Raw genomic sequence first — 57671 nt, forward strand, 5'->3', positions numbered from 1 at the left:
GAATAATCCGGTGAATCGGGTATCTCAACCGTTATGCTGACGAACCAGTGCAATCCTTCTCGGCTGACACGGTAAGACAGCGGTTTGAACTCGATAGGTAAATACCCTCTTTCATCATTATATCGGTCAAAACCACAAATTTTTAATATCTTTTTATAGTTTTTTATAGTTATTCAGAAACAGTTACGAACCTCCTTCACTCTCCTATAAATAACATAATTATTTCATTGCTGCCTCATTTTTTGCTGTTTATTGATTGCCTGAAATAAACTTCACACTGGTATTTTACCATATATGAAAAAGAATTATTTATGTTTTTTAGAGTAAAACACCAATAATGAAGGGAAAGTCTCCAAAAGAAACTTTCCCTTCCTGTTTTTTTATTCATTAAGCTTTGCTGTTTATGTAATCTACAGCATCACCCACTGTATTAATCTTTTCCGCATCTTCATCAGCGATTTCAATATCAAACTCGTCTTCCAATTCCATAACAAGTTCAACAACGTCTAATGAATCTGCTTCAAGGTCATCTTTAAATGAAGCTTCTAAAACAACTTTTTCTTCGTCTACATCAAGACGATCAGCAATAATGGACTTTACTTGTTCAAACACGTCTGCCATTTCTCCGTTCACCCCCTTTCAAAGTTTTCATCTCTTTTTTCATAAATTTATTCTTATACAGAAAAAGCCATGTCCACGAAAGCGCCAAACTTTAGAGATTTCACGTCGTGCCCTACGATAAAGAAGACTTAGCGATTGGCAAGCCGACAGGCGCAGACAGAGCTAAAGTCGCACTTATGCCCTGCGGGTGAAAAGAAGACTTAGCGATTGGCAAGCCGATAGGCGTAGACAGAGTTAAAGTCGCACTTATGCCCTGCGGGTGAAAAGAAGACTTAGCGATTGGCAAGCCGACAGGCGCAGACAGAGCTAAAGTCGCACTTATGCCCCGCGGGTGAAAAGAAGACTTAGCGATTGGCAAGCCGACAGGCGTAGACAGAGCTAAAGTCGCACTTTCATCGACTAAGAACGGTCACGTCCTGTGACCAACGTCGATACTAGGACGTCGTGTCCGTCGTGCCCAGCGGGTGAAAGTCAACATCGGTTTAAGGTGAAGGAAGGCCGACTAATACCAGGCTAAAGCCTAACGTCGGCATACCCCTAAAGGGGCATGTTTCCTTTATCTCAAGCATAAAGGAAGTTCGACTAAAGTCGAACCACCTCCAAAAACCGCAGGCGCAATCTCTACGTTTTTAAACGGGCGCTTTCCGCTTTTCGCTTTTGTTCTGTAATTGTATTACATCACCATTCCACCGTCAATATGAATGGTCTGACCTGTGATGTAATTAGCATCTTCACTGGCTAAAAAGCGGATTACGCGTGAAACATCTTCCGGTTTGCCAAAGCGCTCTAACGGTACCAATTGTAATAAAGATTCTTGCTGCTCTTCACTTAATTCGTCGGTCATATCTGTAGAAATAAAACCGGGAGCAACTGCGTTTACCAAGATGTTTCGGGAAGCGAGTTCTTTCGCTGTTGTTTTCGTTAAACCGATTACGCCCGCTTTTGCTGCAACATAGTTGGCTTGTCCCGGATTCCCGCTCACGCCGACAATGGAGGCAACATTAATAATACGCCCTGATTTTTGTTTCATCATTTGACGAGTCACTGCTTTTGTACATAAGAATGTACCTTTCAAATTCGTTTGAATAACTTCATCAAATTCTTCTTCTTTCATCCGCATTAACAAGTTATCTTTTGTAATACCTGCATTATTTACCAGAATATCAATGGAGCCGAATTCTTTCACAGTTTGTTTCATCAATTGTTTCACAGATTCCTCATCAGCGACATTTGCTTGTATCTTTACTGCTTTGACACCAAGTTCCTCGACCTCTGTAACAACCTCTTCTGCTTTTGCTTCACTTCCTGAATAATTTACTACTACATTTGCTCCATTTTTAGCAAGTTCCAAAGCAATCTCTCTGCCGATTCCTCTGGAAGCTCCTGTTACGACTGCTGTTTGCCCTTGTAACATTACTCTTCCTCCTTATACCAGCGAATAAACGCTTCGAGTGATTCCTGATCCTGCACAGCAAACGTTTTTGCTTTCCGGTCTATTTTTTTCAACAAACCGCATAAAACTTTCCCAGTACCTACTTCTACAAATGCATCTACACCTTCTTCCAACATCTTTTCAATCGATTCTTCAAAACGAACCGGCGAATGTAATTGTTGGACTAATAATTCTTTAACTGTTTCTTTTTCCGTTACTGCCTCTGCTGAAACATTTGCATAAACAGGCGTTTCTGGATTTTCCAGAGCTACTTCATTTAAGTATGCTGCAAAGTCTTCATTCGCTTGTTTCATTAACCGGGAATGGAACGGCCCGCTCACGTTTAATGGAAGCACACGTTTTGCCCCGGCTTCTTTTAGAAAGGCCGTTGCTTGTTCTATACCCGCAACGGAACCGGAGATAACAATCTGTCCTGGAGAATTTAAATTAGCCATATCTACAATTTCATCCGTCACTTGATCCAAAGCTTCCTGCACTTTATCTTGGTCAAGACCTAAAACAGCCGCCATGGTTCCTTGTCCCTCGGGAAAAGCTTGTTCCATTAAATGGCCTCTTACCTTAACGAGCCCGATAGCGTCCTGCCAATTCATTGCGCCAGCCGCAACCAGTGCGCTGTATTCTCCCAGACTGTGCCCGACAACCATCGAAGGGCGAATGCCATTTTCTTCTAACAGCTGAGTAACCGCAACACTGGATAATAATAATGCCGGCTGCGTATTTTCTGTTTCCGTCAATGTCTCTTCCGGACCTTCAAACATAAGCGTCTGCAAATCCATCTCTAACACTTCATTTGCTTCTCTGTATAATGCTTGTACTTGCGGATAAACATCATATAAATCCTTCCCCATACCAACTGTCTGTGACCCCTGGCCAGGGAACATAAATGCAATACGTTTCATTTATTTTTCCTCCTCTTCGCCCATAGTTTCAATGGTGTTTTGAATTGTAGCTGTTACATTGTTGTCTACCATATAAACAGCTTGTTTCACCGCATTGGTTATCGCTCGGCTTTTTGAGGATCCATGGGCTTTAATAACCGGTGCACGGAGGCCGAACAAACCTGCGCCCCCATATTCCGAATAATCTAATCGGCCTTTTAAGCCTTTCAAATCATTCTTAACGAGTGCAGCAGCAATTTTTGATTTTGCGGAAGACATAAACGCATCTTTTAACTGGGAAAAAATCGTTTCTGCAACGCCTTCCATTGTCTTTAATGCTATATTTCCGCTAAAACCATCAGTTACAACAACATCTGCGACACCATTTAATATATCTCTCGCTTCAACATTCCCCACAAAATGAATCGGGGCATCTTCTAAGAGTTCAAAAGCCCTTTTCGTCAGGTCATTTCCTTTTCCCTCTTCGGTGCCTACATTTAATAAACCGATCCGGGGGATTTTGATGTTTCTTACTCTCTCTACGTAGATAGAACCCATAATGGCATACTGCAGCAAATGCTCCGGCTTGGCATCCACATTCGCACCGACATCCAGCATTAAGAAACCTTGCCCGTCCACTGTCGGGAAGGTAGGACTTAAAGCCGGACGGTCAATACCAGGGATCCTGCCCACGACAAACAAACCTGCACTCATTAATGCACCGGTATTCCCTGCAGAGATACACGCATCTGCTTCTCCGTCTTTGACAGCTTTGGCCATTAATACAAGGGAAGCATTTTTTTTGCGCCGTACTGCTTTTACCGGTTCATCCTCTGAAGTGATTTTTTCCTCTGTATGTATGACTTTAATCTGCTGGTGATCCGTTAAAACCGGTTTAATCTGGTTTTCATCACCATAAAGTGTAATTTGTAAATCTTTATTATCTTTGACAGCTTCCATCGCACCAGAAACAATTTCCTTTGGTGCATGGTCGCCTCCCATTGCATCTATCGCTAATCGCATTCGTTTATTCTCCTTTGCTTTCACTGGAATGAAACATGAAAAATTCACCTGTAAGCACAAGCTCGTTATTCACAAAGCTGTTCACTTCCACAATGGTATGGCCACGGTTATCTTTCCCTTTTATAACCGCCTTGGCAATCACTCTTTCTCCTTCTTTCACCTGTCTCTTAAAGCGCAGGGTGGACTTTGCTGTTAAAGCAAGTTCATCATTAATAACAGCTACAGCTAATGAATTTGCCTGAGCAAACAGATGATGTCCTCTGGCAATCTTATTTCTGGAAAACACAAACTCCGAGGTGATATCGAGCATAGATATAGCCCGTTCATCTAATTCCAAATCAATAATATCCCCGATTACTTCTTCCACCGGCAAAGCCTTGACCGTTTCATTCCATTGCTTGGTAGCAACATGTTTTATCCGTTCACGAAGTTCAGGGATAGACAGCTCCATCCGGTCTAATCGAATAGTTTGAATGCTGACTTCAAAATCTTTCGCCAGCTGTTCGTCCGTTACGAATGGAGAGTCTTCTATTTTTTCTCTTAATAATGATTGTCGTTCTGCTTTTGAGCGTTTCATTTCTATCATCAAACTTTCATTTCATATTTTAGAGTGATGCTGATTCTGTTGATTACGACGTAACGGTTTCCGGCAGAGCAAGTAATCGCAGGAAAACTGCTTCCATACTCTCTCGGAAGAAATGTTCGTTCTATGACTTGGTACTAATAGTAATATATAATAGCAGACTTTTTTATGCAAGCAATCTATTGAATCATCGTAATACAACCGACTGCTGATGCATTCAACTTCCATCAAGTTTTCCGAATTAATCCAGTTTTGCCGATAGCCCTTCTTCTTCAGCCAGGATTTCTTTTAAGACCTTATAGTCTTCCGTTTGTAATAAATTATTTTCGACAATATAATGTGCGTCTTGTCTAGCTGTTTCCAGCGCTCTGTAATCATGGACCATATCAGCTACTTTAAATTCCGGCATACCGCTTTGTTTCCTGCCGAAGAAATCGCCCGGACCGCGTAACTGCAAGTCTTGTTCGGATAATTCAAATCCGTCACTTGTTTCCGACATAATCCGCATACGTTCTTTTCCGACTTCTCCTTTAGGTTCTGCGATGAGAATACAATAACTTTGCTTTGCTCCTCTGCCGACACGCCCTCTGAGCTGGTGCAGCTGCGACAGACCAAAACGTTCCGCATCATAAATCACCATTACGGTGGCATTAGGAACATTAACACCTACTTCTACAACGGTTGTAGAGACTAATACATTTATTTTATTATCGGCAAAATCACGCATCACTTCATCCTTTTCCGCCGAGGACAAACGTCCATGCATTAAACCGATTTCTATTTTTTTTTCATAGTAGGACGTCAGCTGATGATATAAATCAATTGCATTCTGGATGTCCAATTTATCCGATTCCTCAATAAGCGGACTGATGATATATGCCTGTTCTCCTTGTTTAACCCGCTCATGAATAAAATCAAGAATCCGTTCCAGCATATTTTCTTTCACCCATAATGTCTCAATCTCTTTTCTCCCGGAAGGAAGCTGATTAATAATCGATACATCCATATCGCCAAATGTTGTAATCGCCAATGTCCGGGGAATCGGTGTTGCTGTCATAAATAAGACATCGGGATCTAATCCTTTATCCCGCAATGTCCGGCGCTGTGCAACGCCAAAGCGGTGTTGTTCATCCACAATCGCCAGTCCTAAATCATGAAACAGGACATCTTCCTGAATGAGGGCATGCGTTCCAATGACAATATCTATTTCCTGATTTTCAATTTGCTGTGTCCGTTCTCTGCGTTTCTTTCCTTTTACAGAACCGGTCAGCAAGGCAACGTTGGCTCGCCCTTCCAACAGAGATTGAAGAGATTGGAAATGCTGTTCCGCTAAAATCTCCGTGGGTACCATTAAAGCCCCTTGTTTGCCTGCTGTAACAGCGGCATATAAACAGATTGCCGCAACCGCTGTTTTTCCTGAACCAACATCTCCTTGAAGCAGCCGGTTCATCCGGTAAGCAAGTTTCATATCCTTTAAAATTTCATTCAATACCTGTTGCTGCGCCTCTGTTAACGTAAAAGGCAGGGAGGTGATAAAATTATTGACTTTATCCATCTGATAGTTCTGGGTATTGCCTTTGGTAGACTCCCGGTTTATTTTACGCATCAACTGCATCTTTAACTGAAACAATAGAAATTCTTCATATATAAATCTTCGCCGTGCATGCTTTAAAGCAACCCTGCTCTGGGGAAAATGCATCGTTCTAACTGCTTCTTGCCGACTTGGCAGCTTATAATTTTCCAGATAGGAAGCAGGAAGTATTTCTGTTATACCTTTTTCATGTGCATCAAGCACTTGCTTTAAAATCTTTTGGAATTTATAAGAAGTCAAATCGCCCTTCAGCGAATAAACAGGGGTAATCGTGTCATTTTCTTCCATTTTCCCGATTTTATATTGACTGACTGTGATTTGCAGACGGCGTGCATCCCATTTTCCTGTCAACGTAATATCCTGTCCCTGCTCAATTTGTTTTTTAGCAAACGCCCGGTTAAACATAATTGCTTTGACAGCAACACCTTCCACTTCTACGGTAAAACTTAACCTTGATTTGTTTTTCCTAAAAAAAGTAAGAGAAGGATCGTAAACCACCTTCCCTTTAATCGTCACTTTTTCATCATGTACCAGTTCTTGCAAAGGTTTATCCTCATAAATATCGTATCGATACGGGAAATATTCCAATATGTCTTCTATTTCATAAATATGCATGGAAGCAAGTTGTTCTGCTACTTTTTCGCCGACACCTTTCACTTCTAATATCGATTCGTTCATTTCCAACATCCTTTTCAATCAGAAAAACGGCAATATCTGCTCAAGGCGCATGAACAGATGCACCTGTTTTTCTTAAATACCTGCCTAAACGGATACCCCAAAGATTTTTTCCTTTAATAATCGTCCTGTTGGTGTATCAGCCAATCCGCCTTCACCCGTTTCACGCAACGAAGACGGCATCTGTTTTCCGATGCGGTACATCGCACCGATTACTTCATCACAAGGAATACGGCTTTCCACTCCTGCCAGCGCCATGTCAGCAGATACAATCGCAAGAGACGAACCTCCTGCATTTCGTTTCACGCATGGAACTTCCACCAAACCTGCTACCGGGTCACAGACCAGACCAAGCATATTTTTTAAAGTCATTGCAAAAGCGTGCGCTGATTGTTCCGGCGTACCTCCTGCCATTTCCACAATCGCCGCTGAAGCCATGGCGCCTGCTGAACCAACTTCCGCTTGGCACCCGCCTGCTGCACCGGAAATAAAGGCATTATTGGCCACTACAAAGCCAAACGCTCCTGAGGTAAATAAATAACGAATCATGCCGTCTCTGGTCGGGTTCAGCTGTTCTTTTACTGCAAACAACGTTCCCGGCACACATCCGGCACTTCCGGCAGTCGGTGTCGCACAAATAATGCCCATCGCTGCATTGACCTCATTGGTTCCCATTGCTTTACTGACAGCGTCCATCATAAGATTACCAGATAATGGCGTTTTTTCTTTCATATACTTCTGTACTTTCACCGCGTCTCCGCCAGTAAGTCCTGTTACTGATTGGACTCCTTTCAGAGCATCCTCCACCGCTTTTTCCATCACGTCGAGGTTTTTCTCCATTTCTGCAAAAACTTCTTCTCTTGTTTTTTCTTTCACGTCCATTTCCTGACGTATCATGACTTCTGAAATGGGAATGTTTTCTGTTTTTGCTTTCTCTACTAACTCTGCAACCGTTCTAAACATCAAAATCCCCCTTTTTAACTTACAATCTTCGAAATAGAAATGATATGATCAGCATCTTCGAGTTCTTGCAGGATATGATCATCCACATTCTGATCTACCTCAATTACCATCAGCGCCTCTTTACCCACATCTTTCCGGTTCACTTCCATATGGCCGATATTCACTTCGTATTTCGCTAAAATTTTTGTTACAGATGCAATTGCACCGTAACGATCATTGTGCATAATTAAGATAGCCGGATGATTCCCGGATAATCGGAGTTCAAAACCGTTCAATTCTGTAATCTCCACTTTTCCGCCGCCGACAGATATACCCATCAGCTCCTGCTGTTCTGTTCCGTCTCCAATAAGGATACGGACCGTATTAGGATGATTGACTGCTGCACTATCCTCTATAAATTCAATATCCAGACCTTTTTCTTTTGCCAATTCTAATGCCTTATTTATTTGCGAATCATCTGTTTCCATGCCTAATAGACCGCCAGCAAGCGCAAAGTCTGTTCCATGCCCACGATACGTTTTGGCAAAAGATTCATAAAGGTGTATTCTCGCCCATGTCGGCTGTTTTCCAAACAGATTACGGGCTGCTTTTCCAATACGGGCAGCACCAGCTGTATGCGAACTGGATGGACCTACCATTACCGGGCCAATAATATCAAATACGGAATTATATTTCATGAGACAACACCGTCCTACATGTATTTAATGCCACTGACACCATTATAACAAAAATCCAGTTTATAAACAGATACGAAAACAAAAAACAAAGCTCAGGCTGATTTATATTATCAGGCTGAGCTTTATATGCTTCAGAAACTTTATTACGGTTGTTATCCTGCAGATTCATAGAAGGTTATATATTTTCTTTATTCAACAGAGAAAATATATGAATAAATCGGCTGTTCTCCTTGATGCACTTCCACTTCGATTTCATCATATTTCTCTTCCACATAAGATGCCAGCGCTCCAACTTCTTCTTCGGACACATCTTCTCCTGAAAGAATAGTCAATATCTCTGCATCATCCGAAATCATTTGGTCAATAAGCGCTTCTGCCGCTTTCTGTTTTTCCTTATGTGTGGTTACAATTTTTCCTTCATCTATCCCCATAAAATGCCCTTTGGCAATATCAATACCATCAATTTGCGTATCTCTGATGGCATACGTGATTTGTCCGCTCCGGACCTGCTTCCCTGCTTCTTCCATAGCCGCTTTATTTTCATCTAACGAAGCCTCCGGATGGAATGCCAGCACTGAACTGATGCCTTGAGGGATTGTTTTGGTCGGAACAACCCGAACATGATCGCCAGCCAATTCCGCAGCTTGTTCCGCAGCCATTTGAATATTTTTATTGTTAGGAAGCACAATAATCTTTTCTGCATTTGCTTTTTGTATCGCGTCCGTTATATCCTGCGTACTTGGATTCATGGTTTGTCCACCTTCAATGACTACAGCGACACCAAGGTTTTCAAATAATTCCTTTAATCCATTTCCCATAGCCACGGTAACCATTCCATAAGCGGATTTTTCTTTCGGCACTTCTTTTTTATCGTCTTTTTCCCCAACAATCGCCGTATGCTGTTCCCGCATATTTTCAATTTTCAAGTTAATCAAACTGCCATATTGCTGTCCTAAATTCAAGCATGTTCCCGGCGCTTCAGCATGGACATGCACCTTCACAATATCATCATCGGCAACCACAAGAAGGGAATCGCCCCACTCGCTTAATTCATTACGGAACGCCATTTCATCAAAAGGATGCTCTTTTAATTTTTCGTCTTCTAATTTCACCATAAACTCTGTACAGTATCCGTATACAATATCTTCCGTATCCATGAAATCCTGCGTCACTTTATGATGCTCTGCATTTATCATCTCATCCATTTTCGTAGAAGCATCTGATTCGCCGGGCAGTTCTTCCCCTTTTAACGCAGCCAGGAAGCCTTCATAAATTGTCACTAAGCCTTGTCCGCCCGAATCCACGACACCAACTTCTTTAAGTACAGGCAGTAAATCAGGGGTGCGCTTCAATGATGCTTTTGCTTCTTTTAATATTTCTTCCATAAAAGCAATGATATCCAAGTCATTGTCCGCAATTTCCATGGCTTTGTTTCCTGCATCTTTTGCTACTGTAAGAATGGTGCCTTCCACCGGCTTCATTACTGCTTTATAAGCTGCTTGAACGGAACCTTCAAAGCTCTGTGCGAAATCTTTCACACTAAGTTCCTTCTTCCCTTCACAAGCTTTCGCAAAGCCGCGGAAAATTTGCGATAATATCACACCCGAATTTCCTCTGGCGCCCATTAATAATCCTTTTGAAAAAGCATTGGTTACTTCATACACTTTATCTGTTTCCATCTTTTTCACTTCATTTGCTCCGGAAGTGATGGTTAAATTCATATTTGTGCCGGTATCTCCGTCCGGAACCGGGAAAACATTTAATGCGTCAATTTTTTGTGCATTATTTGAGAGATGGTAAGCTCCTATCCGCACCATTTGAGATAGTAACGCTGCATCTATTTTTTCAAGTCCCACGCCTTTTCCTCCTTCTGCTCTAGTCCTTTGCTACACGGACCCCCTGGATATATATATTTACCGAATCAATTTCTAAGCCCAGGGACTGGCTAAGTGTATATTTTACTTGCGATTGTACATTATGTGCCACTTCTGAAATTTTTGTACCATAACTTACAATAATATACAAGTCAATATGTAATTTGCCATCTTCCTGACGGACCACAATTCCTTTAGCATAATTTTCTTTTCGCAGTATTTCAGCAATATTATCTTTAATTTGGCTTTTAGAAGCCATCCCAACAATGCCATAGCACTCTACGGCTGTGCCGCCGGCTATTGTAGCAATAACATCTGTTGTTATCGTAACGAGTCCATCGTTCGTATGCAACTCAATAGACATAACTACAGCTCCTTTATTACGAATTATAAAACGAAACTTCATTTGAGCGTTTTACGAGCGGTTCTCCGTGATAAAACGTCGAACATATTCCATTCATCCGTTTTTTCCCTATATATGGTTCAAATTATACTATACGCCCTGTCATTTTAAAAGTGAACAGGCGATGATGGAGAAGCCTGTATTTCCAGGGGATTTCAAATAAAAGAAAAAACTTCACTATTACAATGTATGATTTTCACGTATCTGTCAAGCAGTTCTTCTTTAAGAAGTTGTCCAAAATACAAAGATTCAATTGCAAAATCCGTTAACATATGATAAATTAATTTAGTAGTACACTGAATTTGGAAAGTAAGGAGGGAATAACATGGCTAAAAAATGTGTTGTAACTGGACGCAAGACTCGTAGTGGTAACCACCGCTCTCACGCTATGAATTCCAACAAACGTAATTTTAAAGCAAATGTACAAAAAGTACGTATTATGGTAGATGGAAAACCGAAAAAAGTATATGTATCTGCTCGTGCATTAAAATCAGGCAAAGTAGAACGTGTATAATATACGAAAATATGTGCATATGCCTTAAAAACACCATGGTCCTCCGTGGTGTTTTTTTGTTTCAATATACATTAACTAACGATACCATGCAGCATCAAAGACATCCTAAAAACGAGCTTTCACCATCCAAAAGAGGCAAAAGCTCGTTTACTATTACTTATCTTTTTTAAATACACCAATAACCACTTTCACAAATCCACCTACAAACTTAGGAAGCTTAATCGTATAGAATTTCATTTATAAAGGCCCTCCCTGTTTAACCATCCTATTTGCTCCTAGTTAAACTGCATCAAAACTCTTTACTAGTATTAATATGCCTTTATGAAACGAAAAAGTACCTTTTTTTTGACTAAGCTCATTAGATATGCATAAAGAAGATCCCCATAGTATCGTTTGGTTCTCCAGAGGGTATAGGAAACCCGTCAATGTTAAGCCGGTCACTTCGGGCGTAAACGGCAAAAAAGAAATATAGGAATAACCTTCCGAGTCAACAGTATAACTGCCCGGAGCCACTAATTCTATATAATTGCCATTATCTATCATAACAGCACGCTTTCCTTGCTGTAATAACGGGTAAAGCAATTGTATATTCATCAACGTATGGTCCGTCCTGCCTCCTGTCACACCGAAGAAAAACAATTGATCCGCGCCATTTGCCAGCGCAGCATCCACCGCGATTTCTAAATCCGTCTGATTCTTCATCGATGGATGCTGATCAAAATGAACGGCATGTTTTTCAATCACTGTATATTCATCGGCAGAGACGGAATCAAAATCTCCGAGTGCTATATCAACAGGCAGCCCTTGCTCCGCTAAATAAAATGCCCCGCGGTCGGCACCAATCCAGAAATCAACATCTTCCTGATAGCTTAAAAGATGAGGCAGATACCATCTCGGACCATTCCCGACAATTCCGGCACGTTTCATTCTTTTTCTGCACCCGCACGGATTTCATCCATTGCCTCTTTTCGATTTTCCTGATTAAAAATAGCACTTCCGGCGACTAATACATCCGCGCCATTTGCTGTACAAATGGAAGCTGTTTCTTCGTTGACGCCGCCATCAATTTCTATTTCAAAGTCTAATCCCATTTCATCCCGCCATGCTGCTATTTGGGCCACTTTAGGAATTACCTCTTTGATAAATGCCTGCCCCCCGAAGCCCGGGTTAACTGTCATTAATAAAACAAGATCCACTTCTGGCAAAATCGGTTTAATCATCTCTGCCGGCGTCCCCGGATTAATGACAACCCCCGGCTTGACATCATAGGAACGAATCAACTGCAATGTCCGGTGTAAATGGACACATGCTTCCTGATGAACCGTAATGATGGAAGCACTTTTGGCAAACAGCGGAATATAGGCATCCGGATTTTCTATCATTAAATGAACATCTAAAGGAAGCTTGGTAATAGGTTGAATAGCATCTGCTATTAAAGGACCGATTGTAATATTAGGAACGAAATGCCCATCCATGACATCAACATGAATATAATCCGCTCCGCCGCGTTCCACGTCTTTAATTTCTTCCCCTAACTTCGCAAAATCTGCTGATAAAATAGATGGTGCTATTTTTGTCATGCTTAATACCTCGGCTTTCTTGTTTTAATCTCTTCTAAAAATCGTAAATAATGCTGATACCTGAAAGCAGCTATTTCTCCGTCATCAACAGCAGCTTTCACCGCACATTTCGGCTCTTTATCATGCAGGCAGCCCCGGAACTTGCAATCGGGCATGTGCCGTCTTATCTCCGGAAAACAAACACCTAAATCCTCCGTCTCTAAATCCGAAAACTCTAAAACACTAAATCCGGGCGTATCAGCTACCAGACCTTCTCCGATTGTTAAAAGTTCCACATGTCTGGTGGTATGTTTCCCCCTGCCAAGACTTTTGGAAATCTCTGCTGTTTCTAAGAACAGATTCGGATCCAGGGTATTTAACAGGGATGATTTTCCGACTCCAGACTGCCCTGCAAAAACAGAAACTTTATCCTTAAAATAAGGGAGTACTTCATAAATCCACTCCGATTCCTTCGATGACAACAATTCCACTTCATAGCCGATATCCCGGTAAGCAGCTTGATATTCCTTTACGCGTTCCTTTTCTTCTGATGTTGCCAAATCCATTTTTGAAATAAAGATGATCGGCTGGATGTGTTTGGATTCAATCAGAACAAGGAAACGATCCAGTAATAATGGATTAAAATCTGGAGAGGTGGCTGCATTAACAATACACACCTGATTAATATTGGCAACAGGAGGCCGAATAAGTTCATTCGACCTGTCTTTCACTTTCATAATATAGCCTTCATTTTCATTACGAACTTCAAATTCTACAAAGTCGCCAACTAAAGGAGTAATCTTTTTATTTCGGAGTACACCTCTGCCCCTGCAAGCATAAACACCTTCATTCGACTGCACATAGTAGAAGCCGCTTAATGCTTTAATGATTCTGCCTGTTGCCATCTACTCTTCCTCTCCCTCATAGGATACAGTCCTTTCTGTAATTTCTTCATCATCTCTGGTAATGCGGTATTCTGCATCTGTACCTGGGGCAATCGTTAGTGTAAATGTAACTTCCGTATCTTCTGTTATCGTCTCTTCCCGATATACATCAGAGATATCATTATTACTGTCTTCAATATAGATGCGCACGGTTTGCTCTTCCGGTTCGGATGATTCTGCATCTGCTTCTGACTCGGTTTCTTCTTCATTTTCCGATTCTGCTTCGCCATCTTCATTTTCTGCATCCGTATCTTCATTGTTTTCATTCTCTTCGTCTGATGCATTCGTATCTTCATTATCTTCATCTGACGCGTTCGTCTCTTCTTCCTCATTATTCGCGTCATCAGAAGCGCTGTCTCCATTTTCCGTTTCTTCTCCGTCCTCTTGTTCGTCGTTTCCTTGTTCGTCTTCCTCAGTTCCTTCTTGGTCATCTAATGTGTAAGGAACCATATAGGAAACAGAGTGCGAACGAGGCGGCTCTTCTTCAGACCCCAGGGAGAAATAAACATCTACTGCAGAGCCTTTCTCTACATCCGTTCCTGATTCAGGAGATTGCCTGGCAACAAGACCTTCTTCCACATCATCCGAATATTCTTCATGCGTATTCATTACCAATTCATTACGATCTACGTAATCTTGTACTTCCTCTTCGTTCATTCCTGTCAGATTATTCAGGCTCACCATTTCCGGTCCGGCACTGACTTCAAAAATGACTTTCGTGTCAGCAGGTACTACCGAAGATCCCGGTTCTGGCTGAATTTGTGAAATAATTTCACCCACAGGCTGGTCGGAATTTCTTTCAAAAGGAGTAATATCATTAAATCCTTCTTGATTCAATTCCGTTTCCACCTCTTCAAAATCTTCTCCTTCATAATCATCCACTTCTATTTCTTCCGGACCCTGACTGACAAATAAAGTTACTGTTGATCCTTCTTTAACAGTTCTTCCAGCAGCAGGGTCGGTTCGCTCCACATATCCGGGCTCGATTTCATCCGAATTAACCTCTTCTACGTCAACAAGAAGGTTTTGGCTTTCAAGCAAGTCTCGTGCATCCTCTGCCGGTTGATCTTCAAACTCTTCTATGGTTACATCCTGAGGCTGCATCGCATATACGATCGCGGCACTGCCAATCCCGAGAAGGAATACGACCAGAATGGAAATCCAGATCAATTTCTTCTTTTTACTGGCAGGCTTCTTGTCCTTTTTCTTCTTTTTGTCTTTTTTCTGTTCGCTATTTTCTTCAGGATAGCTTTTTGTCGGCTCTGCATCTGCTTGATGAACAACAGTCTGATCCGCATCAGCTTCATCCTCGGACAGGTTGTCATCTGTTATTATCGGAATGGCCTTTGTCTCATCGCCTTCTTCGTCCGGAATCGTAAAAGGTTCTTCATTTAATTTCTCCGGAGAAAGGGCTGCAGCTAATGCCGCTTCAAACTGATAAACATCTTCATAACGATAAAATGGATTTTTTGCTGTTGCCTGCAAAACAATATTCTCTACGCTTTGCGGAATATCCGGATTAATCTCTTTGACAGACGGTGTATCGCTCTGCAAATGTTTTAAAGCAATCGAAACAGGTGATTGTCCAGAAAAGGGAAGTTTTCCCGTTAATAATTCAAACAGTACAATACCTAGTGAATAAATATCTGATTTCTTTGTTGCCATTCCGCCGCGGGCCTGCTCCGGTGAAAGATAATGAACCGAACCCAGAATGGAATTGGTTTGCGTTAACGCGGTTGCACTAAGCGCCATCGCAATCCCGAAGTCCGTCACTTTCACTTGGCCAAAACGGTCAATTAATATATTCTGAGGCTTAATATCCCGGTGAATAATATCATTTTCATGCGCATGTGCAATCGCCGAGGCAATCTGTTTCATGATATCCAAAGCCAGTGGAACGTCTATCGGGCCATACTGTTGGATATACTCCTTTAAAGTCATTCCCTCCACATATTCCATGACCATATACAGCGTCTGGTCATCCTCGCCGACATCAAAGATATTAACAATATTCGGATGGGAAAGGGAGCTTGCAGATTGTGCCTCCCTGTCAAAACGGGCAATAAACTCCTGATCATGTATATAATCCGTGCGCAGTGCTTTGACTGCTACATCGCGTTCAAGAATGGTGTCTCTAGCAAGAAAGACATTGGCCATGCCTCCTCCGCCGACTTTTCGCTCGACGCGATATCGATCATTTAATAAATGTCCTGTATTCATGCAGGTTCACCTGCCTCCGAGTCCGAACCGTCATGTGCCATTAATATAAGCGAAATATTATCTTCCCCGCCGCGCTGATTCGCTAAATCGATAAGTTGCTGGCCTATCTCATTCATCTCTTTATCTGCTGTTATAAGCTGAGCTAATTCCGTTTGATTCATCTTGTCGGATAAGCCGTCTGAACATAATAATAAGCGATCTCCAGCTTGCCAGGTCAGTATTTTGACATCTGTGTCAACTTCTGCATCTGTTCCCAGCGCGCGAATAATATAGTTTTTATAAGGATGGACTTCCGCATCCCCTTCTGTAATTTCGCCTCTTTTCACAAGTTCATTGACAAAAGAATGATCTTCTGTCAACTGTTCAATCTGGTCTCCTCTTGCCATATATAAGCGGCTGTCTCCAATATGTGCGATAATCAGTGAATTTCGGATGATTGCTGCAGCCACAAGAGTTGTACCCATACCTTCCAATTGCTTATTTTCCTGTGCTTTCTGAAAGATTTGGGTGTTTGCTTCTCTGATTATGTTTTGAAACCAATGTTTAATATCCTCAGCGTTTTCAATCTGTTCTGTTTCTTCCCATTTATTTTTAATTTTATCAACAGCCAGCATACTTGCTACATCGCCGGCTTGGTGTCCGCCCATACCGTCAGCAATAACAGCAATCGGCTGTGTGCTCTTATTTTCAAAAATGCCGCCTGCATCTTCATTATGATTACGGACTTGTCCGCAATGCGTTAAGAAAAGCCCTTTCAAGAGCTACTCCCCCTTTACAATTCCAATTAGATATCCTTTTTTCAAACATGGATCATCCTTTTAAAAAATGTTCCATCACACGATTACAGTTACAAATCGGGCATTTAAACATTTGATGCTATCCATCATTATGGCACATTCTCACCTAGATTAAAACTATGTAATGTATAAGTTATACAGGTTGCTCAAAAAGCCGGCAAAGGTCCAGCAGGGAACACTCTTGTTGAGGCCCTTTCTTGCATAAGGCTTGAGCTGTGTTTCCTCGCACTGCTGAAAAACATTGGCTGCTTTTTGAACAACTGCTGAAATAACCTTTTGCCTACATTACGTATCCCGCTTGATTCTTGTCAGGAAAAATCCGTCTGTTTGAAAATCTTGAGGGAATAATTGCAAGCCCTCTGCTGACCATCCAGGCGCTTGCTTTAATGATTCGGAAAGTTCATTTTTAAAGGTAAGGTCTATGCTGAAGGCAGGATGATTTTCCAGAAACGTTTGAACCACTTGATTATTTTCCATTTTATCTACCGTACAAGTACTGTAAATAAGCAATCCGCCCGGTTTCAGAAGGGAAGCTGCTGTCTCGATAATATCCTGCTGAATCGATGCAAGTCGTTCTATATCGCTGGGTTGTTTTTCATATTTAATTTCCGGCTTTCCGTTAATCACACCCAGTCCGGAGCAAGGAGCATCGATAAGAATTCTGTCAAAACTTGCTTCTTCATACTTTTCATCAAGTTTTCTGGCGTCACCCTGAAAAGCAGATATAGCATGCAAATCTAATATAGCTGCTTTTTCCTCAATTAATTTTACCTTTTTCTGATGCAAATCGCAGGCATGAATATCGCCCTGATCTGTCATTAATTCAGCAATATGCGTCGCTTTTCCGCCCGGAGCACTGCATGTATCCAGCACTTTCATCCCTGGCTCTAATTGTAAGGATTCTGCTGTAAGCATCGAGCTCTGGTCTTGTACAGTTACAAATCCATCCTGCAAAAGCGTAGTTTGAAAAATATTTCCTTTTTTTATCAAAATCCCTTGAGAAGAAAAGGAAGAAGGTTCTACTTCAAATCCCTCGTTTTCCAGCTGCATCATAACCGAAGCCCGTGTTGTTTTCATTGGCTGAATCCGTATGGACATTGGAAAATGTTTGATATTTTCATGACACATCGCGTCTGTCTTCTCGATACCGTACATCTCCGCCCATCTTTCCACGAGCCATAAGGGGTGGCTAGTTTCTATCGAAATGCGTTCAATCGGATTCGCAATCAAAGATAAATCTGGAACACCTTTCCGCTGCATACTCCGCAGTATGCCATTGACAAAAGATGCTGTCCCCTTATGCCCGCGAATTTTAGCAATTTCAACAGACTCATGGACAATCGCATGATCCGGAATTTTTTCTAAATAAACCATTTGATAGACCGACATTCTTAATAGCTGTTTCACCCAAATGTCTAATTTCTTCTTGTTTTTCATAAACTGTGCCAGATAATAGTCAATCGTTATTTGATTCTGCACTGTTCCGTAGATAACCTCTGTTAATAATCTTTTATCCTTTTCATTGAAATCCGTTTGCTGCAATTCATGATTAAGCAAGAGGTTGCTGAATCCTTTATCTTTTTCAATCCGGATAAGGATATCAAGCATTGTTTGTCTCAATTGATATTTTGCCATGATTTTATTCTCCTAATATGACACCGATTTGAATCCTGTCCTGGGAAGCTTGTAAGTAATCTTTCACTTTCATTCGTTTTTTCCCGGCAGGCTGGATTTCTGTTATTTTTATACTTGTTTGCTGCCCGCATTGGACGGTAAAGGACACACTGTCTTTTGCTATAATTTCACCAGCTGGTTTGGAACTGGAGGTGGCTGGACCTTCTTCTCCCCACCAGATCTTCATGACTTTTCCTTCATAGGTTGAAAATGCAACCGGCCAAGGATGAAGTCCTCTTATTTGATTATAAATTTCCCGGGCAGGCTGATTCCAATCAATCTTTTCCTGCTCACGCTTAATGTTGGAAGCAAAAGTAGCAGCTGTGTCATCCTGCTTTTCGGACGCCAGGTTTCCGGCAAACAAATCTGGCAAGGTATCAATTAGAAGGTCAGAACCGATATCTGCCAGCTTGTCATGCATCGTTCCAACATGATCCGCGTCTTCTATTTCCACCTCTGCCTGTGAAAGAATATCGCCCGCGTCTAAGTTTTCTGCCATATACATGATGGTGATACCGGTTTTCTGCTTTCCTTGTAAAATAGCATAATGAATCGGCGCTCCGCCGCGCAGTTCCGGTAGCAGAGATGCATGGACATTAATTGCTCCAAACGGCGCTATATCAAGCACTTCTTTCGGCAGAATCTGCCCATAAGCAGCCGTGATAATTAAATCTGGCTTTGCATCTGCAAGCACTTGGTAATCTTCCCTCAATTTTTCTGGTTGAAATACTTCTATATCATGCTTTAGAGCTTCTTCTTTTACCGGCGGCGGTGTGATGGTTTTTTTCCTGCCTTTAGGCCGGTCCGGCTGTGTCACAACAAGCACGATTTCATATTTATTTGCAATAAGTTTTTGTAAAACAGGGACAGCAAAATCCGGTGTCCCCATAAAAACAATTCGTTTCAATTGGATCCCTCATTTCCTTATATCATATCCTTACGATTTGAATTTCCTTACGAGTTGTATTCAAAAAGTTTCCAAATTAGAAGCAAGAAGGTCAAGGCGACGTGTCTTTTCCGAACGGAGCGTATGTTTTTATATACGTGAGTATCGGATAAGACATGTCAACGCAGAGATTCGCCGCTTATCATTTGGGTACTTTTTGAGTTTCCTTACATCATATAATACGGCTGCATATCGATAAACAACTGCAACTCCTGCTTTCGTATTTCCTCCGCATATGTCGATTGAATATGTTCTAAATATCGGATTAACTCCGGTTCATGCTTGTATTTTATCATGCACTGGTACCGATATCTATCTTTTATCCGTGCAATCGTCGAAGGAGTCGGTCCTAAGATGGTTGTCCCCTGGGAAACAAATCCGCTCAGCTGTTTAACAATTTCCCCGGAAACTTGCACTGCCCGAACATGATTTTCATGCGACACAGTAATCAAGACAAGGAAGACAAACGGAGGATATTGGAAGGCTTTTCGAACGGCCATTTCATGCTGATAGAAATCAAGAAAATTATGGTCTGCCGCATAAGTCACACTGTAATGTTCCGGTGTATACGTCTGGACAATGACTTTCCCGGTAAGTTCATGCCTTCCCGCTCTGCCGCTTACTTGAGTCAATAACTGAAAAGTACGTTCCGATGCCCGAAAATCAGGCAGATGCAGCATCGCGTCTGCAGATAACACACCTACCAATGTGACGTCCTTAAAGTCCAGGCCTTTGGCAATCATTTGTGTCCCTAGTAAAATATCCGCCTTTTTCTCTGAAAACTGTTTTAATAATTTTTCATGCGAGCCCTTTTTCCGTGTTGTGTCTACATCCATCCGTATAACACGAGCTTCCGGTAATAATTTTGTTAAAGATTCTTCCACCCGTTGTGTTCCTGTCCCAAAATACCGGATCAAATCACTGTCACAGGATGGGCAATGCTCAGGAACTGCCTGCTCATAAGAACAATAATGGCATTTAAGCCGATGCGTTTTCTTATGGTAGGTTAATGCAATATCACAATGCGGACATTCCGCTACATGGCCGCAATCCCGGCACATTACAAAGGTGGAATAACCTCTGCGGTTCAGAAGCAGCACAATTTGTTCTCCCCGCTCCATACAGGCCTTCATATTTTCCATCAGTGACGTAGAAAACATGGTACGGTTGCCTGCGTGCAGTTCTTCTCGCATATCCACAATCTCTACACTTGGCATTTTCTGGTGATTTGTACGGCTTGCAAGTGTTAGAAGTTTGTACACCCCTTTTTTAGCTCTGGCGTAACTTTCTAATGAAGGTGTCGCACTGCCAAGCACAACCGGACAGCGATGGTTGCCCGCTCTTTCTATTGCAACGTCTCTAGCATGGTACCGGGGCTGGTCTTCTTGCTTATACGTGGTTTCATGCTCCTCATCAATAATGAAAATGCCGATATTGGTAAAAGGAGCGAATATTGCCGAACGGGCCCCGACGACTACTTGCACCTGCTTCTGCTGAATCTTTCTCCATTCATCATACTTTTCTCCAGCGGAAAGACCGCTATGCATCACAGCAACATTGGACCCAAATCTTCCTTTGAAACGCCGTACCATTTGCGGTGTTAACGAAATTTCCGGAACTAACACAATAGCTTCCTGGCCTTTGGAGATGACATGCTGGATAGATTGTAAATATACTTCTGTTTTCCCGCTTCCTGTCACCCCATGTAATAGAAATACATTATTTTCGTTTTCATTGATTGCATCCACAATCGGCGCCATCGCCTGTGTTTGCTCATCGGTCAATTCGAATGCTTCTGTCCGTTCAATCGGCTGATTCTTATAAGGATCACGAAACACTTCTTGTTGAAAAGTCTTGATAATCCCTTTGCTTTCCAACGTTTTCACTGTCTGTGCAGAAGTATGAAGCTGTTTGATTAATTTTGCCTGTTCTATCGGCTCCGGATGATCGATAAAATATTGAATCAGCTCTTTTTGTTTTTTGGCCTGTTTGGTTAAATCTTCTTGCGCCTCCATTGCACGCATCTCAGACACATCTAACTGCACCATAGTCAGCTGCTTTTTAGTGATTCTTGACTTCACATGGTAATAAACGGTGATATTCCCGGCTTCTATCTGTTTTTGCAGTTGATAATAACTGATAGAAGAAGCAGTAAATGCTTCAAATGAGATCGACTCTCTTCCTGCAAATAAATCTTCTAATTCCGGTGTGAGAAATTCATCTGTTTCCCGAACCAAATCTTTTGTATAATGCGATTTTAATACTTGGGGAAGCATCGTCTGAAATACCGTAATATATAAGCTCAGTGTCTTGTTGGCAACGGATTTCCCTAGATGTAACAGTTCCTCCGTTAAGACGGGTGTGATATCAAGGACCTCATGCAGTTCTTTTAATTTGGTTAAATGAGATTCTCCCTTGAGCTCCACAACAAACCCCATAATCTTCCTCGGACCAAATGGAACCGTAACACGCATACCAGGGGCAATGATTTCATGATATTTCTCCGGAACGAGATAGTCGTATGTTTGATTTGTCGCACTAGTCGGGACATCCACGATAACACTGGCTATTTTCAAATTGAATCATCCTTCATATCTTGTAAAATACAGTCCAGAAGCTGCTCTGCTATCTGTCTTTTCGTAGCTTGCTGCAATTCCGTGACCGATTCCGTTTTATTGATATAGGAAACCATATTTGTATCTCCTTCAAATCCGGAACCCTCTTGGCTGACATCATTCACAACAATCGCATCCAAATTCTTTTTCTTCCGTTTTTCTAACCCATATGCAACCGGGCTGTCCGTTTCTGCAGCAAATCCGACTAGAAATTGATTTTCTTTTCTTTCTCCAAGCTTTTGTAAGATATCCTCGGTCCGTTCCATCACAATCGTGTCATCTCCAGCTTGTTTCTTTACTTTAGAAGCATGAACCTCTTTAGGACGAAAATCTGCTACAGCTGCTGCTTTAATCACTATATCCTTATCTGTAAACTGTTCGTTCATGGCATCATACATTTCCTGTGCAGTAACGACATCGATCCGTTTTATCGCCGGATGCTGTGTCTCTATCGATACCGGACCGGCCACCAATGTTACATCTGCCCCGCGCTCAGCAGCTGCTTCCGCCAACGCAAACCCCATTTTTCCGGAAGAACGGTTGGTAAAGAAACGTACCGGATCAACCTTTTCCTTTGTCGGACCGGCAGAGATAAGCACCTTTTTCCCTTGCATATCCAGATTTTTTTGCTGGTGACGTTCCAACACGCCAATAATCTCCTGCGGCTCTTCAAGACGGCCTTTCCCAACATAGCCGCATGCTAAATAGCCATCTCCCGGCTCAATAAAATGATAGCCCCATTTTTCAAGCTGTTTCATATTTTGAATTACTGCAGGATGGTCATACATATGCACATTCATAGCCGGTGCAATATATACTTCAGCCTGTGTTGCCAACATCGTGGTCGAGAGCATATCATCTGCTTGTCCGTGGGCTATCTTTGAAAGAATATTCGCTGTCGCCGGCGCAATAATAGCAATATCTGCCCAGTCGGCCAAATCAATATGCGCGATTTTTTTCGGATTTTTTTCATCAAACGTATCTGTATAAACCGGATTTCTTGTCAAAGCTTGGAAGGTCAATGGCGTCACAAATTCTGTCGCACTTTCTGTCATAATTACCTTCACTTCGGCTCCAAGCTGTGTCAGTTTACTTGCCAGCGCACTCACTTTATAAACGGCAATTCCGCCAGTAACACCTAAAAGTATTTTTTTCTGATCAAGCATGAAAATCATCCTCTCTATCCTTCATTCGTATTATATCCATGCGTAATTCAAAAACTTATTTCAACATCCATTCTTATTTTCTCTATACATAGTTATAACATATATCTATCGAATTCTGCCGAATAAAGACTTGAAAAAGATACGGAAAAATGGAACAAATCCTGTATAAAGAGAAAGACCTTTGCATGTCGGGCAATTCTTAAATGAAGAATTGTTCAACAAGCAAAGGTCTTTTCCTACGCATCAGGTATTTCCTGTTTTATTTTTTAATATAAAGTTTTCCAGCTTCAATTTCTTCTAAAGCTTTTCCGAGATATTTATGTGATCTTGCATTTTCTACCAGGACGTCATCTGTTTCGCTCAGCTCTCTGGCTCTTCTGGCTGATAGTGTAACCAGACTATATTTTGACTTAATCTTTTTTTGCAATGAATCAATAGAAGGTTCTAAAATCATGATTATTCATCCTCCAACATTTACTTTTTTATTTTGCCATTCTTTCCCGTTTGACATACATCACTTTCATCATTATTCTTACGTTTATCCAGCTGTTTTCCCCTGTTTTTCAGCTTCGTTATTCATCTGCTATTTCATCGTTTGTCACAAGTCGTTGTCCCACTGTTTCAGGTTGTACAGCAGATAATACAACATGATCGCTGTCTGTAATGATAACAGCTCTAGTACGCCTTCCATACGTAGCATCCACCAGTTTATTATTATCTCTGGCGACCGTAATAATTCTTTTTACTGGTGCTGATTCCGGAGACACAATAGAAATAATTCGGTTTGCGGAAACAACATTACCAAAGCCAATGTTTATTAAACTTAAATTCAAATTTTTTCCCCCTACCATTTCTTTTCTGTCTATAATAGTACCATTATACTGTATTTTTTATGAAAATTATACATCGAACTATTTTATTCCAAGAGCAAAGCAGAAAAACAGGGGAACCGTGTGGAATTTGCAGGCTATGTGTGCTGTGTTTTTCTTTAAAACATGCAAAATCTTTTCGAAGAACTTTTAGCAGCAGTTCCGACGAATATTACGATATTCATCATCTCATGTCCCGATGCAAATCACCGTTTCCAACACTGCCGCCTTTCCTATAAGGGATCAGCTGAAAAATCATTCAGGAAAGGAGGGTATCGTAAATACCATAGAAGACCCTGCCAAAAGGCCGACGCCCTCTATATTAATATAACACACTATCATTTATTTTTAAATGCCTCCGGTGGTCAATAGCTTATTTTCACACTTCAGAGCTGATGTAAAAAATAAGTTTTTAACCCAACCTCCGCACCTAAGAATAAGCATATACACTTGCTGTTCCAGGATGCGGTGTATAGCAACCTCTCCGGCCAACTACTTCGCTTTCCAACGTACAAATGTTTTCAATGGGGCGAGTAAGCGCAGCAACGGTTTTAATAGACCGAGTAATCGCAGGTCTCAATGTTGTCAGGTTAATGAATTTTCAAAAGATTATAGTTGCTACTAGCAGATAGCATGAAAGCTAACTAGCGGAGGAAAAATACGGAGACTCCTGTGGGAATGCGCAGTGTGAAGACCCCGCAGAAAAAAAGCGAACTTCTTTTTTTCGAGGAGGCTGAGGACAAGCCCACGGAAAGCGTAGTGTTTTTCCGTAGCGGTCATATTAACCTAACAACATTGGTAAGCGCAGTCCCGAACCCAGGAGTCACGGTTTTAGCCTGCCAACCACTTAGTAGTCTCCGTGGTTGGCCTGCGCTCTAATAGGATACTACAGCGCTTGGAAGAAATAACATCCTGATGAAGTTAGATGAAATAATCGCTTTTTCGCCTTAATAAACAATCATTCTGGTGTTTCCAATGATTGGTTTAGCAGGTCACATCATGACAGCATGGATCGTTCATATCAAGAATAGCTTGCCTTGCATGCACAGAAAGGACTGATTGCTGAACATTTTTACCACGCACCACGAAAAATATGTTCTGTCTGATCCACTTTTATTCGTTCAGCTATTTTATTTATTAAATACCCCACTAGCGGAGGCGGACCGTTTTGACTCCTGAGGGATCAGCACCCTCTGAAGATGCCCTTTTGCCAAGCGATCTTCTTGGCAAAAGTTAGCTGAAGAGCGTGCCCCTAGGCAGACTAAGAACGCAACGTCCTGGGGTTGCGCTTACTCACCCCATTAAAACCGTTGTTGCAACGTCTGCACTAGTACGTCCTGTACGTCGGAAAACAAAACGGTCCGCCGAAGCGATAGCCTTACACTTTACCTGCTAATCTTTGTCAGCAGATATATGGAAAAGAAGTTACTTTTTAAATAAAAACAACTACCCCGCTTCACATCGTTTGATCAGGATAGTTGTTTCATTAAACTCTATACTTATTTTTTAGTAAATCCGAATAATACAGTTGGCAGTGCTCCCAGTCCGACGATAAGGAACCAGTCAATAACAGACAAGGTTACTGTATGGAAAATCGGCTGAAGCGGCGGGAAGTAGATAACAACCAAGAGTAAGAGCATCGATGAGATAACTGCTAAAATAAGATAGCGGTTCTCAAATAAATTCCTGGAAAAAATGGACTTCTCGCTTCGGCAGTCAAATACATGAATTAATTGCGCTACTACCAATGTTGTGAAAGCAATCGTCTGTGCATAGACAAGATTAGCAGGATCATTTTGATAAGCGATTATAAAGGCAATCAAGGTGACAATGCCGATCAATATCCCTCTGCTAATAATCTTATAACCGAGCCCGCGGGAAAAGATTCCTTCACGCGGATTTCGCGGTCCTCTTTTCATCACATCGTCCTCAGCTTGATCCACACCCAATGCCATCGCCGGCAGTCCGTCTGTTACCAGATTCACCCAAAGGATTTGCACCGGTACCAGCGGCAAAGGCAGCCCCAGCAGCATCGCAAACAGCATTACGAGAATTTCTCCTACGTTAGAAGCCAGCAAGTAACGAATAAACTTACGGATATTTTCATAAATATTTCTGCCTTCCTGAATAGCGGATTTAATCGTTGCAAAGTTATCGTCCATCAACACAAGCGACGATGCTTCTTTTGTTACATCTGTGCCGCTTATTCCCATTGCAATACCAATATCACTTGCTTTCATTGCAGGGGCATCATTCACCCCGTCCCCAGTCATAGCTACGATATGTCCTCGTTCCTGAAAAGCGTTGACAATCCGGAGTTTATGCTCTGGCGTCACCCGTGCAAAAACATACGTATCTTCAATCCTATCCACTAATTCCGTATCAGACAAATGTGTAAGCTCTTTTCCTTCCAGTACCTTTCCGTTCTCTGGAATAATTTCCAAATGGCTTGCAATTGCTTTTGCTGTATGCGCATGGTCACCTGTTATCATGACAGTTTTAATCCCTGCTTCTTTACATTCGCGTACAGCTGCTTTTACTTCTTTTCTAGGAGGATCCATCAGTCCGTATAAGCCAATCAATGTTAAATCCTCTTCCAGTAATGCTGTATCTAATGAATCAGAAGGAGATAATACCCGAAAACCGATTGCAATGGTCCGAAGTGCTTTTTCAGCCATAGATACCATTGCCTGTTCTGTTTTTTGCAGCTGTTCTTTTGCTAAAAGCGCCTTCCCTTCATTTGTTTGAATATGGGAAGATTTCGGAAGCAAGATATCAGGAGCGCCTTTGGTGATTAACAAGCGCATACCATTCTCATCTTCCACCACCATACTCATCCGTTTCCGGTTAGAATCAAATGGAATTTCTTTAATAATTCGAAAAGGCTGTTTATCATTTTCATGAAAACCCATTTTATAGGCTGCAACAAGCAAAGCACCATCTGTCGGATCCCCGTCCACCATATTCTTCCCTTTTTTGGTGGTAATGGATGCATGATTGCAAAGCATTCCATAAAGCAGCATCGATTGTAAATTGGCAGGCGCATCCTCTATTTTTTTCTGATTATACAGAAAATCGCCTTGCGTCTGGTACCCATCACCTGTTACATATAGCGTCTGTCCATTGATATATACTTCCTTTACCGTCATTTGATTTTCAGTCATTGTGCCTGTCTTATCCGAACAAATGACAGAGGCACACCCTAAGGTCTCTACCGCTGAAAGCTTTCTTACAATGGCCTTCTTTTTAATCATCCGCTGCACACCAAGCGATAAAGCAACCGTTACAATAGCCGGCAATCCTTCCGGAATAGCAGCTACTGCCAGGGATACACCCGCTAAAAACATTTCATACATCGGATGGCCTTGGAAAATACCCGCTCCAACAACGAGTACCGTTAAGAATAAAGCAACAACAATCAGTATCTTTCCTAATTCGGCTAATTTCATTTCCAACGGCGTAATCGTCTTTTTCGTGTTATCCAGCAGCGTCGCAATCTGGCCCATCACCGTTTTCATCCCGGTGCCGACCACGATCCCCTCTCCTGAACCACGTGTCACAAGCGTGCCCATAAAGGCCATATTGACCTGATCTTGCGCTTCCAGTCCATCCATCCGGATTTCTTTGGTATGTTTGGCAACAGGCAGAGACTCCCCTGTCAAAGCAGATTCTTCTGTTTCCAGACTGGTTGTTTGAATGATTCTCACATCTGCTGGAATCCTGTCTCCGCTTGAGAATCTGACCACGTCTCCTACCACTACTTCTCTGGATGGAACCTTTGCCCACTGTCCGTCTCGTCTGACACTGGCTACCGGAGCAGACAACTCTTTCAATTTTTCTAATGAATTCTCTGCCTTCTGTTCCTGAAAATAACCAATGATTCCATTAATTAATACAATCACCATGATTGCAATGGCATCAATATACTCTCCTAATAGTCCGGCAACCAGTGTAGCAGCTAATAATACAAGTACCATAAAATCCTGGAATTGTTTTAAAAACAGAATCCATCCTGGCACTTTTTTCTTTGCTGCTAAAACGTTCTCGCCATATTGCTGACGTCTCTTCGCAATCTGCTTCTCCCCTAACCCGACATTCGATTTTACTTGTAATGTCTCTTCTAATTTTTCTGTTGTAAGCTGATACCATTTCATTATACATTCCTCCGGCAGACATGAATTGTACAAGCACTTAATCCATTTCTATGCCCGAACTTAAAAAAAGATGCTATAATTGCCGATGAGGTGATTACTTATGCCATTCGACGGTATTGTAACAAGAGCAGTTACAGAAGAATTAAGTTCGAAATTAAAACAAGGAAAAATCAATAAAATCTATCAGCCATCGGAAACGGAAATTGTGATGACAGTCCGCAGCCAGTCTGTAAACCACACGCTGCTTTTTTCTGTTCATCCGACGTATGCCCGTTTTCATATCACCAATGATTCGTATACCAATCCCAAAGAACCGCCGAAGTTCTGTATGATACTGAGAAAACATCTGGCAGGAAGTGTGATTGAACGAATCGAACAAAAAGGAATGGAGCGGATTGTTACCTTTACCATCCGTACCCGTAATGAAATAGGCGATATCAGCTATAAACAATTAATGATCGAATTAATGGGGAAACACAGCAACTTCATTTTGGTCGATCAGGAAAAAGGACATATTATTGATAGCTTAAAGCATGTCTCTTTATCTCAAAACCGGCACCGAATTATTCAGCCGGGGCAAACCTACCAGCTGCCCCCAGACCAGAATAAAACCTCTATTTTGGATATAGACAGTGCATCCATTGTGAAAAAATTGGATTTTAACGCCGGCAAAATGGATAAACAGCTGCTTGGTTTATTAGAAGGCTTCTCGCCGTTTGTTACCCAAAGAATGATCCAGCGCGTCCGCCTCGGTTCCAATCAGGATTATGAAGAAATGCTTTCCCTTGTCCAAAAGCAAATCCAGGAAAATGATTACCGTCCTGCTATCTATCAGGAGCCGAAAGAAGAATTTCATGTACTCCCATTTCCTGAGGAAGAGGAAAATACTGTATTTGATGAGGTCAACCCGATGCTTGATGCCTTTTATTCTGGAAAAGCCGAACGGGACCGGGTGAAACAGCAGGCAAAAGACCTTTATCGTTTTATTAAAAATGAACAGGATAAAAATGTCCGGAAACTGAAAAAACATCGACAGACGGTGGAAAAAGCCGAACGGGCAGATTACTACCAAAAAATGGGGGAACTTTTAACTGCGCATATGCATTTAGTACAGCCAAATCAAAAAGAGGTCTCTGTGATAGATTATTATGACCCCGATCAGAAGGAAATGACGATTCCGCTGAATCCACATAAATCACCGAGTGCCAATGCGCAAAATTATTTCAAAACCTATCAAAAACTAAAGAATTCCCGTAAAATGATGGAATCTGAGATCAAACGAACCAATGAAGAAGTCGATTATTTTGATCAATTACTGCAACAGCTTGATGTAGCAAGCACCGATGACATTGAAGAAATTCGCGAGGAGCTGAGGGAAGAAGGTTATTTACGCAGACAGCGCACTTCAAAAAAGACTAAAAAACCGCAGAAACCTGAACCGGAAACCTATCAATCATCGGACGGCATCACCATTTTAGTCGGAAAAAATAACAAACAGAACGAATATGCAACCATGCGAATAGCACATCGCGATGATGTCTGGCTGCATACAAAGGATATTCCAGGCTCTCATGTGATCATCCGGGACAGAGAACCCAGTGAAAAAACACTAGAAGAAGCCGCGATTTTAGCTGCTTATTACAGCAAGTCACAGCAATCTTCTTCGGTGCCAGTAGATTATACGCGGATTCGTCACGTTAAAAAGCCGAATGGTGCGAAGCCGGGCTACGTGACATATGATAATCAAAAAACATTATTTGTAACGCCTGTGAAAGAAATTGTAGATCAATTAAAAACAACCTAAATAGGCTGGTGTATCATTTTAACTTGATACACCAGCCTATTTATCTAAAAGACGCCTCTGTCATTTCCTATTTACCATCCGATGAATCACAACATTAGAGTCTTCTCTCTCTACATGATACACTCTTATTATAATCATCAGTGATAATTCATCCGGAAAAGAGGTTAAAATATATGAAACTTGTAGGCATATCAGGCGCTCCTGCCGGGGACAAAACAGCTATTGCAGTAAACCATGTTTTAGTGAACGCTAAGCGCGCCAATCCCAGCCTGAAAACAGAATTGGTTGATATACGGGATTATGAAATTGACTTCTTTAACGGCGCTCCATTAGCAGACTATAATGAGGATACCTGGGATATCGTTAAAAAAATTACATCTGCTGATTTCCTAGTTTTCGGAACACCAATTTATCAGGCTTCTATTCCAGGGTCACTAAAAAATCTGTTGGATCATTTGCCGGAATTTGCATTCAAACGAAAAGTGACAGGCATGATTGCAACCGGCTGGTCCGATCGTCATTTCCTCGTGATGGAATACCATCTGCGGTCGATTCTGTCTTATTTTAAAGGCTTAGTTCCAACTGGAAATGTCTTTGTCCATAACAGTGCATTTAATATGGACGGAGATGAAATAAAAGATGAACGTGTCTTGGATCGGATACAAGCACTGGCAGAGGAAATGGTTTCGCTGCAAGAAGGAATGAAGAACTGGTAATGTTAGACGGAAGAGTTTGTGATGACGATTTTAGCGTCCATATTTTTCATAAAAAAGTTCCAGCATGAATCAGCTGGAACTTTTTTTATAAGAAATATACTTTTAAACTGCTGTCGGTTTTAATTCTACGTCAATATTACCTCTGGTCGCTTTGGAGTAAGGACAGAATTGATGTGCGTCTTCTGCGAGCTCATCAGCTTCTTCTTGCGTTACGCCTTCGATTTTAATGTGCAACGTTGCTCCAATTTTAAAGCCGTCATCAGCAGGGTCTTTCATAAAATGCACTTCTGCTGTTGTTTCGGATGAAATATTTTTCCCTTTATTGGATGCCATTAAATTAAGGGCGCCATCATAGCACGCTGCATAACCTGCAGCAAAGAGCTGTTCAGGATTAGAGCCTTTTTCTCCGGATTTATCTCCAGCCGGATTGACTAAATTCACATCAATAAGTCCGTCATCCGATTTCACATGACCATCTCTGCCGTTCTGCGCGGTAGCTTTCGAACTGAAAATAACATTACTCATTGCAATCACTGCTCCTTTTTTATTTTATCTAAAGGTACTATTTCCGTTATGGATTTGCTTTAAACATTTTTTTAAAAAAAGATGCTCTATTTTTTATCAACAATCAAACAATACTTCATTCAGCGGGATTTTTTACGAGCGGTTCTCCGTGATAAAATCATAGCTTTCCAGCAGACGGAGAAAATGATCGACTTGCGGCAGCTGACGGATGCCTTCCTGAAAACAAGCCCATGTATCGCGGGTCAACGCTTGATCTTTCACAAATAAAGGCACATACGGATAGTGCTCTTTCAAATGGTCAGACACACTGCCCGGCAATACAGCCATCCCGATTCCCTGTTTCATAAATTGTTTACAAGTTTCAATTTGGTCTACAGTCATCTTTTTCTGCGGCTTAATATCATGCTGTTGTTCAAATAACCAGCTGTCGACCAGTTCATGCATGCTGTCATCACTTTTAAAGGAAATGATTGGTCTTTCCTTCACCTCTTTTTCCGGAAAAGGCTCGGTATCGAAAATATAAAGCGGGTCATCAAACAAATGCATGGAGGTCGTTTCTTTTAATGTCTCACCGCGGATAATACATACATGGTACTGCTTATGATTTCTCCGGATATCTTCACTGATTCCGGTGACTAAATCAATCGTTACTTTCGGATAAGCCGCTGTGTATTCTCCTAAAATTTCCGGCAAATAACGCTGGCTGATTAACGAAGAACAAGCAATAGACAGCGTTCCTTGTATTTCTTCCCCTGACTCTGCCAATCGATTTTTAAATTGCCGCTCCTTATCCACCGTTTCCTTGGCATGCTGGATAATGCGCTCCCCGGCAGGCGTCGGCAATAATCGCTTCGATGTCCGGATAAATATCTCTTCCCCGAAGTAGTTTTCCATGTATTTTAAACGTTGTGTCACAGCGGGCTGGGATATAAGAATTGCTTTTGCCGTTCCTCTGATCGTGCCAATTTCATAAAGCTGTAAAAGGATTTCGTAATCATCCATTCGCATAAAAAACACTCCTATAACAATAGGTTATCAATTTTGATTAAAATATAGTATTTTACTTATTCGATTATATCATATAATATTTGATTAAGAAGCGTTTTTTCATGATGGATGACAGCAAAAAAACACAATGCAAGCTTAGGGAAGAAATTTTCGTTTTGTAATGAAAACAAGAGAGGAAGAATGTGGATGGATAAAAAGTTATTGAATCAATCGTTATTTACCCAAAGGAATGATGCGTACGTCAACAGCAAGGTACACAGCAATCCGGAAGCTTTACAAAAAATTGTAGAATGGCTGAGCCCCTCAGGTGACCAAACGATCTTAGACATCGCAACAGGCGGCGGTCAGGTCGCAAAAGCCTTAGCCCCATTCGCCAAACAAGTCATTGCCACCGATTTAACCCCGTCGATGCTGGCAAATGTACGAAACAGTTTCACTAAGGATGAAACCGATACCATATTATTGATTATTGCTGATGCAGAAGAACTCCCTTTTCTCGACGATTCCATGGATATCATCACCTGCCGGATTGCTGCTCATCATTTTCCGCGCCCGGAAAAGTTTAGTCAAGAAGTGTACCGCGTTTTAAAACCTGGCGGAAAGTTTCTATTTGTGGATAATGTTGCTCCGGAAGATGAAGCGGAAGATCAATTTTACAATCAGCTGGAGGCCATGCGTGATCCAAGTCATGAACGGGCCAAGAAGATTTCCGAATGGAAACAGCTCTTTTCCAACGATTCCTTTACCCTTCTGCAAGAGGATATCCGGATAAAAGAACTCCCTTTTCAGGATTGGCTGGACCGCACGTTAAATACAGAGGAAGAACGCAGGCAGGTCACTGATTTAATTGAAACAGCAGATGAAAAACTACAACAGTCAATACGTTTGGAAAAGCAAGCAAATACGATTCTTTCCTTTTCCATTGATGAATGGATTAGTATGTGGAGGAAATGAGAGAAAAAAGCGAACTTCTTTTTTTAGAAGATAGAGCACACGCCCAAGGAAAGCGTAATATTTTCCATAGCGTCCGTTAAACTCCTGCCTCCAAATAAAGAGTGAGAAAAGATTTATGTAAGATAACGGGCGCTAACTCCCTGAAATCACTCAACAAATCATTCAGTGGTAGTAAAGAAAACTCCCACTGAGTGAAGTTTTGTTTTATGTTGATTTGAATTTCGGCCACTGATTATAGCCAACACTCGGATTATTCGATCTATAATTTTTTATATACTCTACCTCTTTTTGATTAACTTCTTTATCCGTGGCTGTTTCTGATTCCCACAGTATTTGCTTTCGTATTGTAAAACTCTTTCGTTCTTCTCTAGTAAAGTCTTTTTCAATTAATTTATTACTTGCACTTCCAAAGTAATTAATACTATCAGTAAGGTCTTTTCCAATATATATTTTATCGTTTGGATAGATTATTTTATATATAACTTTCACAGAATTCCTCCTTATTCCTATTGTATAACAATTTCTTTTTGTTTTCTTTTCTTTAATTTGTAATATTATTGATCATACTTCATTTTCAAATAACAAGACTGTAATTTAATAATACCTTGCTTGATTCCGGATTATTTATATTATTCACACAAAAAGGACATGATCCTCTTTTCAGAATCACGCCCTTTTATATTCCTACAGTTCACTTCTCCAAGCAAGCACAGTCTCTTTTTCCTTTTCCGTCAGTTTATTCTCTTCTATCAACAGTTCTAACAATTGATCAAATCCGGTAATCGATTGATGTGTATATCCAGCTTCTTCAAACGCTTTTTCCGCTCTTGGAAGTCCATAAGAGAAAATGGAGTATATTGCTGTAATGTCAGCTCCGTCCTGTTCCAGTGCTGCAGCAGATTGAATAGATGATCCGCCGGTGGAAATCAAGTCTTCAATAACGAGAACCTTTTTCCCTTGTACGGATACTCCTTCGATCTGGTTTTCTTTTCCGTGGCCTTTTGGTTTGGAACGCACGTAGACCATTGGCAAGTCAAGTTCTTCCGCCAGCCAAGCTGCATGCGGAATACCCGCAGTTGCACAGCCGGCAATAACTTCCGGCTGGACAGCACTCTTGTTCACCATCTCTGCAAATGCATGAATAATTTTTTTGCGGACAGCAGGATAGCTCATGGTTAAACGATTATCACAATAAATAGGAGATTTTAATCCGGATGTCCATGTGAAATAGTTATCTGCATTTAATTGTACGGCTTCGATTGCTAATAAGTCTTTTGTTATGTTATTTTCCATGCTGCCACTCCTTCATTACTTGCTCATATGCTTTTCTCGGATTTTCCGCTTTGGTAATGCTTCTGCCAACCACCAGAAAATCGCTGCCCTGCTGTTTGGCTTCTTCCGGTGTTGCTACCCGTTTCTGATCATCCTGGGAAGAATCGGATAACCGGATGCCGGGGGTTATAGATAAGAAATCTTCTCCGCAATGCGCTTTAATCATCGGCACTTCATGGACAGAACTGACTACTCCATCAGCTCCTGCTTCTTTTGCCAAAGATGCAAAACGGATAACGTTCGCTTCTACATTCCCCGGCAAGCCAAGCTCCTGCTCTAACACCGTATTGTCCATGGACGTAAGTATGGTCACAGCCATCAACTTGGTGGAGGAACCTGCCAGTCCCTGCTTTGCCTGATAAATCATTTCCTTTCCGCCCATTGCATGAATCGTTACGACATCTACGTTCAAAGAAGCAATATTTTTCATTGCCTGATGCACGGTATTTGGAATATCATGAAGCTTTAAATCCAGGAAAATCGAATGATTATCTGCCTGCAGCTTTTCAATAATAGCCGGCCCTTCACGATAAAAGAGTTCCATGCCTAATTTCACAGGAACTCCGGCTAAATCATTTCTTTTTAAAAATTGTTCTGTTTCTGTCCATGTTGAAAAATCTAAAGCGACAAAAACGCTCATACGTGTACACTCCTTCTATCTATCACATCTTGCACAGAAGTATATTGATACTTCGTTAACGTTTCCGGAAGGGCCTCTATTATATCGACACATGCAAAAGGATTCTGGAAATTTGCTGTTCCGACTGCGACAGCATCTGCCCCAGCCTGCAAAAATTCCAGCACATCTTCTGCTGCAGAGATGCCCCCCATGCCGATAATCGGTATAGATACCTGCTGCCGCACTTCATAAATCATCCGAATCGCAATCGGTTTTATGGCCGGACCGGATAATCCGCCTGTCTGATTGGCAATCAATGGTTTACCAGTTGGTAAATGCAGTTGCATCCCTGTTAAGGTATTAATCATGGACAATCCATCTGCACCAGCCTCTTCCACAGCTTTAGCCATTGCTACAATGTTGGACACATTCGGTGACAGCTTGACATAAACAGGAAGATTACTTACCTCTTTCACTGCTGCCGTTACTTTTTTAGCCATTTCTGGATCTGTTCCAAATTGAATACCGCCTTCTTTTACATTGGGACAGGATATATTTAATTCTAATGCTTGAACCCCTTTAGCCTCGTTAAATGCTTCTGCAACAAAAACATATTCCTCTAAAAAGCTTCCTGCCACATTCGCAATAATCGATGTATCGTATCCGGCCAGTCTTGGAACTTCGTCAGCAATAATCCGTTCTACACCGGGATTTTGCAGCCCGATTGCGTTCAACATGCCAGAGGCAGTTTCTGCAACACGGGGCGTAGGATTTCCGGGACGTTCAAATTGCGTCGCCGCCTTCATGATGACAGCGCCCAATCGGCTCAAGTCATAGAATTCACTATATTCTTTGCCAAAACCGAAACAGCCGGATGCCGGCATAATTGGATTTTTTAATGTTAGACCAGGTAATGTTACTTCCAAGTTCATAAAATAACCTCCTGCGCAGAAAATACGGGGCCGTCACTGCAAATTTTCTTGTAGCTATTATCCACTGTCGGCAGCACACAAGCCATACAAGCACCGACACCACAGCCCATTCGTTCCTCAAGCGACACTTTTCCTGTTGTATCTTTTAATTCTGTAGTCACGGCACGGAGCATCGGCAGCGGGCCACAGCTGAAATATTGATTAAATTTGCCCACTTCAGGGAATACATGGGTCACAAACCCTTGATGCCCATAAGAACCATCATTGGTAACAACATACGTTTCTGCGATCTCCTTGAATGCATCTTCATAAAAGACATAATCCTTTGACTGAAATCCCAGTACAGCCACCAGCTCTACATTCTTTTCACTTAAACGTCTGGCCAGGTGGTAGATGGGAGGAACCCCGATTCCTCCACCTACTAACAGGATACGCTCTCCTTCTTTTACATCCTCTATAGAAAAACCATTTCCACTCGGGCCAAGTACGTCCACATTCATTCCCGGGTGGTAGGATGCTAAAGCTTTTGTTCCATCGCCGACTATTTTAAATAAAATGGTTACTGTTCCTTCTTTCGGATGTACTTTTGCAATCGAAATCGGTCTCCGTAATGTAAAACCGGGAACAAGCAAGTGCAAGAACTGCCCTGGCACAGTCTGTTGACTGATTTCCGGTTGATACAAGGTCATCTCAATCGTTTCTTTCGCAATCGTATCCACCGTTAATACTTTCATTTCATATCTTTTCTTCATGATTGTTTCACCTTTTTTCTATCCATAGACTGTGCTATAAATGTCGTTGAATCAATAACATTGATAATTGCATTGACGGTATCCAGGCTGGTCAGACATGCTATACCGTGTTCCACTGCTTGCCGGCGGATTAAGAAGCCGTCCGATCTTGGTTTTTGCCCAGAATTCAGTGTATTGATAACAAATTGGACGTTTCCTTCTTCAATAATGGAAAGAACATTCGGCTCATCTACACCGACTTTTCCTACTTGCATAACAGGAATATCGCCTTTTTCCCGAATAAAAGCAGCTGTACCCTGTGTTGCATAAAGAATAAATCCAAGTTGATGGAAATGTTCCGCCACTTCCAAAATTTCAGCCTTGTCTTTATCCGCGACAGTTAATAACACACCGCCTTCTTGCGGGACTTTTAATCCAGATGCCACAAGTCCTTTGTACAATGCTTTTTCTAATGTTTTATCATAACCGATTGCTTCCCCGGTAGATTTCATTTCCGGCCCAAGAATGGTATCTACACTGCGTAATTTTTCAAAGGAAAATACCGGAATTTTGACAGAAACAAGGTCTTGTTCCGGTAAAATACCGGTCTCATAGCCCATGTCAGCTAATTTTTCACCCAGAATACATTTCGTTGCAATATTGGCCATTGTGACGCCAGTAATTTTACTCAAGAATGGAATTGTTCTGCTGGCTCTTGGATTCACTTCCAGGACATACACTTCTTCCTCACGGATAATGAACTGAATATTGATAAGTCCTTTTACGTTAAGTGATTGGGAAATTTTCACGGCTGCATCTAAACATTTTTCTTTCACCGTTTCACTCAATCGCTGCGGCGGATAGACAGCCATAGAATCGCCGGAGTGCACCCCTGCACGTTCGATATGCTCCATAATTCCGGGAATAATCGTTGTTTCTCCATCACTGATCGCATCTACCTCTGCTTCCATTCCTGTTACATATTTATCAATTAAAATCGGATGTGCCGAGTCAGCACCAGCTGTTTTTGCTAAATAATTATCCAGTTCTTTTTCATTATATACAATTTCCATACGGCTGCCGCCAATAACATACGAAGGCCGGACCAGCACCGGATAACCAATGTCATTCGCTGTCTGCACTGCCTGATCCAGTCTTGGTACAGCTTTTCCCTGCGGCCGGAGCAAGTCCAGACCGTCTAGTAAAACTTCAAATTTATCCCGATCTTCTGCACGATCAATGGCTTCCAGGTCAGTGCCTAAAATTTTTACATCGCGTCGTTCCAGCCCATCTGCCAGGTTAATCGCTGTTTGTCCGCCGAACTGGACAATCACGCCTTCCGGTTTTTCCAGCTCAATCACATGCATGACATCTTCCAAAGTCAGCGGCTCAAAGTATAGTTTATCCGAAATCGTAAAATCAGTTGATACCGTTTCTGGATTATTATTCATAATAATAGCTTCATAACCAAGCTCTTTAATGGCGAATACAGAATGTACCGTCGCGTAATCAAATTCAATGCCCTGTCCGATTCGAATGGGGCCGGAGCCAAGCACTAAGATTTTCTTGCGGTTCGTCACTTCTGATTCGTTTTCCGTTTCGTAAGAGCTGTAGAAATAAGGTGTTTCTGATTCAAATTCTGCCGCACAAGTATCTACCATTTTATAAACAGGGAAGATATGGCTTTCTTTTCTTAATGCATATACCTCATCCTCAGAAATGCCCCATAGTCTGGCAATCTGCACATCTGCAATGCCCCGTTCTTTAGCTGCTTTGAGCACGGGGACATCATGCTTATTGTCAACTAGCGTTTTTTCTATTTCTATCATTTTATTCAAACTGTTTAAAAAGAAGCGGTCAATCTTTGTCATATCAAATATTTTATCCACTGAATAGCCGCGGCGCAATGCTTCCGCTAACAGAAAAATACGTTCATCATCTGGACGTTTTAAGCGTTGATCCAATGTCTCCTCTTCCAGTTCTTCCGCTTTTGGCAGGTACAGCTCTTCGGTACCCATTTCCAGCGAGCGGACGCCTTTCAGCAAGGATTCTTCTAAATTCCGGCCGATCGCCATCACTTCTCCGGTCGCCTTCATCTGTGTCCCTAAACGGCGGTCTCCGGAAGTAAATTTATCAAATGGGAAACGCGGGAATTTCGTTACGACATAGTCTAATGCCGGTTCAAACATGGCATATGTTTTACCCGTAATGGGGTTAATGATTTCATCCAATGTGTAGCCGACCGCGATTTTCGCAGCAATTTTGGCAATCGGGTAACCAGTTGCTTTCGATGCCAGTGCAGATGAACGGCTGACACGCGGATTTACTTCTATGATATAGTATTGAAAGCTGTATGGATCCAGCGCCAGCTGAACATTACAGCCTCCTTCAATTTCTAAAGCACGGATAATTTTTAGCGAAGCATTCCGTAACAAATGATATTCACGGTCCGTTAATGTTTGTGACGGGGCAACCACAATCGAATCTCCGGTATGTGTACCGACCGGATCGATATTTTCCATGTTACAAACAACGATGGCCTGATCCTTATGGTCACGCATCACTTCATATTCTATTTCTTTAAAGCCTGCAATGTTTCGTTCCACCAGGCACTGATGAACCGGAGAAAGGGCGAGACCGTTATATGTAATTTCTTTCAACTCTTCCTCGCTGTAGCACATTCCTCCGCCTGTGCCGCCGAGCGTGTATGCCGGGCGTACAATCAGCGGATAGCCAATCTCATTTGCAAATGCAACAGCTTCCTCCACCGAATGGACAATATCACTTTCCGGTACCGGTTCATGTAATTCATTCATTAACGTACGGAATAATTCTCTATCCTCCGCTTTTTGAATCGATGATGGAGCAGTTCCTAAGAGTTGCACATGATGCTCCTCTAAGATTCCTTTGCGAACCAGTTCCATGGCTAGATTCAAACCGGTCTGGCCGCCCAGTGTAGGCAAAATCGCATCCGGATGTTCTTTTCGAATAATTTTTGTTAAAAATTCTTCCGTTAAAGGTTCCATATATACTTTATCTGCAACGGTATTATCCGTCATAATCGTTGCCGGATTGGAGTTAGCCAGAATCACTTCATAACCTTCTTCTCTCAATGCCTGGCAAGCCTGCGTTCCGGAATAATCGAATTCTGCCGCTTGACCGATAACAATCGGCCCGGATCCAATCACGAGAATTTTTTGAATATCTGTACGTTTAGGCATGAATAGAAACCTCCCGTTTTTTCACTTGCTGCTGCATCATTTCTAAAAAGGTATCAAATAAATAGTTGGTATCTTCAGGACCCGGAGAAGCTTCCGGATGATACTGCACCGAAAACGCCGGATAGGTGGTATGTCTTACACCTTCTACTGTATTGTCATTAATAGCTGTCTGCGTTAATGTCAGTCCCGTATTTTCCAGCGATTTCGGATTGACTGCATAACTGTGATTCTGCGAAGTCAAGTATGTTTTATCATTCTCTAAATCTTTCACAGGATGATTCGCGCCCCGATGACCGAACTTCATTTTGGTTGTGTTCGCCCCGCAGGCTAATGATAACAACTGATGACCAAGACAGATGCCAAAGATCGGTATTTGGCCGAGGATTTCTTGAATCATATCAATGGCTTCCGGTACATCTTTTGGATCTCCCGGTCCATTGGTCAGCATAATGCCGTCCGGACGCAGACGAAGAATATCCGCTGCATCATAATTATAAGGAACGACTGTAATCTGGCAGTCACGTTTCGTTAACTCTCGAAGAATACCATGCTTCGCACCAAAATCAACTAATACAACCCGAAATCCTCTTCCCGGCACCACATACGGCTGGCTTGTCGAAGTCTGTTTCACTTGGTCGGTCCGAAATGCCGTATGTCTCACGGTTTCTATTGCATTTTCTATATCTTCTTCCGCAGAAACAATTGCTGCTTTCATTGTGCCATGCTTCCGGATAATACGGGTTAATTTTCTGGTATCAATTCCTGCGATCCCGGGTATATGATTCGCCTTTAAAAAGCTGTCGATCGTTTCTTCATTTCGAAAATTCGAAGGCTGTTCACTGTACTCTTTAACAATCATCCCATGAATAAATGGCGTTACCGTTTCATAATCATCTCGATTAATGCCATAATTGCCGATTAAAGGGTATGTCATGGTAACAAATTGACCGCAATAACTCGGATCTGTCATTACTTCTTGATATCCGGTCATTCCTGTGTTAAATACAATTTCCCCTTTAGAAAGCACTTCACTTCCAAAACCGTATCCTTCAAAAACCGTCCCGTCCTCCAAGATTAAATGACGTTTACGCATGGACCTTCTCCTCAAACACGACTTCCCCGTTTACAATTGTCATAACAGGTAATCCCGTTACTTCCCAGCCGTGGAAAGGTGTATTTCTCCCTTTGGAAGCAAATTGATACTTGTCAATCTTTGCTGTCTTTTCCAAATCGATAATCGTTAAATCTGCAGGTGCACCTTCTTCCATCGTTCCATATGGAAGTCCGAAAACATCCGCTGGTTTTTTCGTCATTCTATCTAATAGTTCAGATAAGCTCAGTACATTTTTTTGTACCAAATGGGTGTATAAAAGCGGGAAAGCTGTTTCTAAACCGACAATGCCAAATGGCGCTCCCAAAAATCCATTTGCTTTTTCTTCTTCGCCATGAGGAGCGTGGTCTGTCGCAATAAAATCAAGCGTGCCGTCTAAAAGCCCTTCAATCAGCGCTTCCTGATCATCTTTCCCTCTTAATGGCGGGTTCATCTTGAAATTCGCATCATTTTCTGTGACATCTGTTTCATTTAAAATCAAATGATGTGGTGAAACCTCTCCAGTTACTTTAATGCCTGCTTTTTTCGCATCGCGGATAACACGTACAGATTCTTTTGTACTGACATGGCATACATGGTAGTGGCAATCCGCTGCTTCTGCTAATAAAACATCTCTGGCAATTTGTACAGATTCGCTTAACGATGGAATGCCCGGAAGGTTCAAGCGTTTGCTTACTTCTCCATCATGTGTCACACCGGCGTAAACAAGGGAATTATCTTCACAATGCGCCACGATAGCTGCACCGCAAGCCGCTGCTTCTTTCATAGCCTGCAGCATCTGATTCGCTGTCTGAATACCTACCCCGTCATCTGTAAAAGCAAATGCACCCTGGTCGAACAATGCTTTAATATCGGAACGTTCTTCTCCTTTTAGGCCTTTGGTAATCGATGCATAAGGCAGAACACGGATGACAGCATCTTCTTCTATTTTTTGCAAGAGCTTTCCTAAAGATGCCTCACTGTCAGGTACCGGATTGGTGTTTGGCATACTGCATACGGTTGTAAAACCGCCTCTTGCCGCTGATTGTGTACCAGTTTGAATGGTTTCTTTATATTCCCCGCCCGGCTCGCGCAAATGAATATGCACATCAATCAAACCCGGCGCAACCAGATTATTTTTCGCATCAAGCAGTTGATCTACCTCTTCGGTTACTTTCGGTGCTACTTGACGTATTTTCCCGTCTTCGATAAGCACCTCACAGTTTTCCAATTCATTAGATGATGTTAAGCATTTTGCGTTCGTTAATTTCGTTTTCATGAATAATCCCCCATTCTTTTAATACATGAATTAAAATAGCCATTCTGACATAGACACCATTTTCCATTTGTTTAAAAATACGTGACTGTTTACTTTCTACCAGTCTTGTATCGATTTCTACTCCCCGGTTAATCGGAGCTGGATGTAAGATAATTGCGTGTTTTTGCATTTTTGCTGCTCTTTCCATTGTTAATCCATAAAGCGAGAGATAATCATCGGTTTCGGTTTTAAAAACATGGCGTTCGTGCTGGATTCTTAACAACATGACCGCGTCTGCAATCTCGACAGCTTCATCCATGGTGATGTACGGATATTTCAAAGAATAATCTTCAAAGCCCGGTGCTGCACTGAAGTAAACCTCAGCTCCTAATTTTTCCAAAGCATGTGCGTTGGACTTCGCTACGCGGCTGTGAACAATATCTCCTGCAATCACAATCTTTCTTCCTTCAACACTGCCGAATTCCTGATACATTGTCAGTACATCCAGCATACATTGGGTAGGATGTTCTTCTTTGCCGGAACCCGCATTAATGACTGGGATATTCAGCTCTCCTTCTTTCTCAATATCTTCCATCCAGTAATCAGATGGATGACGGACAATTAAGAAATCGGCTCCTATAGCTTCGAAAGTTTTTGCTGTATCATATAACGATTCACCTTTTATCAAACTGGAACCTTCTTTATGCAAATCCAATACGTCTAACCCGAGTTTTTTCTGCGCTACCTCAAAACTTATTTTCGTTCTTGTGCTGGGTTCAAAAAACAGATTTGCGGCAAATAGCTGCTTGTTAATTGTTCTTGGCGATGTTCTAATTAATTCAGCCTCTTTAAGAATTTGGTTCATGGTTTCTTTCGAGAGTTGTTGCATCGAAATAAAATGTTTCACGATTCATCTCTCCTTTTGGTGTCATTTTTATATTTGTCAGTAAAAAAGCTCCCTGCAAAGGTTGCAGAGAGCTAGACGAATACCCGGACGTATGTCCTGCATTCGCTATCTGGAACAACCTTTCAAACCTCTCTGGATTTGATTAAAAGTTATCATGTATGCTTTTCGTAAATGGAAACAAGATCAACTTGATCTGCTTCACTCAGCTGAACAACAACAATTTCCTGTTCAGAAGTGGGGATATTCTTGCCGACGTAGTCAGCCCGAATCGGCAGTTCGCGGTGACCCCGGTCTATCAAAGCCCCCAGCTGGATAGTTGCCGGTCTGCCGACATCCATCACAGCATCCATCGCTGCGCGGACCGTTCTGCCTGTGTAAAGTACATCATCAATCAAAATAACTTGTTTATTTGTAATATCCATGTCAATAGAAACCGAGTTGATTTGCGGATCTTCGAGATGGTCTTTTTTCTCTAAATCATCTCGATACATGGTAATATCCAGTTCACCAAATGGAACTTCCACTGCTTCAATTTGCTTGATCTTTTCTTGAATACTTTTGGCCAGCGGAACGCCTCTTGTTTTAATTCCGATTAATATGAGGTTTTCTCCGCCTTTATTCTTTTCCAGAATCTCATGAGACATTCTGGTTAATGCTCTGTTGATTGCGGCAGCATCAAGAATCTCTGTTTTTTTCTTCAACCCGGTCCACCCCTTTCTACATGAAAAATGCCCTTTTCCTGTTATTGGAAAAGGGCATACGTGTAACGTAAGTAAACTTGCTCATCGCAGCCTTCCTAGCCTCACAGGACTATTGTTAAAGGGCTTCATTTGTTGTTACTTATTATGTCAGAATATGCGGAGCCTGTCAATACTTTTTACGGATTTGGTCGAGCACTTCTGTAAAAATCGCAGGAGAAGCAGCTTCAAACGTCATCCACTGTTCTGTTCTTGGGTGTATAAAAGCTAATTGCTTCGCATGCAGCGCCTGCCCTTGTACATCCAAGGTTTTTCGCCGGCCGTATTTCGGATCCCCGACAATTGGAAAGCCGATATAATGCATATGCACACGTATTTGATGGGTTCTGCCCGTTTCTAACTGACATTCGACATGGGTATACTCTGGAAAATGTTCTAACACTCGAAAATGCGTTACAGCTGGTTTCCCATTATCAACAATTCCCATTTTCTGCCGGTCTTTCGGATCTCTGCCGATAGGTGCATCAATTAAGCCGGTCTCATGACCAATTTCCCCATGAACAATTGCTTCATACGTTCGCTTTAATGTCTTTTCCTGCAGCTGTTCAGATAAGTGCTGATGGGAAAAATCATTTTTGGCTACCACTAACAACCCGCTGGTATCCATATCAATCCGGTGTACAATTCCCGGCCGCTCCACACCATTAATCCCTGATAAATCCGTGCAGTGATATAACAGCGCATGTACCAATGTTCCTGACTGATGACCTGCGGAAGGATGGACAACCATCCCTTTAGGTTTATTTACCACCAGCAAATCGCTATCCTCATAAACAATATCCAATGGAATATTCTCCGGTTCCAGGATAAGCGGTTTTGTTTCAGGAATTTCCCAAGTAATAACATCATCAGCCAGGCATTTGTGATTCGCTTTTACTGCCTCGCCATTTAATTTTACATTGCCTGTTTCGATCCAGCTTTGAATTTGTGAGCGGGAATGGTCTTGTAATAAATCAGACAGAATTTTATCCACCCTTTTTTTATGCTCTGTTTCTGTTACTGTATGTTCATGTACGGTCATTTTTTCGCTTTGCCCCGCTTTCTTTCATCTAATATAATCGCAATGATGACCATGATAACTCCAATTGTCAGGGAAGCATCTGCGACATTAAATATTGGAAAATTATAATTAAAAATATAGAAGTTCGCAAAATCTACCACTTCCTGATATAAAATGCGATCGATAAAGTTTCCTGCCGCTCCCCCTATCAATACACCGACGCCTGCAGCAATCAGACGATCCTGTTTTCCATGTGTATGTAAAAAGTATATCAACCCAATCATAACAATTACCGTTATAATATAAAACAGACTCATTTGCCCTTCCAGAATCCCCCACGCTGCTCCAGAATTCCGGTGCGAAGTAATATAGAAAAAATCATTGATAACCGGGATCGATTCCCCTATTTCCATTCTTGTAGCCACCAGCCGCTTTGTCCATTGGTCCATCCCAATTAAGACAAGGGCAATCAAATAATATCTCCACATATTCATATCTCCAATCTAAGGAAGTCTTTTTTATCGCAGTGTAACTGGCTATAAGACTCCCACTTCAAAAAATGAATGAAAATTTTATTTCTAAGTGGGAGATCCAACAGCCAGTAACGGCCCGATTCGTTCAACTAACCTTCAGTGGGGGGTGAAGGAACCCTCCACTGAAGGAAGTTTCACTTTATCTTATCCTTTCTGCTGGTAATTTTCAAGGAACAACGATGGAGAAAAAGAATATGGAAAAGGTGTTTCACAACAATAGCGGGTTCCATTGACCATCCATGAAAACATCGTTCTTATACAGGGAGAGTATGAACTATAGATCATTCTTATGAAAGGGTATAACCTAACTCATCTTGCGCACCTAAGTATAAGCATATAAACCTTGCTGTTCCAGGATGAACATGACATCTATTATCATGCTTGCTTTTCGTTAAAACATCGTTCTATTTTTTGAACAGGATATGGTGTATAGCTTCCGCTCCGGCCAACCACTCCGCTTTCCATGGGGACGGCTTCAGCTCGCCCTGTTCCCATAGAAGTCTACGTGGTTGGCCTGCGCTCTAATAGGATGCTACAGCGTTTGGAAGAAATAACATCCTAATAAAGCGAGATGGAATAATAGCTTTCATGCACAGAAAGGAATGATTGCGGAACATTTTTACCATGCACCACGAAAAATGTGTTCTGTCTGATCTACGTTTATTTGTTCATCTATTTCATGCATAGAATACCCCACAAGCGGAGGCGGACCGTTTTGACTCCTGAAAGGAAAGCGGAAAGCGTCGTTTAAAAACGTAACAACTGGACCGAAGCAACTGAGATAAAGGAATCACCGTGAGTTTACGAACGGATGATGACTTTCACCCGCGGGGCATAAGTGCGACTTTAGCTCTGTCTGCGCCTGCCGGCTTGCCAATCGCTAAGTCTTCTTTATCGTAGGGCGCTCTCGGGAAGTTGTCTAGTTTTTGACGCTTGTAGCTGGACGAGGGATCAGCACCCTCTGAAGATCCACTTTTGCCAAGCGATCTTCTTGGCAAAAGTTAGCTGAAGAGCGTGCCCCTAGGCAGACTAAAGTCGCAACGTCCTGTTGCAACGTCTGCACTAGTACGTCCTGTACGTCGGAAAGCAAAACGGTCCGACGCACCGGTCGCCTTACACCTCACCTTCTCCTCTTTGTCAACAGCTTTATGGAAGAAACGATCATCCTCTGTTCCTATGGAATGGTAGTTACTTTTTAAAGTGCAAAGGAGGAGTAACCTAAAAAAAGAGCCAGCTCATAGAAAGCCAGCTCTTTTTTTACTTTAATCCGTATAATTTTCTTCCACAACACTTGCACATCTTGCGCATAGTGTTGGATGATTCTGATCTTCGCCCACGGTTTCAGAAGAGACCCAGCAGCGTTCACAAGTTTCACCCGGATGTTTTTCAACTTTTACTTCTACATAATCATATGCTTTACCAATTCCTTTTTCACCGGTAACAACTGCTTCAGACACAATAAAGTACTGATGCAGATGTGCAACATTGTCAAGCACCTGTTTTGTCTGCTCATCAAGCGGCGCTAATGTGATCTTTGCTTCCAATGATTTACCGATCACTTTTTCACTTCTAGCTTCTTCCAGAGCTTTCAGAACATCATCTCTTACTTCCATAAAGTGATCCCATTTTCCGACAATCTCTTCGGAACCTACAACTTGACGCGGTTCAGGAATGTCTGTTAAATGAACTGTTTCGGCTTCCACACCAGGAATATATTCCCAAACTTCTTCCGTGGTATGCGGAATAATCGGAGCAAGCAATTTCACAAGTGCTGTTAAGATTTCATAATATCCTGTTTGAATACTGCGGCGACGCGGATTATCAGCTGCCTCAATATAAAGAATATCTTTCGCAAAATCTAAATAGAAAGAGCTTAAATCAACAGCACAGAAATTATGAACCTGACTGATAACCGGTGCAAATTCAAACTGCGCATAATTCTCATGTGCATTTTTTAAGACTTGCTGCAGGCGATGAAGCATATAGCGGTCTACTTCTTCCAAATCTTCATCCTTCACGCGATCCTTGCTCGGATCAAAATCAGCAAGATTTGCTAATAAGAAACGGAATGTATTCCTGATTTTACGATAACTTTCCGAAGTCTGTTTTAGAATGGCATCCGAAATGCGCACGTCTGCCTGGTAATCAACACTAGATACCCAGAGACGCAAAATATCAGCGCCTAATTGTTTTTGTACTTTTGAAGGGTCCACGGTGTTCCCTAATGATTTACTCATCTTACGTCCGTTTCCATCAAGTGTAAAACCATGACTGATAATATTTTTAAATGGTGTTTTGCCAGTCACAGCTACCGATGTAGATAAGGATGAATTAAACCAGCCGCGATACTGGTCACTGCCTTCTAAATACACATCTGCAGGACGAGCGAGCTCTTCCCGGTTTACCAATACACCTTCATGAGAAGAACCTGAATCGAACCATACATCCATAATGTCAACTTCTTTTGTGAATTTACCATTAGGGCTGTGCTCAGATGTATATCCTTCTGGCAGTAAATCTTTGGCTTCTCTCTCAAACCATACATTGGAACCATATTCACGGAAGAGTTCTGATACATGCGCAATCGTTTCATCGTTAATGATTGGCGTACCATCTTCCCCGTAAAATACCGGAATCGGAACACCCCATGCGCGTTGTCTGGAAATACACCAGTCTTCCCGGTCTCTTACCATATTATAGAGTCTTGTTTCGCCCCAATGCGGATACCAATTTACTTGTTTGATTTCATCCAGGATATCCTGACGGAAGTCTTTAATCGACGCAAACCACTGGGATGTCGCACGGAAAATGGTTGGTTTTTTCGTTCTCCAATCATGTGGATAAGAGTGTGTAATAAATTCCAAGTTTAACAACGATCCATTTTCCTCTAATTGTTCTGTAATCACTTTGTTTGCAGCGTCATAGAATAAACCTTCAAAGCCTGGTGCTTCACTGGTGAACACCCCTTTTTCATCTACCGGACAAAAAGCATCGATGCCATAACGGCGGCAAACATAAAAGTCATCTTCCCCGTGACCCGGCGCTGTATGAACACAGCCGGTTCCGGCGTCTGTTGTTACATGCTCTCCCAACATCACAAGGGATTTACGGTCATAAAACGGATGTTGTGCTTCCACGCGGTCCGCTTCCTGTCCTTTAAATGTCTTCACAACAGTGACATCTTCCCAGCCTAATTCTTCTTTCACATCTTCTAATAAAGCTTCAGCAACAATATACTTTTCATCATTCACTTGCGCTACCGCATAGCTTAAATCAGGATGTAAACTGATGCCTAAGTTCGCAGGAAGTGTCCAAGGTGTTGTTGTCCAGATAATCATTTTCTCGCCGCCATCTAGCACATCTTTTCCATCTGTTACTTCAAATGAAACATAGATAGAAGGAGAGCGTTTATCTTGGTACTCGATTTCCGCTTCTGCAAGCGCAGATTCTGAGGACGGAGACCAGTATACCGGCTTGAGACCTTTATAAATATAACCTTTCCGAGCCATCTCACCAAATACTTTAATTTGAGAGGCTTCATAATCCTTTGTTAACGTAATGTACGGCTCATCCCAATCGCCACGCACACCTAATTTTTTAAATTGTGTACGCTGATTGTCAATTTGTTGCAGCGCGTATTCTTCACAAAGCTTACGGAATTCAGCTACAGACATTTCCTTCCGTTTTACTTTTTTCTTCGCTAAAGCTGTTTCAATTGGCAACCCATGTGTATCCCACCCCGGCACATAAGGAGCATAGTAGCCGGTCATAGATTTATAACGGACAATGAAATCTTTTAAGATTTTATTCAAAGCATGCCCGATGTGAATGTCACCATTTGCATATGGCGGTCCATCATGCAAGACAAATAATGGTCTATCCTTTGTACGTTCCAGATTTTTTTGATATTGATTGTTTTCTTCCCATTTCTTTTGGCGCTCCGGCTCTTTATTCGGAAGATTTCCACGCATTGGGAAAGCTGTTTTTGGCATTAATAATGTTTGTTTATATTCCAAGATATTCCCTCCTGTAATGTTCATCACATGTTGAAATGTTTTATAATGTTTTTAAATACAAAAAGAGTCCTCTAATCCCTAAAGGGACGAGAAGACTCGCGGTACCACCCTTATAAATTTAATGACAGGCATTAAATTCACTCGATATCCGTAACGTGGACAGCCGGCTGTTCCTACATCATTTTCGTAACAGCTACTCCAGAGTGATTTTCTAAAAGCATTCTGCATCAGGCTTCCACCATCCCTGACTCGCTTGGGCAAAATAACCTTTTATACTTTCTCTTTCTTCGTATTTATTATAAAATCATATCATTTTTATATGAAACTAATGTTACAAACGCTACACTTGTATGAATTATATGTAATATATACATTTAAGTCAAGTTTTTACGATTCATGTTCCATCAGTTCAAAATCTTCATCAACCTCTGTATCAAACAATTCTTCCCAATCGTCTGTACCAAGCATTTCTAACTGTGCCTGGACGAGCATGCGCATTCTTGAACGGAATACTTTTGCTTGTTTTTTCAATTCTTCTACATCCAGGGAAATTTTTCGTGCTTTGCTTAATGATTCATTGACAATACGGTCTGCATTTTTTTCTGCTTCTTTGATTATTAATTTGGCTTCTTTTTCCGCACTGCCTTTCACATCTTCAGCTGTTTCCTGAGCAACCAGAATCGACTTATTTAATGTTTCTTCAATATTCGTAAAATGCCCCAGTCTCTCTTGAAGCTCTTTTGCCTTCTGATCCAGTTCATCTCTTTCACGTATGACAATTTCATAATCTTTCATCACTTGATCGAGAAATTTATTGACTTCATCTTCATCATAGCCTCGGAATCCTCTTGTAAATTCTTTATTATGAATGTCTAATGGTGATAATGCCACCATCTCCACCTCCCTAATCGGTGCTTTTTAGCTTTCTGTTTCTTTCTCCATTATTCAATAATTCCGGTTGGATTTCCACTATTTATTGTAATTTCGCGACTGTCATTTTGATTTTATCTTTTTTCGTTCTCCCGCGAATCGCTGCTACCTTACTCCTGCCTTTTCCCCGGACAGAGAGCATGTCCCCTTCTTGCACTTGGAATTTCACATCATCCACTACCCGGTAATTAACCTTTACATGAAGTTTTTGAATCAATACAGCCGCATCTTTCCGAGACATGCCATATATCTCTTTTACTACTGTATCCAATCGCAAGGATGAAATAGTTCTCTCGTATTCTTTCCAGGCTTCTTTACTTGCAAGAAGCGAGGTAAGTGGTGTTTCCTTGAAAGATATACGGGATTTTTTAATCGATGTCAAATTCATCTTGATAAAAGGAACAACCTCTCTTGCCGCCAGCAAATGAACTTTTCCATCCGCTACCAGGATATCACCAAGTTTTTTACGCTTTACGCCCTGGGACATAAACGCCCCCATAACATCCCGATGTTCCAGATGTACGAACTTTTCGGGATAAGCGGCCTCCAACAGCTCTACTTGGAACATATCCTCTGTGATGGTTTCATACACAGGGGCAATCACAATTCTCTTGCGCTCACTATACGCAGAACCGCCAAATGCTTCCACCTGTAATTCATCCTGATTGACACCGATAAGCATTTGCACAATTTCCTGTTCACGCGGATCCAAAAAATCGGTCAATTTCGGGATATACGATCGCTCCACCTGATCTTTCCAAGAAAGAACCTGATCAATAAAAGGCTGCTCTTCTTTTCGAAAATGCTGATAAACTTCCATGGTCATCCCTTTCTTTCTATCTTACATCATTGCAAGCTGCATAAAGCCCATTCTGGCAAAATACAATAACATAATCGCAACAATCGGAGAAAAATCAATCATGCCAAGCGGCGGAATAAACTTACGAAATATCTCCAAATAAGGCTCACAAATTTTTGAAAGCATTTCTCCAAATTGCGACTCTCTTGCTCCAGGGAACCAAGACATAAAAATATATATAATTAATGCAAAGCTATAAATGTTCAAAGCTATACTTATTAGTGAAACGATTTGTCCCAACATCAGCTGTTACCATCCTTTATCATAATCTTCCTGTTCATATAACATTTCTGAAATGCTTCCGGTAATCTCTACGTTATCCGGTGTACAAAGAAATGTTTCTGATCCCAATTTTTGAATATCTCCTTTCACGGCATAAACTGTTCCGCTAAGAAAATCTACAATCCGCTTGGCTTGCTGATGGTCAACACGCTGCAAATTGATGATTACTGCACGTCTGTTCGCAATATTATCTGCAATGTCCTGTGCTTCATTATAATTTCTGGGTTCAGCCAAAACAACCTTTGAATTCGTATTTTGTATACTGGAAAGGTTCACAACATTTTTACCTGCTGCCGTTTTCTCCTGAACAGAGGGGGTTTCTTCTGGCTGTTCTTCCTCCTCATATTCATACTCATATTCGTCATCCATCGTGAAATAATTTTTAAGCTTCTTTTTAAAGCTCATTCTTTGCACCTCACTTTAAAATTCTTTGCCGACCAGCCTGGTGCCTATCCGAATATGTGTCGCACCTTCCTCCACAGCAACTTGATAGTCATTACTCATCCCCATCGATAAATAGTCACATGGTGCATGATGGAAGTTCTGCTTCTGGATATGGTCGCGCAGCAACCGCATTTTTTTAAACAGCGGACGGGTATCTTCCGGATTGTCAACATGCGGTGCCATGGTCATTAAACCAACCACACGTATATGTTCCAATGCTGCTAAGTCTTTTATGAATGATTCCACTTCTTCTTCTGCTAATCCATGCTTCGATTCCTCGCCGCTCACATTCACCTGAACAAAACAAGGAACGGTTTTTTGACTTCGTTTATTAATCTCTTTTGCCAAAGAATATCTATCCAATGAATGGATATAATCAACATGATGAATGATATCTTTTACTTTTCTGGATTGCAGAGATCCAATAAAATGCCAGCAAGCACGATCTCTCAACTCTTTATATTTCGCTAAAAAGCCTTCATCTCTATTTTCTCCCAGATTTGTTACCCCGGCAGAAACAGCTTCTTGTGCTCGTTCTATTGTAACATATTTCGTCACAGCGATAATATGAATATCTTCTTTATTTCTGCCAGCTTTCTCTGCAGCTTGTTCGATATCAGCCTGAATTTCCATAAGGTTTTCTCTTACTGCAACCATTCTAATCCTCCATTACTCCTTCTGTTTCTGCAAAGCCGATAAATCCCAACATTCTTCCTGTTTTTCCATTATCACGACGATGCGAAAAGAATAGCTCCTCATCTCGATATGTACAATATTTTGTTACCTCTATATTATGACGAAAGATGCCAGATTGTACAAGGATATCGACATTAAGGTTTTTTAAATCCAAAAGATATTGATGAGGTGATACTTCCTCTGTATATTTTTGTTTCTGCTCCTCAGTCAAGTACGAAATCACGTTATCATCAACGATATAATGCTCCTTAGAAATACTTGGACCGACTGTGACCTTCACATTTTCTAACGACGCACCTGCTTCTTGTAATTTTTGTACCATTTCCCAGGCAATTTGTCCAACCGTACCTTTCCAGCCAGCATGAGCTATCCCGGCTATTCTTGCTGCTGGATCTACAAAAAATAAGGGAACACAATCGGCAAAAAAAGCCGTTCCCAAGATAGAATCGGTTGCATTAATAAGCAGACCGTCAACTCCGGGTATACTGGAATCATAGGAAACACTTCCCTTTCCGGCATCTTCACTGCCTGCCGGGTACACTTTTATTCCATGTACTTGTTCACCGCAAATCCATCGGTTTAATGGTAGATGCAGCTCACGACCGAGGATACGCCGATTTGCTAATACTTTTTTCTCTTCGTCTGCTACATGGAGCCCCATATTTAATTGCCCGAAGGCTCCTTCACTGACACCGCCATTTTTTGTTGTAAATCCTGCGACAAGACCGGGAATTTCTGTTTCCCATGCGGACAAATGCAGTCTTGTCTCACTTTTCTGCTGAAATGGCTCCATGTTACTTCCCTCTTTTCTCCTGATGTTCTAGGTTATTTCTAAACACGACGATATACTGCCATTCAATTTGTGTCTTATTTTAACACATTATATCGATAATTTCTCCTTAATCTTCTGTATAAAGATCCGGCCCTTTTACTTTTTCCACTAAAATTACATCTTCCCCAATCCGGACAATTTTTTCCCAAGCAATAAAAAGCTCTCCAGCTTTGGCAAACATGCCTGATTTCTTTCCTTTCGCTTCCGCAATGATGGCAATAATTCTTCCAGTTCTTCCGTCGATCTCTAAATCGATAATATGCCCTAATCTTGTTCCATCGTCCATCACAATCAATTCTTTTATTTGTAAGTCAGATAGTTTCACCATTCCAGCTCCCTCCTCTTCTTATTCTATGCATGGACAGGAGGTTTTTTTCATAAAAATAAAAAGAGCTGTTTTCCAATTCTATAACAAGATAAAGAAGAATTTTTACATCAAAAAAGCCTCACCGCGCAGGCAAGGCTTTGCAATCATTCGAACATTTGCTTATTCATCTGATGAATCGCCCCTTTTTCAAGTCTGGACACTTGGGCTTGGGATATGCCAATCTCATCCGCCACTTCCATTTGTGTCTTTCCTTGAAAAAAGCGTTTATTTAATATCATTTTTTCTCTGGAATTTAATCGGTGCATGCCTTCTTTCAGGGACAGTTTATCTGCCCAAGTAGAATCTTTATCTTTATCATCACTCAACTGATCCATCACAAAAATCGGATCGCCGCCGTCATTGTAGATTGGTTCAAACAGGGAAACCGGATCTTGTATCGCATCGAGCGCAAAAACAATTTCCGCCTGCTCTACATCCATTTCCTTAGCAATTTCAGCCGGTGATGGGTCTTTAGACGTTTTACTGATTAATTGTTCTCTGACCTGCAGAGCCCTGTAAGCAATATCACGTAAAGATCTGGATACACGAATCGGATTATTATCCCGCAAGTACCTTCTGATCTCACCAATGATCATAGGAACAGCATAGGTGGAAAAACGTACATTATGGGATAAATCAAAATTATCAATTGATTTCATCAGGCCGATACAACCAACTTGAAATAAATCATCAACATATTCGCCGCGGTTATTAAAACGCTGAATCACACTAAGAACAAGGCGTAAATTGCCATTTACTAATTCTTCCCGGGCAAACATATCGTTTTCTTGCTGCATTCGGATAAATAACTTTTTCATTTCATCATTTTTAAGTACTGGAAGTTTTGATGTATCAACCCCGCATATTTCAACTTTATGTCTTGCCATTCATGAAAACCTCCCCAATCTTAGATGCTGTTCATGGACAGTATCTCCCCGGGAAAAGTTTTTATGCAGGAAAAACATGTAAAAAAAGTTGTCATATGCGACTGATTATTGCCATAGCAAGTTAAACCATTTTATTAAATTCTTTTTTTAGACGACGTATAATTTTCTTCTCTAATCGGGAAATATAAGACTGGGAAATGCCAAGCATATCCGCTACATCTTTCTGCGTTTTTTCGTCATCACCAACTAGTCCAAAGCGCAATTCCATGATTTGTTTTTCACGTGCATTGAGTTTGCCAAGCGCTGATTTTAATAATGACTTATCCACATTTGATTCAATATCTTTCGTGATAATATCTTCCTCTGTGCCCAGCACATCGGATAATAAAAGTTCATTGCCGTCCCAATCAATATTCAGCGGTTCATCAAAAGAAACCTCTGTCTTTAACTTATTGGTTCTGCGCAAATACATCAAGATTTCATTTTCGATACAACGGGAAGCATAGGTTGCGAGTTTAATCTTTTTTTCTGGATTAAATGTATTCACAGCTTTAATCAGCCCGATTGTACCTATACTAATTAAATCTTCAATATTAATTCCTGTATTTTCAAATTTTCGGGCAATATAAACAACTAACCTTAAATTTCTTTCAATGAGCATCGATCGTGCCGTTTTATCTCCTTTAGGCAGCTTTTGTAATAGTTCCTGTTCTTCCTGCTTTGTCAGAGGGGGCGGTAATGCCTCGCTCCCGCCGATGTAATAGATTTCTTTAGGCTTGATTCCTATCTTTCTAAGAAATTGATACCAGCGCAATTTAAGTTTAAATTTCCAAATAGCCATAACACACGCTCCTTTATGCTGTTTGTATAATAGATTGCTTCACAATAAGGGGATGAAGCAGACAATGATATTGCCCATCCCTTTCCAATACACCAAATTGGATGCCAATTAATACATTTGCCGTCTCTAAAACCTCATTATTATAAAAAATTGTCATTTTTTCCGCCCGGATTGCCAACATAAAAGAATGAGCGCCATCTACTCCCTGATAAGGAACCAGATGCAGTTTGTCTTCCCAATTCTTAGGAAGTCTGCTGAAATCCAGATTCTCTTTCACATGTTGTAACTCTTCCCACACTTCATCATCAAACCATTGTTTTAAAAATGGCTGATCACAAATGACAACAGGTTGTTTCGTCAATGGATCGACAAGCTGATTTCCACTGTCGATATAACCAATGGATTCAAAAGACTGATGATTGATGGTTAATATAACCTTATGCATCTCATCATATTTCACTTTTTCTCCAACATGCTCGTCCATCCGCCGCTTTGTAAAATACCAGATAATTGGAAAGCAGGTAATAACAAAAATCCAGCTGACCGGGTCGCCATAGCCTTGATTAAATGTGACAATCCCCTCCAAAGAGACAGTCACCGGGCGCTGCAAGAAAAAGTGAATCGCCATTAACCCTCCTCCGATAGCAAAAGATACAAAATAAAAAAGGAGTGTCAGCTTGATAAAACGGTACAGACTTTTAAAGCCGAATGTACTGCAAATAATGACAAAAGAATATACCAATTTGCCTGCAACATGATTAAAAAACGAATCAGGAAAATAGATTGTCAATGGAACAATGCATGAAGCAACAAAAGCACCAAAAAACAGGCGGATTTTTTTCACTGGTTTGCGGGCAAGTATCTGTACGAGCATCAGCAGCATTAAATCAACCATAAAATTTAATGCCCAAATAACGTCTAAATAAATAGACAATCCGTACTGCACCCCCCCTAAGTTTTACTGCTGACCAGATGGATTTATTACCTTCTATATATCTGATTTTTATAGAATGAAAGTAATATATGTTGAAAAGTATAGACAATCTGAAGAAAAAAGTCTGTCAATTCTTGTATGCAAAAAGAAGCTATTTAACACTTATTCTTAAGAATCATGTCTAATGATTTTTGAGTCTTCGCCAAAAACGATAAGTGATAAATTTGATTGATGTTAGATAAAGGCGACCGCTGCGTCGGATCGTTTTGCTTTCCGACGTACAACGGTTTTTGATGGGGCTAGTAACCGCAACCCCAGGACGTTGCGACTTTAGTCTGCTTACGGGCACGCTCTTCAGCTAACTTTTGCCAAGAAGAGCGCTTGGCAAAAGGGCATCTTCAGATGGTGCTGATCCCTCAGGAGTCAAAACGGTCCGCCTCCGCTAGTGGGGTATTTCATACCGGTGAAGTAGCTGAACAAATAAAAATAGATCAGACAGAACACATTTTTCGTGGTGCATTGTCAAAATGTTCCGCGATCATTCTTTTCTGTGCATGAAAGCTATTATTCCATCTCACTTTATCAAGATGTTATTTCTTCCGAACGCTGTAGCATCCTATTAGAGCGCTGGCCAACCATGGAGACTCCTAGTCGGCTAAGACCGGTCACGTCCTGTGACCAACGGCCGACACTAGGACGTCCTGGGACTGCGCTTACTCGCCCCACCGAAAACATTTGTCCGTCGTGGGAACAGGGCGAGCTGAAGATCCACTTGAAAAGCGGGTTTCTTTTCAAGTTAGCTGAAGCCGTCCCCATGGAAAGCGTAGTGGTTGGCCGGAGCGGAAGCTATACACCATACCTTGTTCAAAAAATAGAAGGGGGCTCTAACCAAAAGCAAGCATGATAATAGAGATTATGTTTCACCCTGGAATAGCACGGTTTATATACTTGACCTATCAAAAAACGCTGTGCTAAAAGGAGTCCTTTTAGCACAGC

The 57671-nt window shown here is 41.5% G+C and carries 52 protein-coding genes and 1 other annotated feature; of the genes, 4 read left to right on the forward strand and 48 right to left on the reverse strand.

Annotation, left to right across the window (positions count from 1 at the left end; all coding sequences use genetic code 11):
* Positions 1-387: 387 nt before the first annotated feature.
* The 10 genes from acpP to ACFQ19_RS14320 all read right to left on the reverse strand — a co-directional run bounded on the left by acpP (position 388) and on the right by ACFQ19_RS14320 (position 10702).
* On the reverse strand, positions 388-621 hold the full coding sequence (acpP, locus tag ACFQ19_RS14275) for an acyl carrier protein (RefSeq protein WP_040980049.1): 234 nt from the start codon (positions 619-621) through the stop codon (positions 388-390).
* Positions 622-1294: 673 nt separating this feature from the next.
* Positions 1295-2035 (reverse strand): 3-oxoacyl-[acyl-carrier-protein] reductase, encoded by a 741-nt coding sequence (fabG, locus tag ACFQ19_RS14280; protein ID WP_379593191.1) that lies wholly within the window; start codon positions 2033-2035, stop codon positions 1295-1297.
* Positions 2035-2973 carry an ACP S-malonyltransferase gene (gene fabD, locus ACFQ19_RS14285; RefSeq protein WP_379593193.1) on the reverse strand — a complete coding sequence of 313 codons (939 nt, stop codon included), beginning with the start codon at positions 2971-2973 and terminating at the stop codon, positions 2035-2037. Before fabD ends, fabG begins: the two co-directional genes overlap by 1 nt.
* Entirely contained in the window at positions 2974-3975 is a 1002-nt protein-coding gene (gene plsX, locus ACFQ19_RS14290; protein WP_379593195.1) for a phosphate acyltransferase PlsX, read from the reverse strand.
* Between the two features lie 4 nt (positions 3976-3979).
* Positions 3980-4552: a transcription factor FapR gene (gene fapR / locus ACFQ19_RS14295; RefSeq protein ID WP_379593197.1), complete on the reverse strand. Its 573-nt coding sequence runs from the start codon at positions 4550-4552 to the stop codon at positions 3980-3982.
* A 247-nt stretch (positions 4553-4799) separates the two neighbouring features.
* On the reverse strand, positions 4800-6827 hold the full coding sequence (gene recG / locus ACFQ19_RS14300) for an ATP-dependent DNA helicase RecG (protein ID WP_379593199.1): 2028 nt from the start codon (positions 6825-6827) through the stop codon (positions 4800-4802).
* Positions 6828-6911: 84 nt separating this feature from the next.
* Positions 6912-7787 carry an L-serine ammonia-lyase, iron-sulfur-dependent, subunit alpha gene (gene sdaAA, locus ACFQ19_RS14305; protein WP_379593201.1) on the reverse strand — a complete coding sequence of 292 codons (876 nt, stop codon included), beginning with the start codon at positions 7785-7787 and terminating at the stop codon, positions 6912-6914.
* Positions 7788-7801: 14 nt separating this feature from the next.
* Positions 7802-8464 (reverse strand): L-serine ammonia-lyase, iron-sulfur-dependent subunit beta, encoded by a 663-nt coding sequence (gene sdaAB, locus ACFQ19_RS14310; RefSeq protein ID WP_379593203.1) that lies wholly within the window; start codon positions 8462-8464, stop codon positions 7802-7804.
* A gap of 188 nt (positions 8465-8652) precedes the next feature.
* Entirely contained in the window at positions 8653-10320 is a 1668-nt protein-coding gene (locus ACFQ19_RS14315; RefSeq protein WP_379593205.1) for a DAK2 domain-containing protein, read from the reverse strand.
* 19 nt (positions 10321-10339) lie between these two features.
* Positions 10340-10702 carry an Asp23/Gls24 family envelope stress response protein gene (locus tag ACFQ19_RS14320; RefSeq protein ID WP_379593207.1) on the reverse strand — a complete coding sequence of 121 codons (363 nt, stop codon included), beginning with the start codon at positions 10700-10702 and terminating at the stop codon, positions 10340-10342.
* Positions 10703-11066: 364 nt separating this feature from the next.
* Here ACFQ19_RS14320 and rpmB point away from each other — a divergent pair, with 364 nt between their 5' ends.
* A complete protein-coding gene (rpmB, locus tag ACFQ19_RS14325; protein WP_080874796.1) occupies positions 11067-11255 on the forward strand; it encodes a 50S ribosomal protein L28 in 189 nt (62 codons plus the stop codon).
* A 153-nt stretch (positions 11256-11408) separates the two neighbouring features.
* Here rpmB and spoVM read toward each other — a convergent pair whose 3' ends face one another.
* The 13 genes from spoVM to ACFQ19_RS14390 form a co-directional block, all read right to left on the reverse strand.
* Positions 11409-11492 (reverse strand): stage V sporulation protein SpoVM, encoded by an 84-nt coding sequence (gene spoVM / locus ACFQ19_RS14330; protein WP_040980030.1) that lies wholly within the window; start codon positions 11490-11492, stop codon positions 11409-11411.
* Between the two features lie 42 nt (positions 11493-11534).
* A complete protein-coding gene (locus ACFQ19_RS14335; RefSeq protein WP_379593209.1) occupies positions 11535-12182 on the reverse strand; it encodes a thiamine diphosphokinase in 648 nt (215 codons plus the stop codon).
* The gene (gene rpe / locus ACFQ19_RS14340; protein ID WP_379593211.1) at positions 12179-12835 is read right to left on the reverse strand and encodes a ribulose-phosphate 3-epimerase; all 657 of its coding nucleotides are present in this window, start codon (positions 12833-12835) and stop codon (positions 12179-12181) included. Before rpe ends, ACFQ19_RS14335 begins: the two co-directional genes overlap by 4 nt.
* Before the next feature lie 2 nt (positions 12836-12837).
* Positions 12838-13719 carry a ribosome small subunit-dependent GTPase A gene (gene rsgA / locus ACFQ19_RS14345; protein WP_379593213.1) on the reverse strand — a complete coding sequence of 294 codons (882 nt, stop codon included), beginning with the start codon at positions 13717-13719 and terminating at the stop codon, positions 12838-12840.
* The gene (pknB, locus tag ACFQ19_RS14350) at positions 13720-15978 is read right to left on the reverse strand and encodes a Stk1 family PASTA domain-containing Ser/Thr kinase (protein WP_379593215.1); all 2259 of its coding nucleotides are present in this window, start codon (positions 15976-15978) and stop codon (positions 13720-13722) included.
* Entirely contained in the window at positions 15975-16736 is a 762-nt protein-coding gene (locus ACFQ19_RS14355; RefSeq protein WP_379593217.1) for a Stp1/IreP family PP2C-type Ser/Thr phosphatase, read from the reverse strand. The genes pknB and ACFQ19_RS14355 overlap by 4 nt, the downstream gene beginning before the upstream one ends.
* A 324-nt stretch (positions 16737-17060) precedes the next feature.
* Positions 17061-18410 carry a 16S rRNA (cytosine(967)-C(5))-methyltransferase RsmB gene (rsmB, locus tag ACFQ19_RS14360; protein WP_379593219.1) on the reverse strand — a complete coding sequence of 450 codons (1350 nt, stop codon included), beginning with the start codon at positions 18408-18410 and terminating at the stop codon, positions 17061-17063.
* Positions 18411-18414: 4 nt separating this feature from the next.
* Positions 18415-19356 carry a methionyl-tRNA formyltransferase gene (gene fmt, locus ACFQ19_RS14365; protein ID WP_379593221.1) on the reverse strand — a complete coding sequence of 314 codons (942 nt, stop codon included), beginning with the start codon at positions 19354-19356 and terminating at the stop codon, positions 18415-18417.
* Positions 19357-19562: 206 nt separating this feature from the next.
* The gene (gene priA / locus ACFQ19_RS14370; RefSeq protein WP_379593223.1) at positions 19563-21971 is read right to left on the reverse strand and encodes a primosomal protein N'; all 2409 of its coding nucleotides are present in this window, start codon (positions 21969-21971) and stop codon (positions 19563-19565) included.
* Positions 21968-23176: a bifunctional phosphopantothenoylcysteine decarboxylase/phosphopantothenate--cysteine ligase CoaBC gene (coaBC, locus tag ACFQ19_RS14375; RefSeq protein WP_379593225.1), complete on the reverse strand. Its 1209-nt coding sequence runs from the start codon at positions 23174-23176 to the stop codon at positions 21968-21970. The genes priA and coaBC overlap by 4 nt, the downstream gene beginning before the upstream one ends.
* 259 nt (positions 23177-23435) lie before the next feature.
* On the reverse strand, positions 23436-23630 hold the full coding sequence (rpoZ, locus tag ACFQ19_RS14380) for a DNA-directed RNA polymerase subunit omega (protein WP_379593227.1): 195 nt from the start codon (positions 23628-23630) through the stop codon (positions 23436-23438).
* Positions 23631-23748: 118 nt separating this feature from the next.
* Positions 23749-24009: an extracellular matrix/biofilm regulator RemA gene (remA, locus tag ACFQ19_RS14385; RefSeq protein ID WP_042535126.1), complete on the reverse strand. Its 261-nt coding sequence runs from the start codon at positions 24007-24009 to the stop codon at positions 23749-23751.
* Positions 24010-25544: 1535 nt separating this feature from the next.
* Entirely contained in the window at positions 25545-28199 is a 2655-nt protein-coding gene (locus ACFQ19_RS14390; RefSeq protein WP_379593229.1) for a cation-translocating P-type ATPase, read from the reverse strand.
* 100 nt (positions 28200-28299) lie between these two features.
* Here ACFQ19_RS14390 and ACFQ19_RS14395 point away from each other — a divergent pair, with 100 nt between their 5' ends.
* Positions 28300-30003, forward strand: a complete 1704-nt coding sequence (locus ACFQ19_RS14395; RefSeq protein ID WP_379593231.1) for an Rqc2 family fibronectin-binding protein — start codon at positions 28300-28302, stop codon at positions 30001-30003.
* A 173-nt stretch (positions 30004-30176) separates the two neighbouring features.
* Positions 30177-30719 (forward strand): NADPH-dependent FMN reductase, encoded by a 543-nt coding sequence (locus tag ACFQ19_RS14400; protein ID WP_379593233.1) that lies wholly within the window; start codon positions 30177-30179, stop codon positions 30717-30719.
* Positions 30720-30821: 102 nt separating this feature from the next.
* Here ACFQ19_RS14400 and ACFQ19_RS14405 read toward each other — a convergent pair whose 3' ends face one another.
* Positions 30822-31244 (reverse strand): organic hydroperoxide resistance protein, encoded by a 423-nt coding sequence (locus ACFQ19_RS14405; protein WP_379593235.1) that lies wholly within the window; start codon positions 31242-31244, stop codon positions 30822-30824.
* A gap of 132 nt (positions 31245-31376) precedes the next feature.
* Positions 31377-32252 carry a LysR family transcriptional regulator gene (locus tag ACFQ19_RS14410; RefSeq protein WP_379593237.1) on the reverse strand — a complete coding sequence of 292 codons (876 nt, stop codon included), beginning with the start codon at positions 32250-32252 and terminating at the stop codon, positions 31377-31379.
* Between the two features lie 186 nt (positions 32253-32438).
* Here ACFQ19_RS14410 and ACFQ19_RS14415 point away from each other — a divergent pair, with 186 nt between their 5' ends.
* Entirely contained in the window at positions 32439-33206 is a 768-nt protein-coding gene (locus ACFQ19_RS14415) for a class I SAM-dependent methyltransferase (protein WP_379593239.1), read from the forward strand.
* A 204-nt stretch (positions 33207-33410) separates the two neighbouring features.
* Here the strand turns inward: ACFQ19_RS14415 and ACFQ19_RS14420 are convergent, their stop codons facing one another.
* The 23 genes from ACFQ19_RS14420 to spoIIGA form a co-directional block, all read right to left on the reverse strand.
* Complete coding sequence (locus ACFQ19_RS14420; protein WP_379593241.1) at positions 33411-33695, reverse strand: hypothetical protein; 285 nt, start codon at positions 33693-33695, stop codon at positions 33411-33413.
* A 195-nt stretch (positions 33696-33890) separates the two neighbouring features.
* Positions 33891-34499 (reverse strand): orotate phosphoribosyltransferase, encoded by a 609-nt coding sequence (gene pyrE / locus ACFQ19_RS14425; protein WP_379593243.1) that lies wholly within the window; start codon positions 34497-34499, stop codon positions 33891-33893.
* Positions 34489-35178 carry an orotidine-5'-phosphate decarboxylase gene (gene pyrF / locus ACFQ19_RS14430; RefSeq protein WP_379593245.1) on the reverse strand — a complete coding sequence of 230 codons (690 nt, stop codon included), beginning with the start codon at positions 35176-35178 and terminating at the stop codon, positions 34489-34491. Before pyrF ends, pyrE begins: the two co-directional genes overlap by 11 nt.
* Entirely contained in the window at positions 35175-36089 is a 915-nt protein-coding gene (locus ACFQ19_RS14435) for a dihydroorotate dehydrogenase (protein WP_379593247.1), read from the reverse strand. The genes pyrF and ACFQ19_RS14435 overlap by 4 nt, the downstream gene beginning before the upstream one ends.
* Entirely contained in the window at positions 36086-36841 is a 756-nt protein-coding gene (locus ACFQ19_RS14440; RefSeq protein WP_379593249.1) for a dihydroorotate dehydrogenase electron transfer subunit, read from the reverse strand. Before ACFQ19_RS14440 ends, ACFQ19_RS14435 begins: the two co-directional genes overlap by 4 nt.
* Positions 36838-40041, reverse strand: a complete 3204-nt coding sequence (gene carB / locus ACFQ19_RS14445) for a carbamoyl-phosphate synthase large subunit (protein ID WP_379593251.1) — start codon at positions 40039-40041, stop codon at positions 36838-36840. The genes ACFQ19_RS14440 and carB overlap by 4 nt, the downstream gene beginning before the upstream one ends.
* Positions 40034-41134 carry a carbamoyl phosphate synthase small subunit gene (locus ACFQ19_RS14450; RefSeq protein WP_379593253.1) on the reverse strand — a complete coding sequence of 367 codons (1101 nt, stop codon included), beginning with the start codon at positions 41132-41134 and terminating at the stop codon, positions 40034-40036. Before ACFQ19_RS14450 ends, carB begins: the two co-directional genes overlap by 8 nt.
* Positions 41127-42410, reverse strand: coding sequence for a dihydroorotase (locus tag ACFQ19_RS14455; RefSeq protein ID WP_379593255.1), 1284 nt, complete (start codon positions 42408-42410; stop codon positions 41127-41129). The genes ACFQ19_RS14450 and ACFQ19_RS14455 overlap by 8 nt, the downstream gene beginning before the upstream one ends.
* The gene (locus ACFQ19_RS14460) at positions 42367-43296 is read right to left on the reverse strand and encodes an aspartate carbamoyltransferase catalytic subunit (RefSeq protein WP_379593257.1); all 930 of its coding nucleotides are present in this window, start codon (positions 43294-43296) and stop codon (positions 42367-42369) included. Before ACFQ19_RS14460 ends, ACFQ19_RS14455 begins: the two co-directional genes overlap by 44 nt.
* Before the next feature lie 152 nt (positions 43297-43448).
* Entirely contained in the window at positions 43449-43997 is a 549-nt protein-coding gene (gene pyrR, locus ACFQ19_RS14465) for a bifunctional pyr operon transcriptional regulator/uracil phosphoribosyltransferase PyrR (protein ID WP_379593259.1), read from the reverse strand.
* Between the two features lie 166 nt (positions 43998-44163).
* Positions 44164-45075, reverse strand: coding sequence for an RluA family pseudouridine synthase (locus ACFQ19_RS14470; protein WP_379593261.1), 912 nt, complete (start codon positions 45073-45075; stop codon positions 44164-44166).
* A complete protein-coding gene (gene lspA, locus ACFQ19_RS14475) occupies positions 45072-45542 on the reverse strand; it encodes a signal peptidase II (protein WP_379593263.1) in 471 nt (156 codons plus the stop codon). Before lspA ends, ACFQ19_RS14470 begins: the two co-directional genes overlap by 4 nt.
* A gap of 1307 nt (positions 45543-46849) precedes the next feature.
* Positions 46850-49603: an isoleucine--tRNA ligase gene (gene ileS / locus ACFQ19_RS14480; RefSeq protein WP_379593265.1), complete on the reverse strand. Its 2754-nt coding sequence runs from the start codon at positions 49601-49603 to the stop codon at positions 46850-46852.
* 79 nt (positions 49604-49682) lie between these two features.
* Positions 49683-49900: a binding site (T-box leader), on the reverse strand.
* Between the two features lie 90 nt (positions 49901-49990).
* Positions 49991-50494, reverse strand: a complete 504-nt coding sequence (locus ACFQ19_RS14485; protein WP_379593267.1) for a DivIVA domain-containing protein — start codon at positions 50492-50494, stop codon at positions 49991-49993.
* Between the two features lie 82 nt (positions 50495-50576).
* Entirely contained in the window at positions 50577-51359 is a 783-nt protein-coding gene (locus ACFQ19_RS14490; RefSeq protein WP_379593269.1) for a YlmH family RNA-binding protein, read from the reverse strand.
* 15 nt (positions 51360-51374) lie between these two features.
* On the reverse strand, positions 51375-51635 hold the full coding sequence (locus tag ACFQ19_RS14495) for a YggT family protein (RefSeq protein ID WP_379593271.1): 261 nt from the start codon (positions 51633-51635) through the stop codon (positions 51375-51377).
* Positions 51636-51641: 6 nt separating this feature from the next.
* Positions 51642-52079: a cell division protein SepF gene (locus tag ACFQ19_RS14500; protein ID WP_379593273.1), complete on the reverse strand. Its 438-nt coding sequence runs from the start codon at positions 52077-52079 to the stop codon at positions 51642-51644.
* Between the two features lie 15 nt (positions 52080-52094).
* Positions 52095-52775, reverse strand: coding sequence for a YggS family pyridoxal phosphate-dependent enzyme (locus tag ACFQ19_RS14505; RefSeq protein ID WP_379593275.1), 681 nt, complete (start codon positions 52773-52775; stop codon positions 52095-52097).
* Position 52776: 1 nt separating this feature from the next.
* On the reverse strand, positions 52777-53607 hold the full coding sequence (gene pgeF, locus ACFQ19_RS14510; RefSeq protein WP_379593277.1) for a peptidoglycan editing factor PgeF: 831 nt from the start codon (positions 53605-53607) through the stop codon (positions 52777-52779).
* 106 nt (positions 53608-53713) lie between these two features.
* A complete protein-coding gene (locus ACFQ19_RS14515; RefSeq protein WP_080874827.1) occupies positions 53714-53974 on the reverse strand; it encodes a YlmC/YmxH family sporulation protein in 261 nt (86 codons plus the stop codon).
* 143 nt (positions 53975-54117) lie between these two features.
* On the reverse strand, positions 54118-54900 hold the full coding sequence (sigG, locus tag ACFQ19_RS14520) for an RNA polymerase sporulation sigma factor SigG (RefSeq protein WP_379593279.1): 783 nt from the start codon (positions 54898-54900) through the stop codon (positions 54118-54120).
* Between the two features lie 121 nt (positions 54901-55021).
* On the reverse strand, positions 55022-55741 hold the full coding sequence (gene sigE, locus ACFQ19_RS14525; RefSeq protein WP_379593281.1) for an RNA polymerase sporulation sigma factor SigE: 720 nt from the start codon (positions 55739-55741) through the stop codon (positions 55022-55024).
* Between the two features lie 13 nt (positions 55742-55754).
* Positions 55755-56675 carry a sigma-E processing peptidase SpoIIGA gene (gene spoIIGA, locus ACFQ19_RS14530; RefSeq protein ID WP_379593283.1) on the reverse strand — a complete coding sequence of 307 codons (921 nt, stop codon included), beginning with the start codon at positions 56673-56675 and terminating at the stop codon, positions 55755-55757.
* Between the last annotated feature and the right edge of the window lie 996 nt (positions 56676-57671).

Origin of the sequence: Oceanobacillus locisalsi, from assembly GCF_042675985.1 — a bacterium.
Classification (GTDB): Bacteria; Bacillota; Bacilli; order Bacillales; family Amphibacillaceae; genus Oceanobacillus; species Oceanobacillus locisalsi.

Bases quoted from the DNA above. Each gene is read 5' to 3' on its own strand.
- acpP (WP_040980049.1), bottom strand. From the start codon at position 621: ATGGCAGACGTGTTTGAACAAGTAAAGTCCATTATTGCTGATCGTCTT.
- fabG (WP_379593191.1), bottom strand. From the start codon at position 2,035: ATGTTACAAGGGCAAACAGCAGTCGTAACAGGAGCTTCCAGAGGAATC.
- fabD (WP_379593193.1), bottom strand. From the start codon at position 2,973: ATGAAACGTATTGCATTTATGTTCCCTGGCCAGGGGTCACAGACAGTT.
- plsX (WP_379593195.1), bottom strand. From the start codon at position 3,975: ATGCGATTAGCGATAGATGCAATGGGAGGCGACCATGCACCAAAGGAA.
- fapR (WP_379593197.1), bottom strand. From the start codon at position 4,552: ATGAAACGCTCAAAAGCAGAACGACAATCATTATTAAGAGAAAAAATA.
- recG (WP_379593199.1), bottom strand. From the start codon at position 6,827: ATGAACGAATCGATATTAGAAGTGAAAGGTGTCGGCGAAAAAGTAGCA.
- sdaAA (WP_379593201.1), bottom strand. From the start codon at position 7,787: ATGTTTAGAACGGTTGCAGAGTTAGTAGAGAAAGCAAAAACAGAAAAC.
- sdaAB (WP_379593203.1), bottom strand. From the start codon at position 8,464: ATGAAATATAATTCCGTATTTGATATTATTGGCCCGGTAATGGTAGGT.
- ACFQ19_RS14320 (WP_379593207.1), bottom strand. From the start codon at position 10,702: ATGTCTATTGAGTTGCATACGAACGATGGACTCGTTACGATAACAACA.
- rpmB (WP_080874796.1), top strand. From the start codon at position 11,067: ATGGCTAAAAAATGTGTTGTAACTGGACGCAAGACTCGTAGTGGTAAC.
- spoVM (WP_040980030.1), bottom strand. From the start codon at position 11,492: ATGAAATTCTATACGATTAAGCTTCCTAAGTTTGTAGGTGGATTTGTG.
- ACFQ19_RS14335 (WP_379593209.1), bottom strand. From the start codon at position 12,182: ATGAAACGTGCCGGAATTGTCGGGAATGGTCCGAGATGGTATCTGCCT.
- rpe (WP_379593211.1), bottom strand. From the start codon at position 12,835: ATGACAAAAATAGCACCATCTATTTTATCAGCAGATTTTGCGAAGTTA.
- rsgA (WP_379593213.1), bottom strand. From the start codon at position 13,719: ATGGCAACAGGCAGAATCATTAAAGCATTAAGCGGCTTCTACTATGTG.
- pknB (WP_379593215.1), bottom strand. From the start codon at position 15,978: ATGAATACAGGACATTTATTAAATGATCGATATCGCGTCGAGCGAAAA.
- rsmB (WP_379593219.1), bottom strand. From the start codon at position 18,410: ATGGCAAAATATCAATTGAGACAAACAATGCTTGATATCCTTATCCGG.
- coaBC (WP_379593225.1), bottom strand. From the start codon at position 23,176: ATGCTTGATCAGAAAAAAATACTTTTAGGTGTTACTGGCGGAATTGCC.
- rpoZ (WP_379593227.1), bottom strand. From the start codon at position 23,630: ATGATTTTAGAACCTTCTATTGATTCATTGCAAAAAAAGATTAAGTCA.
- ACFQ19_RS14390 (WP_379593229.1), bottom strand. From the start codon at position 28,199: ATGAAATGGTATCAGCTTACAACAGAAAAATTAGAAGAGACATTACAA.
- ACFQ19_RS14395 (WP_379593231.1), top strand. From the start codon at position 28,300: ATGCCATTCGACGGTATTGTAACAAGAGCAGTTACAGAAGAATTAAGT.
- ACFQ19_RS14400 (WP_379593233.1), top strand. From the start codon at position 30,177: ATGAAACTTGTAGGCATATCAGGCGCTCCTGCCGGGGACAAAACAGCT.
- ACFQ19_RS14405 (WP_379593235.1), bottom strand. From the start codon at position 31,244: ATGAGTAATGTTATTTTCAGTTCGAAAGCTACCGCGCAGAACGGCAGA.
- ACFQ19_RS14410 (WP_379593237.1), bottom strand. From the start codon at position 32,252: ATGCGAATGGATGATTACGAAATCCTTTTACAGCTTTATGAAATTGGC.
- ACFQ19_RS14415 (WP_379593239.1), top strand. From the start codon at position 32,439: ATGGATAAAAAGTTATTGAATCAATCGTTATTTACCCAAAGGAATGAT.
- pyrE (WP_379593243.1), bottom strand. From the start codon at position 34,499: ATGGAAAATAACATAACAAAAGACTTATTAGCAATCGAAGCCGTACAA.
- pyrF (WP_379593245.1), bottom strand. From the start codon at position 35,178: ATGAGCGTTTTTGTCGCTTTAGATTTTTCAACATGGACAGAAACAGAA.
- ACFQ19_RS14435 (WP_379593247.1), bottom strand. From the start codon at position 36,089: ATGAACTTGGAAGTAACATTACCTGGTCTAACATTAAAAAATCCAATT.
- ACFQ19_RS14440 (WP_379593249.1), bottom strand. From the start codon at position 36,841: ATGAAGAAAAGATATGAAATGAAAGTATTAACGGTGGATACGATTGCG.
- carB (WP_379593251.1), bottom strand. From the start codon at position 40,041: ATGCCTAAACGTACAGATATTCAAAAAATTCTCGTGATTGGATCCGGG.
- ACFQ19_RS14450 (WP_379593253.1), bottom strand. From the start codon at position 41,134: ATGCGTAAACGTCATTTAATCTTGGAGGACGGGACGGTTTTTGAAGGA.
- ACFQ19_RS14455 (WP_379593255.1), bottom strand. From the start codon at position 42,410: ATGAAAACGAAATTAACGAACGCAAAATGCTTAACATCATCTAATGAA.
- ACFQ19_RS14470 (WP_379593261.1), bottom strand. From the start codon at position 45,075: ATGACCGTACATGAACATACAGTAACAGAAACAGAGCATAAAAAAAGG.
- lspA (WP_379593263.1), bottom strand. From the start codon at position 45,542: ATGTGGAGATATTATTTGATTGCCCTTGTCTTAATTGGGATGGACCAA.
- ACFQ19_RS14490 (WP_379593269.1), bottom strand. From the start codon at position 51,359: ATGACCATGGAAGTTTATCAGCATTTTCGAAAAGAAGAGCAGCCTTTT.
- ACFQ19_RS14495 (WP_379593271.1), bottom strand. From the start codon at position 51,635: ATGTTGGGACAAATCGTTTCACTAATAAGTATAGCTTTGAACATTTAT.
- ACFQ19_RS14500 (WP_379593273.1), bottom strand. From the start codon at position 52,079: ATGAGCTTTAAAAAGAAGCTTAAAAATTATTTCACGATGGATGACGAA.
- ACFQ19_RS14505 (WP_379593275.1), bottom strand. From the start codon at position 52,775: ATGGTTGCAGTAAGAGAAAACCTTATGGAAATTCAGGCTGATATCGAA.
- pgeF (WP_379593277.1), bottom strand. From the start codon at position 53,607: ATGGAGCCATTTCAGCAGAAAAGTGAGACAAGACTGCATTTGTCCGCA.
- ACFQ19_RS14515 (WP_080874827.1), bottom strand. From the start codon at position 53,974: ATGGTGAAACTATCTGACTTACAAATAAAAGAATTGATTGTGATGGAC.
- sigG (WP_379593279.1), bottom strand. From the start codon at position 54,900: ATGGCAAGACATAAAGTTGAAATATGCGGGGTTGATACATCAAAACTT.
- sigE (WP_379593281.1), bottom strand. From the start codon at position 55,741: ATGGCTATTTGGAAATTTAAACTTAAATTGCGCTGGTATCAATTTCTT.